This window comes from Brevibacillus sp. NSP2.1, assembly GCF_000470975.2.
Lineage (GTDB): Bacteria > Bacillota > Bacilli > Brevibacillales > Brevibacillaceae > Brevibacillus > Brevibacillus agri.
In genome coordinates, this window is the sequence record NZ_CP048274.1 from 576,027 (window position 1) to 633,697 (window position 57,671).

The 57,671-nt window shown below is 50.4% G+C and carries 54 protein-coding genes, 3 pseudogenes and 1 riboswitch (2 of these 58 cut by a window edge); of the genes and pseudogenes, 47 read left to right on the top strand and 10 right to left on the bottom strand.

Going from position 1 to position 57,671, the window contains the following annotated elements; genetic code table 11:
* The 13 genes from murA to M655_RS02855 all read left to right on the top strand — a co-directional run.
* Nucleotides 1-213, top strand: partial view of a UDP-N-acetylglucosamine 1-carboxyvinyltransferase gene (murA, locus tag M655_RS02795; RefSeq protein WP_007778456.1) — the end only. 1,113 nt of this gene lie to the left of the window's left edge; only the last 213 of its 1,326 coding nucleotides appear in the window; the start codon falls outside the window, past its left edge; its stop codon occupies nt 211-213.
* 152 nt (nt 214-365) lie between these two features.
* Nucleotides 366-1,382, top strand: coding sequence for a stage II sporulation protein D (spoIID, locus tag M655_RS02800; RefSeq protein WP_025843651.1), 1,017 nt, complete (start codon nt 366-368; stop codon nt 1,380-1,382).
* Nucleotides 1,383-1,473: 91 nt separating this feature from the next.
* Nucleotides 1,474-2,199 carry a M23 family metallopeptidase gene (locus M655_RS02805; protein ID WP_005831802.1) on the top strand — a complete coding sequence of 242 codons (726 nt, stop codon included), beginning with the start codon at nt 1,474-1,476 and terminating at the stop codon, nt 2,197-2,199.
* Nucleotides 2,200-2,381: 182 nt separating this feature from the next.
* Nucleotides 2,382-2,669 carry a sporulation transcriptional regulator SpoIIID gene (spoIIID, locus tag M655_RS02810; RefSeq protein ID WP_005831806.1) on the top strand — a complete coding sequence of 96 codons (288 nt, stop codon included), beginning with the start codon at nt 2,382-2,384 and terminating at the stop codon, nt 2,667-2,669.
* 77 nt (nt 2,670-2,746) lie between these two features.
* Nucleotides 2,747-3,763, top strand: coding sequence for a rod shape-determining protein (locus M655_RS02815; RefSeq protein WP_005831808.1), 1,017 nt, complete (start codon nt 2,747-2,749; stop codon nt 3,761-3,763).
* A gap of 6 nt (nt 3,764-3,769) precedes the next feature.
* Nucleotides 3,770-4,738 carry a flagellar hook-basal body protein gene (locus M655_RS02820; protein WP_007778464.1) on the top strand — a complete coding sequence of 323 codons (969 nt, stop codon included), beginning with the start codon at nt 3,770-3,772 and terminating at the stop codon, nt 4,736-4,738.
* Between the two features lie 15 nt (nt 4,739-4,753).
* A complete protein-coding gene (locus M655_RS02825; RefSeq protein ID WP_005831812.1) occupies nt 4,754-5,587 on the top strand; it encodes a flagellar hook-basal body protein in 834 nt (277 codons plus the stop codon).
* 33 nt (nt 5,588-5,620) lie between these two features.
* Entirely contained in the window at nt 5,621-5,875 is a 255-nt protein-coding gene (locus tag M655_RS02830; RefSeq protein WP_005831814.1) for a DNA-directed RNA polymerase subunit beta, read from the top strand.
* A 148-nt stretch (nt 5,876-6,023) separates the two neighbouring features.
* On the top strand, nt 6,024-6,545 hold the full coding sequence (locus M655_RS02835; protein ID WP_005831816.1) for a CDP-alcohol phosphatidyltransferase family protein: 522 nt from the start codon (nt 6,024-6,026) through the stop codon (nt 6,543-6,545).
* A 164-nt stretch (nt 6,546-6,709) separates the two neighbouring features.
* Complete coding sequence (fabZ, locus tag M655_RS02840) at nt 6,710-7,168, top strand: 3-hydroxyacyl-ACP dehydratase FabZ (protein WP_005831818.1); 459 nt, start codon at nt 6,710-6,712, stop codon at nt 7,166-7,168.
* A 70-nt stretch (nt 7,169-7,238) separates the two neighbouring features.
* A complete protein-coding gene (locus M655_RS02845; RefSeq protein ID WP_026557557.1) occupies nt 7,239-7,976 on the top strand; it encodes a WecB/TagA/CpsF family glycosyltransferase in 738 nt (245 codons plus the stop codon).
* A gap of 27 nt (nt 7,977-8,003) precedes the next feature.
* Nucleotides 8,004-9,104: a glycosyltransferase family 4 protein gene (locus M655_RS02850; protein WP_026557556.1), complete on the top strand. Its 1,101-nt coding sequence runs from the start codon at nt 8,004-8,006 to the stop codon at nt 9,102-9,104.
* A gap of 185 nt (nt 9,105-9,289) precedes the next feature.
* On the top strand, nt 9,290-13,504 hold the full coding sequence (locus M655_RS02855) for an S-layer homology domain-containing protein (RefSeq protein WP_026557555.1): 4,215 nt from the start codon (nt 9,290-9,292) through the stop codon (nt 13,502-13,504).
* Between the two features lie 120 nt (nt 13,505-13,624).
* On the opposite strand, the gene M655_RS02860 is transcribed toward M655_RS02855, so the two are convergent.
* Nucleotides 13,625-14,275 carry a YigZ family protein gene (locus tag M655_RS02860; protein WP_026557554.1) on the bottom strand — a complete coding sequence of 217 codons (651 nt, stop codon included), beginning with the start codon at nt 14,273-14,275 and terminating at the stop codon, nt 13,625-13,627.
* Between the two features lie 286 nt (nt 14,276-14,561).
* Between M655_RS02860 and M655_RS02865 the strand changes: the two genes are divergently transcribed.
* The 8 genes and pseudogenes from M655_RS02865 to M655_RS02900 all read left to right on the top strand — a co-directional run bounded on the left by M655_RS02865 (nt 14,562) and on the right by M655_RS02900 (nt 26,766).
* Nucleotides 14,562-15,773: a TolC family protein gene (locus tag M655_RS02865; RefSeq protein WP_007778481.1), complete on the top strand. Its 1,212-nt coding sequence runs from the start codon at nt 14,562-14,564 to the stop codon at nt 15,771-15,773.
* Nucleotides 15,774-16,229: 456 nt separating this feature from the next.
* Entirely contained in the window at nt 16,230-19,370 is a 3,141-nt protein-coding gene (locus M655_RS02870) for an S-layer homology domain-containing protein (protein WP_026557553.1), read from the top strand.
* A gap of 127 nt (nt 19,371-19,497) precedes the next feature.
* The gene (locus tag M655_RS02875) at nt 19,498-21,927 is read left to right on the top strand and encodes a hypothetical protein (RefSeq protein ID WP_026557552.1); all 2,430 of its coding nucleotides are present in this window, start codon (nt 19,498-19,500) and stop codon (nt 21,925-21,927) included.
* A gap of 426 nt (nt 21,928-22,353) precedes the next feature.
* Nucleotides 22,354-23,336 (top strand): annotated as a pseudogene (locus M655_RS28240) (Rpn family recombination-promoting nuclease/putative transposase).
* Between the two features lie 232 nt (nt 23,337-23,568).
* Nucleotides 23,569-24,003, top strand: a pseudogene (locus tag M655_RS02885) (IS66 family transposase zinc-finger binding domain-containing protein); the annotation flags it as partial.
* Nucleotides 24,004-24,179: 176 nt separating this feature from the next.
* On the top strand, nt 24,180-25,082 hold the full coding sequence (locus tag M655_RS02890; protein WP_026557550.1) for an Rpn family recombination-promoting nuclease/putative transposase: 903 nt from the start codon (nt 24,180-24,182) through the stop codon (nt 25,080-25,082).
* Nucleotides 25,083-25,546: 464 nt separating this feature from the next.
* Nucleotides 25,547-25,765 (top strand): hypothetical protein, encoded by a 219-nt coding sequence (locus tag M655_RS02895; RefSeq protein WP_283858367.1) that lies wholly within the window; start codon nt 25,547-25,549, stop codon nt 25,763-25,765.
* Between the two features lie 125 nt (nt 25,766-25,890).
* Entirely contained in the window at nt 25,891-26,766 is an 876-nt protein-coding gene (locus tag M655_RS02900) for a tyrosine-type recombinase/integrase (protein ID WP_026557548.1), read from the top strand.
* Between the two features lie 6 nt (nt 26,767-26,772).
* Here the strand turns inward: M655_RS02900 and M655_RS02905 are convergent, their stop codons facing one another.
* The gene (locus tag M655_RS02905; RefSeq protein ID WP_007784963.1) at nt 26,773-27,114 is read right to left on the bottom strand and encodes a helix-turn-helix domain-containing protein; all 342 of its coding nucleotides are present in this window, start codon (nt 27,112-27,114) and stop codon (nt 26,773-26,775) included.
* Nucleotides 27,115-27,276: 162 nt separating this feature from the next.
* Here M655_RS02905 and M655_RS02910 point away from each other — a divergent pair, with 162 nt between their 5' ends.
* The 4 genes from M655_RS02910 (at nt 27,277) to M655_RS02925 (ending at nt 28,691) form a co-directional block, all read left to right on the top strand.
* The gene (locus M655_RS02910) at nt 27,277-27,534 is read left to right on the top strand and encodes a hypothetical protein (protein WP_007784960.1); all 258 of its coding nucleotides are present in this window, start codon (nt 27,277-27,279) and stop codon (nt 27,532-27,534) included.
* 98 nt (nt 27,535-27,632) lie between these two features.
* Nucleotides 27,633-27,893 (top strand): hypothetical protein, encoded by a 261-nt coding sequence (locus M655_RS02915; protein ID WP_026557547.1) that lies wholly within the window; start codon nt 27,633-27,635, stop codon nt 27,891-27,893.
* 1 nt (nt 27,894) lies between these two features.
* The gene (locus tag M655_RS02920; protein ID WP_286085956.1) at nt 27,895-28,191 is read left to right on the top strand and encodes a hypothetical protein; all 297 of its coding nucleotides are present in this window, start codon (nt 27,895-27,897) and stop codon (nt 28,189-28,191) included.
* 104 nt (nt 28,192-28,295) lie between these two features.
* The gene (locus tag M655_RS02925; RefSeq protein WP_007784953.1) at nt 28,296-28,691 is read left to right on the top strand and encodes a JAB domain-containing protein; all 396 of its coding nucleotides are present in this window, start codon (nt 28,296-28,298) and stop codon (nt 28,689-28,691) included.
* On the opposite strand, the gene istB is transcribed toward M655_RS02925, so the two are convergent.
* The 4 genes from istB to M655_RS02945 all read right to left on the bottom strand — a co-directional run bounded on the left by istB (nt 28,649) and on the right by M655_RS02945 (nt 31,977).
* Entirely contained in the window at nt 28,649-29,377 is a 729-nt protein-coding gene (gene istB / locus M655_RS02930; protein ID WP_283858365.1) for an IS21-like element helper ATPase IstB, read from the bottom strand. The two genes, M655_RS02925 and istB, sit on opposite strands and share 43 nt — an antisense overlap.
* A 541-nt stretch (nt 29,378-29,918) precedes the next feature.
* A complete protein-coding gene (locus M655_RS02935) occupies nt 29,919-30,431 on the bottom strand; it encodes a transposase (RefSeq protein WP_007784949.1) in 513 nt (170 codons plus the stop codon).
* Between the two features lie 319 nt (nt 30,432-30,750).
* On the bottom strand, nt 30,751-30,957 hold the full coding sequence (locus M655_RS02940) for a hypothetical protein (protein WP_003842539.1): 207 nt from the start codon (nt 30,955-30,957) through the stop codon (nt 30,751-30,753).
* Between the two features lie 180 nt (nt 30,958-31,137).
* Entirely contained in the window at nt 31,138-31,977 is an 840-nt protein-coding gene (locus M655_RS02945; protein WP_026557545.1) for an Rpn family recombination-promoting nuclease/putative transposase, read from the bottom strand.
* A gap of 644 nt (nt 31,978-32,621) precedes the next feature.
* On the opposite strand from M655_RS02945, the gene M655_RS02950 reads away from it, so the two are divergent.
* From M655_RS02950 to M655_RS02970, 5 genes are all read left to right on the top strand, one after another.
* Nucleotides 32,622-33,722 carry a glycosyl hydrolase family 8 gene (locus tag M655_RS02950; protein WP_026557544.1) on the top strand — a complete coding sequence of 367 codons (1,101 nt, stop codon included), beginning with the start codon at nt 32,622-32,624 and terminating at the stop codon, nt 33,720-33,722.
* 34 nt (nt 33,723-33,756) lie between these two features.
* On the top strand, nt 33,757-34,632 hold the full coding sequence (locus M655_RS02955; RefSeq protein WP_007784942.1) for a GGDEF domain-containing protein: 876 nt from the start codon (nt 33,757-33,759) through the stop codon (nt 34,630-34,632).
* Nucleotides 34,633-34,807: 175 nt separating this feature from the next.
* Nucleotides 34,808-36,103 (top strand): glycosyltransferase family 2 protein, encoded by a 1,296-nt coding sequence (locus M655_RS02960; RefSeq protein WP_005836712.1) that lies wholly within the window; start codon nt 34,808-34,810, stop codon nt 36,101-36,103.
* Between the two features lie 178 nt (nt 36,104-36,281).
* Nucleotides 36,282-36,992 (top strand): YjjG family noncanonical pyrimidine nucleotidase, encoded by a 711-nt coding sequence (locus tag M655_RS02965; protein WP_007784935.1) that lies wholly within the window; start codon nt 36,282-36,284, stop codon nt 36,990-36,992.
* 88 nt (nt 36,993-37,080) lie between these two features.
* Nucleotides 37,081-37,248: an aspartyl-phosphate phosphatase Spo0E family protein gene (locus tag M655_RS02970; RefSeq protein WP_005836716.1), complete on the top strand. Its 168-nt coding sequence runs from the start codon at nt 37,081-37,083 to the stop codon at nt 37,246-37,248.
* A 115-nt stretch (nt 37,249-37,363) separates the two neighbouring features.
* On the opposite strand, the gene M655_RS02975 is transcribed toward M655_RS02970, so the two are convergent.
* The 4 genes and pseudogenes from M655_RS02975 to M655_RS02990 form a co-directional block, all read right to left on the bottom strand.
* Nucleotides 37,364-37,504: a hypothetical protein gene (locus M655_RS02975; RefSeq protein ID WP_157179546.1), complete on the bottom strand. Its 141-nt coding sequence runs from the start codon at nt 37,502-37,504 to the stop codon at nt 37,364-37,366.
* Nucleotides 37,505-37,544: 40 nt separating this feature from the next.
* Entirely contained in the window at nt 37,545-37,766 is a 222-nt protein-coding gene (locus M655_RS02980) for a hypothetical protein (RefSeq protein WP_007784930.1), read from the bottom strand.
* Between the two features lie 115 nt (nt 37,767-37,881).
* Nucleotides 37,882-38,226 (bottom strand): annotated as a pseudogene (locus M655_RS02985) (spore germination protein); the annotation flags it as partial.
* Nucleotides 38,181-38,384 (bottom strand): hypothetical protein, encoded by a 204-nt coding sequence (locus M655_RS02990; RefSeq protein WP_286085957.1) that lies wholly within the window; start codon nt 38,382-38,384, stop codon nt 38,181-38,183. The gene M655_RS02990 and the pseudogene M655_RS02985, both read right to left, overlap by 46 nt.
* Before the next feature lie 473 nt (nt 38,385-38,857).
* On the opposite strand from M655_RS02990, the gene M655_RS02995 reads away from it, so the two are divergent.
* From M655_RS02995 to M655_RS03075, 17 genes are all read left to right on the top strand, one after another.
* Nucleotides 38,858-39,805 carry an accessory Sec system S-layer assembly protein gene (locus tag M655_RS02995; protein ID WP_007784928.1) on the top strand — a complete coding sequence of 316 codons (948 nt, stop codon included), beginning with the start codon at nt 38,858-38,860 and terminating at the stop codon, nt 39,803-39,805.
* 88 nt (nt 39,806-39,893) lie between these two features.
* Nucleotides 39,894-40,853, top strand: coding sequence for an SLAP domain-containing protein (locus M655_RS03000; protein WP_005829772.1), 960 nt, complete (start codon nt 39,894-39,896; stop codon nt 40,851-40,853).
* Nucleotides 40,854-40,896: 43 nt separating this feature from the next.
* Nucleotides 40,897-41,892 (top strand): SLAP domain-containing protein, encoded by a 996-nt coding sequence (locus M655_RS03005; RefSeq protein ID WP_007784926.1) that lies wholly within the window; start codon nt 40,897-40,899, stop codon nt 41,890-41,892.
* A 291-nt stretch (nt 41,893-42,183) separates the two neighbouring features.
* Nucleotides 42,184-44,751: a S8 family peptidase gene (locus M655_RS03010; protein ID WP_005829775.1), complete on the top strand. Its 2,568-nt coding sequence runs from the start codon at nt 42,184-42,186 to the stop codon at nt 44,749-44,751.
* 204 nt (nt 44,752-44,955) lie between these two features.
* Nucleotides 44,956-45,056, top strand: a riboswitch (SAM riboswitch).
* A 132-nt stretch (nt 45,057-45,188) separates the two neighbouring features.
* Nucleotides 45,189-46,400, top strand: a complete 1,212-nt coding sequence (gene metK, locus M655_RS03015) for a methionine adenosyltransferase (RefSeq protein WP_007784923.1) — start codon at nt 45,189-45,191, stop codon at nt 46,398-46,400.
* 144 nt (nt 46,401-46,544) lie between these two features.
* A complete protein-coding gene (locus tag M655_RS03020) occupies nt 46,545-47,561 on the top strand; it encodes a polysaccharide deacetylase family protein (protein WP_025844202.1) in 1,017 nt (338 codons plus the stop codon).
* The gene (locus M655_RS03025) at nt 47,558-48,700 is read left to right on the top strand and encodes a sensor histidine kinase (protein WP_007784919.1); all 1,143 of its coding nucleotides are present in this window, start codon (nt 47,558-47,560) and stop codon (nt 48,698-48,700) included. Before M655_RS03020 ends, M655_RS03025 begins: the two co-directional genes overlap by 4 nt.
* A 34-nt stretch (nt 48,701-48,734) precedes the next feature.
* Nucleotides 48,735-49,442: a response regulator gene (locus tag M655_RS03030; protein ID WP_005829784.1), complete on the top strand. Its 708-nt coding sequence runs from the start codon at nt 48,735-48,737 to the stop codon at nt 49,440-49,442.
* Nucleotides 49,443-49,509: 67 nt separating this feature from the next.
* Nucleotides 49,510-49,890, top strand: a complete 381-nt coding sequence (locus tag M655_RS03035; RefSeq protein ID WP_035422892.1) for a hypothetical protein — start codon at nt 49,510-49,512, stop codon at nt 49,888-49,890.
* Between the two features lie 142 nt (nt 49,891-50,032).
* Nucleotides 50,033-52,213 carry a helicase-related protein gene (locus M655_RS03040; protein ID WP_026557542.1) on the top strand — a complete coding sequence of 727 codons (2,181 nt, stop codon included), beginning with the start codon at nt 50,033-50,035 and terminating at the stop codon, nt 52,211-52,213.
* Nucleotides 52,210-53,328 (top strand): ComF family protein, encoded by a 1,119-nt coding sequence (locus tag M655_RS03045; RefSeq protein ID WP_286085959.1) that lies wholly within the window; start codon nt 52,210-52,212, stop codon nt 53,326-53,328. Before M655_RS03040 ends, M655_RS03045 begins: the two co-directional genes overlap by 4 nt.
* Nucleotides 53,329-53,413: 85 nt before the next feature.
* Nucleotides 53,414-53,845 carry a TIGR03826 family flagellar region protein gene (locus M655_RS03050; protein WP_025844210.1) on the top strand — a complete coding sequence of 144 codons (432 nt, stop codon included), beginning with the start codon at nt 53,414-53,416 and terminating at the stop codon, nt 53,843-53,845.
* Between the two features lie 132 nt (nt 53,846-53,977).
* Nucleotides 53,978-54,253 carry a flagellar biosynthesis anti-sigma factor FlgM gene (gene flgM / locus M655_RS03055; RefSeq protein ID WP_005829793.1) on the top strand — a complete coding sequence of 92 codons (276 nt, stop codon included), beginning with the start codon at nt 53,978-53,980 and terminating at the stop codon, nt 54,251-54,253.
* Between the two features lie 37 nt (nt 54,254-54,290).
* Nucleotides 54,291-54,782, top strand: coding sequence for a flagellar protein FlgN (locus M655_RS03060; RefSeq protein ID WP_026557540.1), 492 nt, complete (start codon nt 54,291-54,293; stop codon nt 54,780-54,782).
* 12 nt (nt 54,783-54,794) lie between these two features.
* Nucleotides 54,795-56,330, top strand: coding sequence for a flagellar hook-associated protein FlgK (gene flgK / locus M655_RS03065; protein ID WP_026557539.1), 1,536 nt, complete (start codon nt 54,795-54,797; stop codon nt 56,328-56,330).
* A gap of 37 nt (nt 56,331-56,367) precedes the next feature.
* Nucleotides 56,368-57,261 (top strand): flagellar hook-associated protein FlgL, encoded by an 894-nt coding sequence (gene flgL / locus M655_RS03070; protein ID WP_026557538.1) that lies wholly within the window; start codon nt 56,368-56,370, stop codon nt 57,259-57,261.
* Nucleotides 57,262-57,285: 24 nt separating this feature from the next.
* On the top strand, nt 57,286-57,671 hold the 5' portion of the coding sequence (locus M655_RS03075) for a DUF6470 family protein (RefSeq protein ID WP_005829801.1). It continues 196 nt past the right edge of the window; 386 of the gene's 582 nt are visible here — the first part of the coding sequence; it begins with the start codon at nt 57,286-57,288; the stop codon falls past the right edge of the window.

Here is a 57,671-nt window from a genome sequence, read left to right on the forward strand (position 1 = left end):
CGCGCAGGTGCCGCATTGGTGCTGGCTGGCTTGGTGTCAGAGGGGGAGACAGAGGTTACGGCTCTCCATCATATCGACCGTGGGTACGTGAACTTTACGGAAAAACTGCTGGCGCTTGGGGCAGATGTAGAGCGCGTAGGCCCAGAGGAGAAAAAGCGCGAAGCGGTAGTACCGGATACGATCAAGGTAAGCTTCTCTCCTAATTTTGCGTAACCAATGTGTCAGCTATATGACAAAAACGAAGATTCTCTGCGAAAGCAGGGGGTCTTTTTTCTTTTCTCGCGACTCTCTTACTCTCTCGTTCTATCGGTCTGCGGCAGTACATAGACTGAAAGTGTCTAGCACTTAACGGGGAGGATCACTTGATGAAACGCTACTTGCTCATAGGGTTTATCACTTTGCCGATCTTGCTCGTCCTGATGCCGGCCGCGCTGGTCTATCTGTTTGCTCCCTCGCACGATTCGGCCGCCCAGCCAGCCGCAGCCGTCCAAGGGCAGGACAAACCCGCAATGGCCGGAACTGCCCCGTCGCTTTCCATCAAGGTCTACCGGACAGAAAAAAAGGTTGTGGAGACACTGCCGCTGGAGACGTACATTGCCGGAGTGGTAGCCGCCGAGATGCCTGCCGAATTTGAACTGGAGGCGCTGAAAGCCCAGGCGATGGCTGCGCGAACGTATATCGTGCGCAGGTTGAAGCAAGGGAAGTTCGACGACGTGCCGGCAGGCGGACAGGTGCTGGATACCGTCCAGCATCAGGTCTATATGGATGAAGCGCAGCGCCGCGAGCGCTGGGGGGACCAATACGAATGGAAAAGCAAGCGCATCGAGCAAGCCGTTCAGGCAACTGCGGGTGTCGTGCTGACGTACCAGGGAGAGCCGATTGATGCGACGTTTTTTTCCACCAGCAACGGTTTCACCGAAAACTCGGATGAGTACTGGGAAAGGCCGATCCCTTATTTGAAAAGCGTTGCCAGCCCGTGGGATATCGAGTCTCCCCGTTATGAAGAAACGGTGGTCAAGTCGACGGCAGAGCTGGAAAAAGAGCTGGGCGTGAAGCTTGCGCAGGAGGCGTCTTCAAGTGGGGCCTGGTATCGAATCGAGTCGCGAACGACAGGCAATCGGGTTGGCAAGATCAGCATTGGCGGCAAGGAGTTCAGCGGGCGGGAATTTCGCGAAAAGCTGAATTTAAATTCGTCGTCCTTTTCGTTGGAACTCAGGGGGAATCAGGTGTTTATTACGACCAAAGGATACGGCCACGGTGTCGGCATGAGCCAGTGGGGAGCAAACGGCATGGCCAAGAGCGGAAAAACCGCCGAGCAGATCGTGAAGCACTTCTATCAAGGAATCAGCCTGCAGGAATACTCGCAAATTTTGCGCGCCTAGCAAAAAAGAACGCAAATTTTTACTTTTCCCTACTCCCTCAGGTTTATACGCCAAAATTCTGGCGATACTGAGGGATGAGGTGATGAATAAAATGGAAGATCAAAAAAATCAAAATCAACCGATTCCATTCAAGAAGGCAAGCTCTTGGAAAAAAGTTTTGGGCAAGAAGTGGGCGTTCCCCGCAATCTACATCGGAACCGCAGCAATCATTCTCGCTTTTGTGATGTGGTATCAGGGCAGCGTCATGGACACGGTCTCCAAAATGACGAATGTCGGGGATAACGTGGCAGTGACAACTCCAGCGGCTCCTGAGACACCAGAGCAAAGCGAAGAAGCGGTACCTGTAACAAGTGGCGTTCAACCGTTGGCATGGCCTGTAGGCAAAAACGTTCAGTATGAGCTGGGAATGGGCTACTACGATGAGCAGGCGTCCAAAGACGAGCAGCAAAAAGCGCTCGTCAAGTACGGCAATTCCTTCTACCCGCACACGGGAATTGATTTGAAGGCAACCGACGGCAAGAGCTTTGATGTTGTCGCTGCGCTCGCCGGAAAAGTGACCAAGGTGGAGAATGATCCGCTCGTCGGCAAAACCGTTGAGGTAGAGCACGCTGACAAAATGGTCACCGTTTATCAAAGCCTGGAAAACATCACAGTCAAACCGGGCGATGAAGTGACACAGGGCCAGGTCATCGGATCGGCCGGCCGCAACGAGTATGAAAAAGACTTCGGCGTCCACCTCCACTTTGAGGTACATGTGGACGGCAAGCCGGTTAACCCTCAGCAATATTTGCTGCAGGCGGAAGCAAAAAATCAATAACAGGCGAAATCATGGAAAACACCTGCAAAATCAAGCGTCTTGCGGGTGTTTTTTTGCTGTTGGTACAAACTGTGGAAAAAAGATGCGGCCGTGCTGGCTTGTCAGGCTTGGAAACGTAGAATATGTGTCCCTACGCACCCATATATTGTATCAGACAATGTAGATACAAGGAGGCGAGTAATGTGCACGACTACATCAAAGAGCGGACCATCAAGATTGGCCGATATATTGTAGAGACGCGAAATACGGTTCGGATGATCGCCAAAGAGTTCGGTGTTTCCAAAAGCACAGTGCACAAGGACTTGACGGAAAGGCTGCCTGAAATAAATCCGGAGCTGGCTAACCAGGTTAAGGAAATTTTGGAATATCACAAAGCCATCAGACATCTGCGGGGAGGCGAAGCGACCAAGATCAAGTACAAGCGGCGCAGTAAAAAAGTCCGCGTGGAACAGGAGGAAAGTGTCCAATAAAGAATTTCCTTGTCCTCTCACGTAGAAGAGCCTATGATATTAGGTAGAAATGTAACTGGTAACAGGGAGGACCTTTCATGTTTGGCAAAGATATCGGGATCGACTTGGGGACGGCCAATGTCTTGGTGTATGTAAAAGGCAAGGGGATAGTCCTAGACGAACCATCTGTCGTGGCAATAGATAATAATACAAGAAAAGTATTGGCCGTGGGGCACGAAGCGCATCGCATGGTGGGCCGCACCCCAGGTAATATCGTAGCGATCCGACCTTTGCGCGAAGGGGTCATTGCGGATTTCGAGATTACGGAAGCGATGCTGAAGCACTTTTTGAACAAAATCGGCGGGAAAAGCATGTTTGCGCGTCCACGCATTCTGATCTGCTGCCCGACGAACATTACGTCTGTCGAGCAAAAAGCGATTCGCGAAGCAGCAGAGCGCAGTGGCGGCGCAAGACAGGTATTTATCGAAGAAGAACCGAAAGTTGCCGCAGTAGGGGCAGGGATGGATATTTTTCAGCCGTCGGGCAATATGGTAGTGGATATCGGTGGGGGTACGACCGATGTTGCGGTACTGTCTATGGGCGATATTGTCACGTCTTCCTCCATCAAAATAGCTGGAGACACATTCGATGTGGCCATTATGCGGTACATAAAAAATAAATACAAACTGCTGATTGGAGAGCGTACGGCTGAAGATATCAAGGTTCAGATCGGAACCGTATCCGGCGGGCGCCAGGACGAAATGGACATTCGTGGTCGAGACATGGTAAGCGGCTTGCCGCAAACAATTACCATTCAATCGGGCGAAGTCCAAGAAGCCCTGGCCGAGTCGGTGAGCGCGATTGTACAAGCCTCCAAATCTGTTTTGGAACGAACACCTCCGGAGCTTTCTGCCGATATTATTGATAAGGGTGTTTTCCTGACCGGCGGCGGCGCACTTTTGCACGGTATCGACGAGATTTTGGCAGAGGAGCTGAAGGTTCCTGTGCTGGTAGCGGAAGAGCCGATGATGTGTGTAGCCAAAGGAACCGGAATGATGCTGGACTATTTGGACAAAGTACCGGCTCACTCGAATAGGCGATTATTCAGGGGGTAAGATGACGTGATAAGAGGCTTGTATACGTCTGCATCTGGCATGCTGGCCTTGCAAAACAGGCAAGAATCGCTGGCGAATAATCTGGCTAACATCAATACGCCTGGTTACAAACAGGACGTGGGTGTGATGCGAGCGTTTCCGGAACAGCTACTCTCGCGCATGCGCGATTCCGAAGGGCCTGAATTTCCTGGCATTCCGAATATGCCGGGACAGCCTGCGGTAATCGGACGGTTGAACTCCGGCGTGTACATGTCGGAAGCCATCCCGAATTTTACACAAGGGGACATCGAGGAGACGCGCAATCCGTACGATGTCGCTCTGTTGGACAACCTGCAGCCCGATCAGGACGGCAATGAACGCCGGCTGTTTTACAGCGTGGCACGGATTGAGGACTTGACGCAGCCGGCTCAGCAAGAGGATATCCGCTACACGAGGAACGGCAACTGGAGCGTAAATGCGGATGGATACCTGGTGACGCCGGACGGATACTATGTGCTCGACAATCAAAATCAGGCGATTCGGCTGAACGATCCGGACACCGGCATCAATGTCGGCCAGGACCTGAAAATCAATCAGGCTGGCGAGCTGCTCTACCGGGATACGGCGAGCGAGGAGTACCAGACGCTTGCCGCCCATCCGCGACTGGGCTTGAGCGTCGTGACTGATCCGCAGAAGCTCGTTCGCGAGGGAACAAACGTCTTTCGCTATGAAGGCGATGCAGAGGTACAAGCAATCGACATCGTGGAAGCAGAAGATCAGGCTGCACTGGCAGCCGGAGAGTACGATACGCCTGCTGTTGCAGGGCGATACGGCACGCAGCAGGGCTGGAGAGAGCGCTCCAACGTAGACCCGGCGCAAACCATGACAAGCATGATGAGCGTGCTGCGCGCGTATGAGGCGAATCAGCGGGTGATTACGACGATTGATGGCACGCTGGACAAGGCCGCTAATGAAATCGGACGGGTAAATGGATAATAGGAGGTAGGAAGGATGCAGTCGCTTAACATCTCGACATCGGCCATGCGCGGCATTCAGCAGGCGTTGGACAATACCGCCAACAACCTGGCGAATATTGATACCATTGGCTACAAGCGCAGAGTGGCATCGTTTTCCGAGCTTCTCGCCGATTCGATGACCGAGCAGCCGGCAGTGGACAATCAAAACCGCAATACGCCTGCAGGCTTGCGTGTGGGCAGTGGCGCCCGCCTCGGCTTGACCAAGCTCGATCTCGGTCAGGGCAGCGTCAAGCTGACGGATGTGCCGACGGATGTGCTGATTGAAGGGCCGGGCTATTTTCTGGTCACGCACAAAATCAAGGATGCAACCGGAGCGGTAATTCAGGAAGAAAGTCGCCTTACGCGCGACGGCTCTTTCAAGGTACAATACGATGATGACGAGGGCGGCTATGTGCTGCACACGACATCCGGCCACATTCTCACGGACAATAACGGTGTGAACATCGTTTTGCCTGAGCCGGTGCAAGACATTCAAATTACGCCAGAGGGCGAGCTTTCTGCCAATGGAGTCTCCTATGGCACGATCGGCGTCTGGAAAGTGGACAATCCGGATCAATTGCAGCAGGTGGGACAAAACTTGTTCGACGCCGAGCTTGCTTCCGGGGAAAACCCGATGACCAAGTATGCCAACGCCATTGAGGAAGGCATTGCTTCACTGCGCCAGGGCGCACTGGAAGGCTCCAACGTGACGATGACAGAGGAAATGTCGCAACTGGTGAACATTCAACGCGCTTATCAACTGAATTCGCGGGCGATCGGCATCAGCGATCAGATGATGGGAATTGCCAATTCGCTGCGCAGCAGATAATTCATTCAATCAGTGACGACGGAGGAGAGGAGCATGGAACAAGGGAAGGGTAGAAGGTTCCCGCGTGATACCGAAGAGGTTAGGAAAAAGCCAAAAGAGCGGGAACGGAGCGGCAGAAACTGGCGAGTGACGGTCGCCAAGATTGTGCTGGTCCCACTCCTGTTGTTTTTCTCTCTCGTCATCGGTTTGGTAATTGGCTACGGAGTAGTGGGACACAAGCCGACAGCGGAAGTATTTGATCTCGGGACATACAAGCATATGTGGGACTTGCTTTTTGCAGATACGTAAGCAACGAAAAGAGAAGAGCAAGCTGGACAAGCCCGAACCGGATGGTTGGGGCTGCCTGTTTTTTAGAGGGACTTGTTGCGCAGTTTGTCCACAGAGTATAATAGATCGAGTGGTTGAAAAAGGAAGCGACGATTCTTGCTACGGAGGGATGTCCGTGAATCTTCCCAATTTGCTTACGATCTTTCGCATCGTGCTCATCCCTTTGTACCTGTATGTCTTTTTCTCCGGGATTCCTTTTCACGTCGAAATCGCTTTGGGTATTTTGATTTTGGCGGGAGTCACGGACATCGCAGATGGGTACATCGCGCGGAAACATAAGCTTGTGACCACAATCGGAATGATGTTGGACCCTCTGGCAGACAAGTTAATGATGTTGGCGGTGATCGCCTCATTGTTTTTGACAGAGCGGATCAGCGTGTGGGCCGCCCTGTTTTTCTTTATGCGTGATCTGGCCATGATAATAACAGGAGCTATTTACCACTTCCGGGGCAAAAAAACGGTACCAGCAAATGCATATGGCAAGTTGACAACAGTTCTTTTGTATTTGGTCATACCGCTTGTCATGTATAGATATCATTACAGCGAAGCGATATTGTGGACGGTGATCGCGTTCTCGTTCATTACGAGCGCGATCTATTTAGGGAAGTTTCGGCTGTTGAACCGCACGTAAGGGATGGAAAAAGAGCACTTCCCGTTTGGGGAGGAAGTGCCCCTTCTATTTTAACCCCGCTATGCCGACTTGTCGGAGGCGGGAGTTACGTTTATTCTCAGTTTGCCAACTGGTCTTCATGCACAGACAAGCCCAGATAAAGTATGGAAATGGAGCGATCAGACATGGAATTTAAAGCACCGCTTGATATTATGCAAATCCAGGAAATCATTCCGCACCGCTATCCGTTTTTGCTGGTGGACAAAATTGAAGAGTTGGAGCAAGGAAAACGCGCAGTCGGGATCAAAAACGTGACAGTGAACGAGCCGTTTTTCCAAGGGCATTTTCCTGGCTATCCGGTCATGCCTGGCGTCCTGATTGTGGAAGCGTTGGCGCAAGTCGGAGCAGTCGCCATCCTCAGCATGGAGGAGCACCAAGGAAAAATCGGGCTGTTTGCAGGCATTGACGAGTTTCGCTTCAAGGATCAGGTGAAGCCTGGCGACACGCTGACGCTGGAAGTTGAGCTGACGCGCGTGCGCGGTTCGATCGGCAAAGGGCACGGGAAGGCCATCGTTAATGGGAAAGTAGTCGCAGAGGGCGGACTGATGTTTGCCTTGACGGCAGGAAATAAAGCACATTCATGATATCCTTGAATGTGCTTTTCTTTTCGGGTAAAATGGCTAGTGGGCAACTTATATAATGAAGGTGAAAACATTGACCAAACAGGTCGCAAACATCTTAGGTGTGCCATTTTCGACTCGCGGCTTTCGCGAGACAGTCACATATATAGCAGAACGCATTAAAAACGGCCAAAAGACCCATGTCGTAACAGCCAATCCGGAAATCGTCATGCTGGCGAGGGCGGATCGCGCTTTTCAATCGATTGTGGAACAAGCCTATGTCGTTCCCGATGGAATCGGCATCGTCTACGCTGCCAAATGGACGAATCAGCCGATCCGTGAGCGCGTTACAGGCGTGGAGCTGCTGGAAGCGTTGATGGCGGAAGCAAACAAGCACCAGTGGGGAGTCTACCTGCTCGGTGCCAAGCCGGATGTGATCCGTTTGGCCGCGGAAAAGCTGGCTGCTCGCTACCCGAATGCGCGCATCGTCGGATACCGGGACGGATTTTTCCGGGCAGAAGACGAGGAGGGCATCGTGCAGGAGATTGCCGAAGTCAGGCCGGAGCTGCTGTTCGTCGCACTGGGCGCGCCCAGACAGGACGAATGGATGGTGAAGTATCGCGATCGCCTGAACGCCTCCTTGATGATGGGGGTAGGCGGCAGCTTCGATGTCATCTCCGGAAAAGTAAAACGAGCGCCAGAAATTTGGCAAAAATTGCATTTGGAATGGTTTTACCGACTAGCTTCTCAGCCGTCTCGCTGGAAGCGTCAACTGGCTATTCCCCGGTTTGTTTTGACCGTATTAAAAGAAAAATGGAGTAGCCGTTCCTAGATGCATCCGTAGAGAGGAGAACAGTCGATGTCTACATTAATCCTCGGATTTCTGACTTCGCTGATCGTATCGTTTATTGCGACACCATATGTAAAAAAACTGGCTGAAAAGGTCGGGGTAGTAGATGCTCCCAACCAGCGCAAGGTACATACGCGAATTATGCCCCGCATGGGGGGACTTGCTATTTACCTGGGCTATCTGGTGGCTTTCTTCCTGTTCGTTCCTTACGCCAGCATGTCGGAAATGCTTGGAATTTTCATCGGCAGCACCATCGTGATGGCTGTGGGCATGCTGGATGACAAGTACCAGCTCTCGCCGAAATGGAAGCTGCTCGGCCAACTGATCGCCACGGCGATCGTCGTCATCCCGTTCGGACTCAAGATCGGCGTCGTCAATCTCCCGTACTCCGGTAGCATTGACTTTAGCAGCGGCTGGCTTTTCTGGCTGGCCATTCCGATCACGATGTTCTGGATCGTCGGCGTGACCAACGCCGTCAACCTGATCGACGGCCTGGACGGCTTGTCCGCAGGCGTCTCCGCTATCGCGGCAGGAACGATGGGCGTCATGGCCCTGCTGATGGGCGATTACAAGGTTGCCACTTACTGCTTCGTACTTTTAGGAGCGATCCTGGGCTTTCTGTACTTCAACTTTCACCCGGCCCGCCTGTTCATGGGCGACACCGGTTCGCTTTTCTTAGGCTTCAACCTGGCTGCGCTGTCGATCATGGGCTTCAAGGAAGCGCTCTTCGTTTCCTTCATCATCCCGATCGTCGTGCTCGGCGTTCCGCTTTGGGACACGTTCTTCGCAATCGTGCGCCGCATCGTGAACAAAAAGCCGATCTCCAGCCCGGACAAGGGACACCTGCACCACTGTCTGCTAAACATGGGCCTGTCCCATCGTGCCACGGTCCTTACGATCTACTCGATCAGCATCTTTTTCGGCACAATGGCGATCCTGCTCACCAAAACGACGAAGTGGACGACCATCATCGTCATGGTCGTACTCCTGATCGCCATCCACCTGGGCACCGAAATCGTCGGCCTCGTCAGCCGCCGCCACCGCCCGCTGATTAATGCGTACAGACGGTTGAAGATCAAGCAAGCCGAGCAAGAGCGGCGGACGAATTAAGATCGTAGCCAAATGTAGCCACTGCATGTTTTATGCAGTGGCTTTTTTTCGCCAATTTTTAGGGGGAAGCTCTTAACTGTGGAAAGAAATTAGCCGATAAAGGAAAGGGGAAGGTCTGTCCCATCTCAGCTTAAACAGAGAATGGGACGAAAACTAGATTCAGAATAATAAGGAGAGGTGAAGAAATGAGTAAGCCAATTCAACAATTCCGTCGCTGGCTGGCCATGTGCTTGACGATGATGCTTGTTATTACGGGTGTGATACCTGCGTTATCGATAGACACAGCTAAGGCAGCAACGACTGTTTTAACATTTACCGATTCGCAAGGTACCGCTATAACTGATGGAGCAACCTTGTCAGCGCCAAAAGACGCTGGTAAACGAGTGACCGATCTATATGTAAAGTATGACGGTACTGGTCCGACGGATATTGAAGTTTACCTTAATGGGAAAATGGTACAGAAACAAACAAATGTAAACACAGCAGGACCTCATAAGATTAATGATTTGGATCTGAGTCCTGGCCTGAACACGGTACGTGTGTACTCTACTGCTGAATCCCAAGATGTCTACATTTATTACAAATATATGCCAGCAGATATGCCGATCATACTGGATGGCTATGCTGGAAAAGGAACAGATCCGTTTAACGCAGAACCATTTGGAAGCTCCAAAATTACACTGAAGGGGGTATTTGGAGCAGGGGTTAATGGGAATGCTCTTCGCCTGAAGATTACTCTCGGAAATGGGCAGATCGTATCTGGATTGGAAAAGCTCGCACCTTCAATCAGCGGGAGCACCTTTACTTTTTATGACGTTGCGTTGCAACCAGGGTTAAACAAGATTACGTTTTATGAAACAGTTGGCAGCGTGGTGAAGGAACACCTCCATTTTTATGTGAACTACAACAATACGCCAATTCTCGAAGAATTGAAAATTGAGGACATTGATCTGTCCCCGGTAGGAACTACCCTTGTGACTGTTCCCAGGGCAAATCAGCTTATTCTGGATTTGAACGGGATAGCCAAAAATGCCGATACAGTTGAGGTTCAAAATGCTGCGACAGGTGAAACTCTCCAAGCTGCGGTAAGTTCTTCTACTGGATTTTTCGCAATCAATCTCCCGGCGAAATTCGGCGAAAATCTGTTGCGGATCAGTGCTTATAATCAAAATAAGAAGATTGGCATATTCGAAAGAAAGATATTGGTGGTCACGACTACACCAAATGAGGCTGACCTGCTGTACGGAGTAAAAATCAATGAAAAAGAGTTAGATCCAGATGTCCCATTCAATTTGGATGATACTGTGACGACAGTGAAGTTGAGTGCAGAGGCGCTGGTTCAATTTGTGGATGATCCCGTAGCAAAAAAAGAGCTAAAAAGCTTCGAATTTGTACTCAATGATACGGACCCGCTTAGTAGTGCTTCTGAGATCGTTATTCCTGCAGAAAAAACAAAAAATGAAACAAACAACGGCTTTACACGATACTCCATTAAAGTAGATGATATACCTGCTCTGACGGTGGGGCATCAATATGAATTAACGTTGAGGTATAATTACGATGCTCCCGATTCAAATGGTACCATTGTAAGCAATCCAGTGAATGTCGGCCGTTTTACGTATTTGATTAACTTTGTGGATGGAAATAAGCCACAGTTTATCTCTGCGACATATTCAAATGGAGTATTAAGCACAACAGGGACCAACGTGATTAGTAAAGTTCCAGAAGACATTGAGATAACTGTGAAAAAAATGGATTTACCTGCTGGATCTGATCCAAATAGTGTTAGTGGATCTAGACTCAAAATATACTTGAACAACAAAGAATTGAAATCTAGTGACTATACTTTTATCTATGATAAAAATAAAAATGCAAATCTCTTTACTCTCAAAATCATTAATCCTGATGTAGGAAACGGTGTGTTGAAGCTTGTCTATGATACAGCATCTGATCCGTCAAAGCCACCATTACCAACCGATCCAGCAGATCGATTTGTTGCAGTAGAGTACAACATCAAGTGGCAAATTGCTCCTTATGCGCAATTAACTTATGTGGACAGTTTGGGGAATGTCAAAAGCTTTTATGATGGATTCGAGATTAACAGTGAGAGTGACATCCCAACACTGGATGGCCGGGTCTACAATTTTACCATCAATAGTGCCCGCACCAATATTGAAGCGAAATTAAATACCAGTACAATTACTTTGTCCGGATTATCAGATACTGCATTCCGAATTGACAAAACGAAGTGGAAAGACAAGTTGAAAAAAGGCGATAACACACTACAAGTAACTCTGATGGGTGCAACGCCGGTAGTTTATACTTACAAGATCCTGTATGTTACGTCAAAAGCACCTTCCATTGGAGATGTCAAGTTGTCCGTCATTCATAATGGCGACAACACAGAGCTAACTCAAAAAACAGGTGGGACTGATTATGACACAGGAGCTGCATTTTTAAGCAACTTCTCATTTACAGTTAATGACGCTACGCATGTTTACATTGAGAAAAACGGAAAACGTATTGTTGACTATCGATATGCCTCCAGTAAATGGACACAAGACAAGAGCAACAAGGAATATACGGATACTTTAAGCGAAATTCCAACCTCTTTGCAATCGAGGTTTGATACATCCAATTTTAGTGATAAAACCAAAACAACCTTTGAGGCTAAACTGAGTGCAACACAGTACAATTCAATCCTCAAGGGCGTTCAAGATGTAGTGACCAAGAGTGAGGAACAGGAAGCCACGTTGTCGTTGTTCCCGCTTAATTTGCGGAAGAATAACAACACCGTATATACGATTGTTGCAGAAGACGAAAACGGCACAGTAGTCAGATACAACATCACCATTGCGCAAAAAACGAATTCGTGGGAGGTTATTTCTCCTCGCAAAGCCAAACCGGAAGACAAGTATATTACAGTGAACAGCAATAGTGTTCCGATCAAGATTTTTGCAGAAAAAGCTGACAAAGTACTGTTTGGAAAAGTCGAGGCCACCGTAACAAATACGAAAGACCCTGATTTCGTGTTTGACAAGGATTTGGCAAAAGCGATACCGGAAACTTATTACGTCTTTACAGCTACTGTTCCTCTGAAGAAGGGGCTTAACACCATTAAATATTCAGTAGTTGTTGGCAGTAGTACCCATAATGACCAGATTCAGATTTACAACGCTGACTCTGCTGTCGACGGGGCGGAAAGCAGAGATGTGCTTGGCAAAAAAGTATCATTCAGCGTTTTTGATAAAGCACTGCAACTCAAGTTCCCATCTGGCACAGTATTGCTAGCTCCTTCGAGCAATCGTGCAGGAGAGGAAACGAAAAATCCGACAAAAGACATTTTTGTCGATGTTCCTTTGTACTTTGGGATTGCAGATCGTACGACCGGACAGGTTAGCATTGAAGGCGACAGCCTGAAATCAAGGCTTGGACTAGACAGTAATTTCAATTACGGTAGCCCACTCTACTATATAGATGCAGGTGACACCGAGAATCCGGGCGGTCGTGATCCTTATTACGACGAATCTGATGGCGAAGAGTTCAAAGATCGTTATCAGGAAAATCTGGTTCCAAGCAAACAGGGCACATTAACAATCCAGTACGATACCTCCATCGTCAACGCAGCAAACAATGTTTTGACTGTGTACTATCATGATGGTAAAGAGTGGAGAAATATTGGCGGAGTGGTTAACACCGGGCAAAAATCAATCACCGTTCCATTTAGCGGTTTTGGATACTACATGGTAATGAAAAATCGTGAATCTTTTGAGGATGTAGTCACTCACGATTTCGCCCGTGACGCCATGGAGACACTCTACTCGAAAGGAATCATGCCGGCATATAGTGGCAGCAGCTTCGGAGCAAACCGAGACATGACCAGGGGAGAATTTGCAACTATGCTTGTGAAGGCTTTGGCCCTTCCAATCAAAGCAGGTCCATATCGTGACAGTAATGAAAAGGACCCCGTCTCACCAACTTTTGTCGATGTGCGCCCAAGCCGTGATACCTGGGACTACCAATACAAATATGTAGAAACGGCTGCACGTGCAGGTATCATTCGCGGTAAACAGCCTGGTTACTTCCGTCCGGACGATTCGTTGACTCGCGAAGAGGCAGCGATTATGATAGCACGGGCATTGAATCTGAAGCTCGGCACACTGGATACATCGAAAATCGCTTTGGACAAAATGTTTACGGATGCTAAGGATGTAGGTTACTATGCTGCGCCGTCAGTGCTTGCTGTTAGCAAGGCAAAACTGATGAACGGCGAGCCTAACGATCCAACAGCGAAAAAACCAACGTATAGCTTTAAGCCGACTAATAACCTGACACGCGCCGAAATGGCCATCATCACAGTCCGTGTTATGGTCCAACTCAAAAAACTCCCTAAACAGTAATTCAGAATTGCGCTATATAATAGAAGAAAAGCTGAAGAGGTTCGTCGCCTCTTCAGCTTTTTTCGTAGGAAAAGCCACCGGATACAACAACTACACGTTCAAGCAAGCAACTTTACTCCCCTACTCATCCCCCACAGCTTCCACAGGCACCTCAACATACTCCTTCTCACCGAGTACAATCTGCGCCTGCCCATTCGTCAAATCAGTAAACCGCTCTACAAACACATTCTGCCCACTCTCAGGAATCAACACATGCGCCGTGACCTTGTCCGTAAAATCGGTCCCGCTCACCCGATATTCCCCGATGCGCAGCTCGTTTTCCACCTTGCCCCACCACGTATAGTCCACGCTGACCGAGATAGCCTGGTGCAGAGTATGCACGACAATCTTGGCGGCTTTCAAGGCAGTGACCGTTCCCGCCGTGTAAGCCCGGACAAGCCCGCCAGCGCCCAGCTTGATTCCGCCGAAGTAACGGGTCACGACTACCACAGTATCCTTGACGCCGTTTTTCTTGATGCACTCCAGGATCGGCTTGCCTGCCGTACCACTAGGCTCGCCATCATCACTTGAGCGTTGAATCTGGTCGTTTTCGCCGATGACAAAAGCGGAGCAATTGTGGGTGGCATCCCAGTGCTTCTTTTTAATCATGGCGATAAAAGCAACCGCTTCTTCTTCCGTCGTAACCCGCTGCGCATAGCCGATGAAGCGGGAGCGCTCGATGACGATGTAGTCCTCTCCATAGCCAGCAACGGTTTTGTATTCTGTAAGCATCGATCAATCACCTCAAGAAAAGGATAGCATGCAAAAATGATGTTGGCGAATCCTGAAATGTTTTTGACACAGAATCGTAGTAATCTATGAGGCAAAGAAGGACTAAATCAGAAAGGGATGATCTATACATGTTAAAGTGCGTGTAATCCCTTATGAAAATGCTGGTAGGGCACTAATTTTTCGTGTGCGAAACATTACTCTGTGATATAGTGATCTTGGGACAAACTGTAATATTTCAAGTAGTGAAAAGTTTTACAATCAATACAAGCAAAAGGAGTGGAATCACGTGAATTTTCCATATTCGAGCAACAAGTGGATGAGCATCAGTTTGGCGGCTGTACTCACAACCGCAATTGGAGCAGGAACCTTGACGGCATCTGCCAATACAGGAACAGAGGCGGCGAAACCGGCGCAGCCAGCACAAACAGTAGCAGCGGAAACAGGCAATACAACGACATCCGAGACTGCTGCACTGGAAGAGCTGACGCTGGAAAAAGCGATTGAACAAGCGTTGCAAACCAACAATACGCTCCAGAATGCACGTATTGACGCGAAAAATGCGGATTTGAACGAATCGCTTTCCTATATTACCTCTGCTGACATGTCCAAAGATATGATCGATTCCCTGGAAGGAACAAAAGAACAATTGAACGCCGCAAAGGCCAAGTACGTAGGGAATGCACAAGCAGAGATCAACAAAAAACTGAATGCACTGATGGTGAAAGCTACAGAATCCAAAATCAGATTGGGTGCGCAAAATGTCTACTACAACCTCATTTTTGCGCAGGACGACTATGAATTGAAAAAACAAAGCCTGACGCGTGCAGAAACGCAACTGAAAGTGGCCAAAGCGGCATTTGATGTGGGAACAAAAGCAAAAACAGACGTCCTGCAGGCAGAAATGGGCGTAGCAGGGGCAAAGGCTGCTTTGACATCCGCAGCAAATGCGGTAGAAGTAGCGCGCATGGATTTGAATGATTTTCTTGGCGTTGACCTGAACAAAAAGTGGAAGATCGTCTCCAGCAACAAACAGGTTGCGCCGATTTCCTTGACTTTGGAGCAAGCACAAGCTCAGGCTCTTTCCAAACGTGTCGAGATGACAAAAGTACAGGAAGAACTGAATTTGGCAGAACTGAACGTCAAATTGATCGAGGAGTATTCGGCATTGTCGACCCTCCAAGGCCGCCAAGCCCGCAATAACGTAGATAAGTCGAAAATGGCGATCGAGGAACAAAAACGCACCATCTCCAAGGAAGTTGCCCAAGCTTATTTGAATCTGAATGCGGCAAGAGAGGCGATTGAGTTCCAGAAAACAGCGAAAAACTCTGCTGCCGAGAGCTACCGTCTGACAAATCTGCGCTTTGAAAACGGCCTGGCGACTACACTTGAAGTGATCCAGGCAGAAGAAGAGCTTTCCGACCGCGAGAACCAGTACCAAAAAGCGATTCTCAACTACAACCTGGCTGTCGTAAACTTTGAAACAGCACTCGGCAACTAGGCTTGTGTGACCAAGAAAGATTTGTAAGGTTTTGAACAGAACTGGAAAAAGGTTCAATGGTGACAGTCCGCCCTGCGTACCCTATAATACGAAGTGTGGCGGATGTCACTTCGTACATAATCGACAGGTGAATACGAACCCACGAAAAAATCTTTAAATTTTTTTCGAAGGCGCCGCAACTTTTGATTGGCTCAGGCGTTTAATAGGATGTCACACGAAATACGGGGAATTGTGTAAAAAAGATTCACGAATTCTAGCACTTGTGTTACACTATTGATTGTTGCATTTTACACAATACTGAATATACTAGATATTTTTAACACAAAAAAGCGAAGCTGGCCTGCGAAAGGAGGTGACACGCGCTTGCAGGATTCGGGCTTTAAAAAGAAAGATAGATTAACAACAAATATTCCCCAAGAACAATTTGTTTATACTAGAGGAGGAGAACACAAGGTTATGAAAAAGGTCGTTAACAGTGTATTGGCTAGTGCACTCGCACTTTCTGTTGCTCCAATGGCTTTCGCAGCAGAAGATGCAACTACAACAGCTCCTAAAATGGACGCTGCAATGGAAAAAACCGTTAAGCGCCTCGAAGCTCTTGGCCTGGTAGCAGGTTATGGCAACGGCGAATACGGTGTAGACAAAACAATCACTCGTGCAGAGTTCGCTACTCTGATCGTTCGCGCTCGCGGACTGGAGCAAGGTGCGAAACTGGCACAGTTCAACACTACTTATACTGACGTTAAATCTACCGATTGGTTTGCTGGTTTCGTAAACGTAGCTTCCGGCGAAGAAATCGTAAAAGGTTTCCCGGACAAATCCTTCAAACCACAAAACCAAGTTACTTACGCTGAAGCGGTAACTATGATCGTTCGTGCACTGGGTTATGAGCCAGCAGTTCGTGGCGTATGGCCAAACAGCATGATCTCCAAAGCTTCCGAGCTGAACATTGCTAAGAGCATCACTACTCCTAACAATGCAGCAACTCGTGGCGACATCTTCAAAATGCTGGACAACGCTCTTCGCGTAGACCTGATGGAGCAAGTTGAGTTCGGAACTGACGTTCGTTACGAAGTTACCAACAAAACTCTCCTGACGAAATACCTGAAAGTAACTGTAGTTGACATGGATTGGGCTCATGAGAAAGATCATGATTCCGACGATCTGCCACTCGTTACTAACGTACCAGCAATCGGCCTGGGTAAACTGAAAGCGAACGAAATTACCCTGAACGGTAAAGAAGCTGGTCTGGGCAACACTACTTACAAAGTTGCTGACGGTATCAACCCTAACGACTTCGATGGTCAACGCGTACAAGTGTGGATCAAAGATGACAGAGAAAACGTAATCGTTTGGATGGAAGGTTCCGAGGACGAAGAAGTAGTATTGGATCGTCTGAGCGAATTTACCCTCAAAGGTAAAACTACTGACGGTAAAAACCTGAGCACTTCCGATCTGGCAGATCTGAAAGTGGAACTGGATGCAAGCGGCAAAACTTACCGCTTCAACAAAAACTCCAAAATTACTTACAACTTCAAACGTTACAGCGATCCAGTTGACGCTCTGAAAGAGATCATCTCTGCTAACGACAGCTTTGGTGTGAAAGTTGTTCTGGACAGCAATAACGAAGTTTCTTACATGCACGTAATTGACGACACCCAAATGAACCTGAACTCCAAAGCGAAATACGGTTCTGAAGTGATCGGCAAAATCGATGTTGAGAAAAAGAAAATCACCAACCTCGACACTGGTAAGTTCAACAAGCTGGAAGACAAAGAAGAAGGCAAAGACTTCCTCGTATTCCTGGATGGCAAACCAGCGAAACTGAGCGACCTGAAAGAAGGCGACGTATACTCTGTATACTACGCTGATGGCGATGAAGACAAACTGTTGGTATTCGCTAACCGCACAGTAGTAGAAGGTAAAGTTGACAAAGTAGTTAGCCGCAGCACATCTGACTTCCGTCTGACTGTTGGCGACAAAACTTACCGTATCTACCCAGGTGCCACTTACTCCGATAACGGAAACAAAGACGTTAAAGATCTCGATGACAAAAACTGGGATTTGGTATCCAACCTGGATTCCGAAACAGTGAAACTGGTACTGGATGCTTCCGGCCGCGTTCGTCACATTGAAACGAAAGATCCAATCGACGATCGTAAACAAAAAGCAATCGTTACCAAAGGTGTTGTTTACAACACTGCGAAAGACACTTACGACTTCACTGTGTTGACTCAAAAAGGTAAAAAACTGGCTCTGTCCCTGGAAAAAGAGGACATTTACAACGCTGAAGGCAAACACTACGGCCGCGACAACATGGAAGCTGATGAGCTGGAAGACATCCTGCAACCAAGCAAAGATGAGTCCATCGCTCTGCTGGAAGTAACTTTGGATTCCAAAGGCGAAGTTGACAAAGTTCAAATTCTGAATTCCAAACTGCGTAAATCGTCCGGTTCTGCTTGGGATAAACTGGCAGACGAAACCGACGATGTTGTTGGCGACTACGAAGTAACCGACAAAACTGCCATCTTCAAAATGACTGGCAAATTGGATACGTCTTCCAAACGCGCTGAACTGAAAAACCCAGGCATTGCTAAGTTCAAAGATATCGCTGACGAGGACGATCTGACAGTTTACTACTCCGTTGATGAAGATAAAGACGAAGTAGAAGCTATCTTCGTAGTAGAAGGCGACGGTCTGACTGGCGACACTTACTACGGTGTAGTTACAGAATACGGTTCTTCCAACAGACAAGACACCATCAAAGTTATCACTAAAGATGGCGACTCTGTAACAACAAAAGAGTACAAATTGGACGATGATCGTGAAGAGTTGCAAGATCGTGGTATCAAACGCGGCGACTTCATCGCATTCCAATTGAACTCCGATGATGAAGTAGTTGTTGATGACGTTATCGAAGTTGTTAACAACAAAGCAATCAATCTTAAAAACAACGTACAACTGGTGGATAAATCCGAGTGGAAAAATGCTAGCATCGAGAAACTGACAGTTGCTCGTGTAGATGATGTTAACGGCAACACCATCACTTACGAAGCTGGCAAAGGCGATACTCGCAAACTGCTGACTAAATCTTCCACTGCTTTCATCGATGTATACGATGATTTCGAAGCTGAAGATGGCGTAGAAGAAGGCGACTACATCGTTCTGCTGGACAGCAGCGAAATCGACGGCGATCGTTATGACTACGTTCTGATCGTAGGTAGCGAAGACTGGGTAGAAAAAGAAGGCGTCGATGAAAAAGCTGTTGAAGACTTCCTGAAACAATCTTTCGGCGATGACAACGGTGGCGGCAACGACGACTGGGATGCTGTTCCTTCTTCTGTAACTGTAGAAAATGGCAAATTCTCTATCGGTGTTGCGACATCCTATCTGTTCACTGTTGATTTGAACAAAGATGTTGACGCTAGCGAAGTAAAATCTGCAACAGTTACACTCGACGGTGAAACTTTCAATGGAAAAGTAGAAGGAAACAAAATCAAATTTGCTTTCTCTGCTTCTGTTGATGTAACCTCCTTGAAAGTTACAGTAACTAGCCAAGAAGGCGAAACAGATACTACAACTGTAAACTTCAAATAAGTTTTGATAGACAGCGTGTCTGTTCAGCACTAAAGTGAGATGAACGGCGGAGGGAGGGACCTCCTTCCGCTGTTTCTACATACTCACTAAATAAAAATTCCTTATTCAACATACGGAGGGGTAGTACGTGAATAAAAAAGTAACTCTTTCCCTGCTCTCTGCTACAGTATTCGCTAGCATGGCTGCTTCTGCCTTTGCTGCACCAACACAAGGTGTTTACATGGGCGGTAGCGTAGACAAATTCTATAAGCTGGATGATTTGTTCAATCTGAGTGCTGCAGCTAAAAAACAATTTGTTGTCGACTTGAATGCTGCTAATCCAGACCTCGACTTTAAAAACCTTGTGTTTGTTGACTTTGACGGCAAAGGCGCTAAATTCAGTGAAATCTTGGCTGCAGGCACTCTGCCAAAAGCTAAGAGAGACCTGACCAAAGCTGATTTCGAAGGCTCTTACGTGACAGTAAACCTGGATGGCTCTAATGGTGCTTCTTACGATCCTCGTAACGATGCAGTTGATGTGCCTACTGGTGATTTGAAAGTTGAGTCGGTAAGTGCTATTAACGCTACACAAGTTCTCGTGAAATTTGGCGTAGCTGTTGACGAGAATGATGCTGTTACTAAATCTTACTATTCTGTTGGTGGCAAAAACCCACAAGCAGTTGAAGTAGTTGATTCCAAAACTGTTAAATTGACGTTTGCTTCCGCAGCAGAAGTTGAATTGACAAATGGTGCAGTTGTAATTGAACCAGTTAAGACAGCTGACGATGAATTCAAATCTACCGCTCGTTATGCTGGTTTGTTGTCTTTTGAAGACACAGTTAACCCAACAGTTTCTACTGTAGTGTCTACTTCTAAAACAAACGTAGCTGACACTGTAACTGTAACTTTCAGCGAGCCAATCAAATCCCTCGGTGCTGTTAAAATTGATGGTGTAGTTAAATCCGCTGACAACTTTAAAGCAGGAGATTCTACAGCTAAATTCATCGGGCTGTCTTTGGATGCTTCCCAAAGCCACACAATTCAATTCGTTGGATTGACTGACCAAGGTGATAACGTAGAAGCTAACCTGACTAAATCTTTCAACGTTACTACTGATGCGGTAGCTCCTACAGCTCAATTGTCCGCTCAAGGTGATTCTACTATCATCGTAACCTTTGATAAGAAAATGGATGTTAACTCTGTAAAAGCAGCGTTGGCTGATACAGCTAAAGTTGTTAAGGGTGAAACTTTGGCTGATGTTGGATACTACAGCGCTGATGTTGTACCAAACAGTGATGACAAACAATTCTTTATCAAAGTTAAAGATCAATTGTTCACAGATGCAACGACTAGAACACTGACAGTGGTTCTTCCAGGAACAATGAAAGATTCTCTTGGAAATACAGTTGCTGCAACTACTAAGCAAGTAACTCTTACAAAAGATACAGTTGCACCAACACTGGACTCTTTGAGCTTCAAACGTGATAACGACAAGAATGTTACTGCAATCGTTCTTAACGTAAGCGAAGGATTGCCAGCAACAAAAATCACACCTTCCGACAGCAATTTGACAATTGTTGATGAAAACGGTGTTCTTGTAAAAACAACTGCATTCTTGGGCGGTTTGAAAGAATTCACACCAGCTGCAGGAGCTAAACAATTGGTGTTTGACGCAAAAACTAAAGGAAAATTGAGCGGTAAATACACGTTTACTTTTGCAAATGGTTTTGTTGCTGATAACTCTCAAGCTGCTAACAAATCCGCTTCTAAGAGCTTTACACTTGACTTTGGTGCTGCTGATTCCTCTAATGAGTTTGAAATCGCTGATACTACTGAAGGCAAAGGAAAAGCAATCGATGCTTCCACAACTCCAAATGTAATTGTTGTTAACTTTGGTACAACTGTTAAAGGTGGATCTGTAACTGGTTCCGCAACTGACGTTAACAACTACACTCTGAATGGTTCCGCATTGCCAGCAGGTACAACAATTACATTGGATGCTGACAAAAAAGTTGCAACAATTACACTCCCTGCTGAGTCTATTGCTAAGACAGATACTGCAGCAGTATTCACAATTAGCAATGTTCTTAACACAGCAAATGCGAAAATTAAGTACACTACTACAACAGTTCCAGTGAAGGATAACGTAGTACCAGTTCTTAATTCCGCAGTATTGAGCAGTGATAACACAATCACTTTCGGTTTCAGTGAAACTCTGAAAACTGATCCTGCTAAAGGTGATGTAGTAGTTACTGTAAACGGAAAAACTCTCAATGTAGCTGACTTGGCACCTGTTAAAGGATCTGGCTTGAACGCAGGTAAATATGTGTTGGATCTCTCTAGCTTGGTAATCTATGATTCTACATCTAAAAACACTGTAATCGACATGGATGCAGATACTAAAGAATCTACTGGCGATATCGTAATCACTACTGGTTCCGATACTCATGCAGATTTCAGCTTTATCAGCTCCACTCTGATTACAGATATCAAATTTGGTACTCAAGCTAGCGCCTTGACTGCTGCTGATGCTGAGTCCAACAAAGCTAAATCTGACGTAACAATCGACGTTAAGTAATTTAGTAGTTTACAAAAAGAGTCCGTATTAACGGACTCTTTTTTTTTCAATACAAGAAAGTATGGGAATTACTAAAAGGGAGAATGGAGCAAAATGTCCGACTCGCTGCAATACTTTATATTAGATCACTGTATTTTCTTTAGTCTTACTTACTCAACAGCGATCCACAGAGTTGACAAGTAATCTAGTATATTAACCCTTGCTGTAAACTATAAAGAATGCAGTCAGAAGCCCTCTTCCCCGCCCACGTTTTCCTTTTCCCCTCACTTTTTTCCTCACGCCATCCCAGCCGTAATGACCGTAAAATCAAACATATATTATTCCCTTGATCTCGGAAAGAAAGGAGGTTCCAGCAGGAGTGTCGAACACGCATTCCAGTGGTATAATGGTAGTACAGACAACGGACGGAGAAGGGAGCGTGATGACGTGACCAAACTAATGGACTTGAAGATCGACTTCGCGTTCAAGCAGGTGTTTGGCAAAGAGGGAAACGAACCGATTCTCCTTGCCTTTCTGAATGCCGCGCTCCAATTGCCGAAGGAAAAGCGGCTCTCTTCGGTGGAAATCCTCAATCCGGAAATCAATCGGGAACACATCGAGGATAAGGCATCTGTGCTGGATATCCACGCCAAGACAGAGCAGGGGGAGCACGTCAACATCGAGATTCAGCTGGCGAACAAGTTCGACATAGAAAACTTGGCGATTGCCTAGCGTAAGCGACGGCAGAGCCATAGTTGCACTTGTGTCTAACCAGAATGCCGGTGCATTCTGGTTAGACCATGGAGAAGCGTACCCTGTACTACTGGTCACGCATCTACTCGGCCCAAATGCAAAAAGGAATGCCGTACACGGAACTGGCGAAGACGATCGCGATCAACATCCTCAATTTTCGCTTTCTGCGGGAAACTGAGCGGTTCCACACCACATTCCACCTGTACGAGGATCAGGAGCAGTTTCCGCTGACAGATGTGATGGAGATTCACTTCATGGAAATCCCGAAGCTGATGGACAAGTGGGAACAGCGTGCGGTCAATCCGCAAGACAATGAGCTGGAGAGATGGCTGCTACTTCTAGAGGCGGACGATCACGAAGAAATTCGCAAGGAATTGGAGGCGATAGCGATGCGAGATCCGGTGATGAAACGGGCGTTTGACGAATGGGAAGACCTGAGCCGTGACGAGAAGAAATGGGTCGAGTACGAGTCTCGTCGGAAGGCGATTCTGGACGAGATGGCGGATGTAAGGGAGGCAGAAATCCGGCAGCAGAAGGCTAGAGAAGAAGGCTTGTTAGAAGGAAAGCTTTTAGTAGCAAAGGAAATGCTTGCGGAAGGAGAGAGTCCAGAACGCATTGCAAAGCTGACTAAACTCCCCTTAGAAGAAATAGAAAAACTGAAACAGCAGCTTCACTAACCGAAGCTTAAAACGACTCACAGACGACCCTGTGTCTAATTAAAGGATGCAGGGTCTTTTTGCGTTGCCAAAAACAAATAAGGAGATGAGAAGCATGTTGTTTCCGAATTTGCCGATCAAAACGGCGGGAGGCAAAGTCTTTTGGGACACCCTCGACAGGAGAAACGTAAGCGTCAAATCCGGCACACCTACAAATCAGAAATGTCCCGTGAGATAATCTTCCCCAGAACGATACGAGGAGCAGTTCCGACTGGCCCAGCAAAAACGTTTCGGTGCCTCCAGCGAGAAGACGCATCCGGATCAACTGGAGCTGAACCTGTTCAACGAAGCCGAGGTGCTGGCGACTCCTGCCGCTCAGGAACCGGATGTAGAAACGGTTACGTACAGCCGTAAAAAGTCAGCTGGCCGAAAATCCAAGCTGGATCAGTTCCCCGTGGAAACGATCCTCTATGAACTGCCGGAAACGGAGCAAGTTTGCGCATGCTGCGGAGGTCCTCTCCACGAGATGAGTACCGAGACCCGTAACGAAATCACGGTCATCCCGGCAGAAGTGAAAGTCGTGCGTCATGTTCGCCAGGTGTATGCTTGCCGCCGCTGTGAACGAGAGGAAATTCGCACGCCCATCGTCACGGCTCCGATGCCAGAGCCTGTCTACCCCGGAAGCCTCCGCTAACTTGCCGCGTGGGCCCTGAAACAGAGCCGAACATACGCTTCTAACGAGATTTGCATACTATATTATTAATAGGAATATGACGGAAAGGAGGTTTTCACGGGAGTGTCTGAACAGCGCTCCGGTGGTATAATGGTAGTACAGACAACGGACGGAGAAGGGAGAGTGATGATGTGACCAAACTGATGGACTTGAAGATCGACTTTGCGTTCAAGCAAGTGTTCGGCAAAGCGGGAAACGAACCGATCCTCCTGGCCTTTCTGAATGCCGCGCTCCAATTGCCGAAGGAAAAGCGAATCACTTCGGTGGAAATTCTCAATCCTGAAATCAATCGGGAACACATCGAGGATAAGGCATCCGTGCTGGATATCCACGCCAAGACAGAGCAGGGGGAGCATGTCAACATCGAGATTCAGCTGGCGAACAAGTTCGACATGGAGAAGCGCACGCTCTACTACTGGTCACGCATCTACTCGGCCCAAATGCAAAAAGGAATGCCGTACACGGAACTGGCGAAGACGATCACGATCAACATCCTCAATTTTCGCTTTCTGCGGGAAACTGAGCGGTTCCACACCACATTCCACCTGTACGAGGATCAGGAGCAGTTTCCGCTGACAGATGTGATGGAGATTCACTTCATGGAGATCCCGAAGCTGATGGACAAGTGGGAACAGCGTGCGGTCAATCCGCATGACAATGAGCTGGAGAGATGGCTGCTACTTCTTGAGGCGGACGATCACGAAGAAATTCGCAAGGAATTGGAGGCGATAGCGATGCGAGATCCGGTGATGAAACGGGCGTTTGACGAATGGGAAGACCTGAGCCGTGACGAGAAGAAATGGGTCGAGTACGAGTCTCGTCGGAAGGCGATTCTGGACGAGATGGCGGCTGTAAGGGAAGCCGAGATACGTCAACAAAGGGCGAGAGAAGAAGGCTTGGCAGAAGGAGAACGTCAAAAAGCAATGGAAGTAGCGAAAAACCTGTTAGCGATGGACATGTCTGTGGAAGTGATTGCAAAAGCAACGGGATTGTCGGCAGAAGAAATCGAACAACTGAAAAAGCAACTTCACTAAACGTACTTTGCCCCTTGTCCTGATCTGACGAGGGGTTTTCTCTTTTGTATGAAACGAGTCCTCAGTCCGAAAGGAGGCAGAAAAACCGGCTTCCGTCCGCTCCATTGCTTGCAAAACAATTCCATAAACGTCAACATCAACGCACACGTATACGTAGGCGTTGACGGAACCAAAACATCAGAGCAGGAGTGGACGAGATGAACGACACGAAATCAATCCTTGCTAGAGTACTTGCCCAGCAGGAAGAGAAAAAAGCCGCACAAGCAGCCGAAAACCAACAGCAGGGAGCTTCCACAGAGAGAGGAAATGTAGTACCTCTCAAGGCAGTAGAGCAAAAAATCCAGGAAAGGAGGAACCATGCACCGAAGCCGCTGGAAAGTCAACAGGCCAAGCCGTTGAGAGTAAATCCACGGCAAACAAACAAGGCGGAAGGAACAGACAAAGTTGGCAAACCGGAGAATGTTATGCAACCGTCACAGCAGCAGTCTTCGATGAAGATTCCGAAGAGACAAGCCCCGTTTGAGAAACGGTACAGAAGGGTCACGACGTACCTGGAGAACGGCGTGTACGACAAGGTGCAGCAGCTGTACGAGTCGGGAGAGATCGACCGGATCAGCAACCTGGTCAACACGGCGGTCAGGCTGTACCTCATGAAACACTACGGGTACGGCTGCAAAGAGTAGCCTGAAATCCCGCGCAGAACGCTTTGTACGCAAGCAAAAACAAAAAAGTGATGTAACCCACAGCCCTACGTCCTTGAGCGGATGTAGGGCCTTTTTGCGTTGTGTTTGGAAAGGAGGAAGGAAACGTGGACGAGATCACGCAGTTTGAGCAGTACCTTTTGGAAAACGGCATCGCGCCAAAAACCATTGAGTCCTACGTGGGGGACGTAAGAGGATTCTGCGAGTACCTGCGGCAGATGGGCGTGGAAAGCGAGACAGACCTGAAACGATTCTACGTAGTCAGCTACAAGAACCATCTCGTCGAAAACAAGTACGCCGTTGCGACGATCAACAAGAAGATCAACTCACTTCAGGCGTACAACCTCTACCTAATCGAAAAAGGCATCCTGACGGAACAGGTCGTCACCCTGCAGCGAGATCGCATCAAGGTGGCCACTGGCAGTGAAGGGGAAGTGGACGTGTTCACCGAGCAGGAAGTCAACCAGCTGCTCTTTTTCGTCCAGGACAGGAGCAAGGTCAGCCTGCGGAACCACCTCATCGTTTGGATGCTGCTCTACACGGGAGTACGGGTGAGCGAGCTGTGCGGAATTCAGTTGGCAGACATCGACTACCTCACCAACACGCTCAGGGTCACAGGCAAGGGAGGGAAGTACCGTGAGATTCCGCTTCGGCCTGACCTAGCGGAACTCATCCGGGAGTATGTCCGGACAGAACGGCAGGAGAACAAGTACAAGGACAGTCCCTACCTGCTACTCAGCCAGCGTGCGCCCAAACTGCACAAGGACGCGGTCAACACCATGCTGGAAGGACTGGAGAAGCAACTGGGCTTCAAGATGTACCCGCACAAATTCCGGCACACGTTCTGCTCCCGATTGCTGAAAAAGGGAGTCCCGCTCACAACGGTTTCCAAACTTGCAGGCCATGCTCACATCCAGACCACCGCTCATTATTACATCAACACCAGCAAGCAGGAGAAAGAGTTGGCGGTCAACCTCCTCTAGTGTCATCTACTGGTACTTCTCTTGCTCCCACTCAAAAACGGACTTCACAAGTTTCAGGGCCAAAGCGCGGTCTTGTTTGGAGCGCTCCGTTAGCAGATCAATCAGTTGGCGAAGCTCGTCTGGTCGTGGGGAAGGGTCAATGTGCCGGAACAGATCTTCCATCGAAACGCCAAGACCTTTGGCGATCTTCTCCAGGCTCTCCACCGTGACGTTCTTTTCCCCACGCTCAACTTGTCCCACATAGTTCGTATGTAAACCGGATAATTCGCCTAATTGTTCCTGGCTCATCCCCTTCTCTCTTCGGAGAAAGCGGATTCGATTGCCTAATCGCTTGACCAACTCGGTCATGGAAACCACCTCAAGACAAGCTTACGGGAGGAAAAGAAAAGGGAACACAATCTATAAATGTGAATTGACAGAAAGATAACACCAAAAGATAATAATTAGTGAAGTTTTCCAATCAATAGTGTGTAGTGGTAACCCAATCTAGCAAAAACGGAGGCAAGAAACATGGACGCAATTCTTTTCTACGGCATCATCATTCTACTGGCACTCGGCTTTCTCTCTTTTGCCTGGCTCATTGTAAGGGGATGGCTGGAGCTCATCTTTTCCTTCCTGCTCGGGGTGTTCAAACTTCTGTGGAACATCATCAAAGTGGCGTTCTGGGTCGTCGCCTTGCCCTTCAAGCTGCTCGGTTTTCTCGTCAGACTGGTGCTGCCGAAAAGAGCCAAACGAAAAGATGCAGAAACGCCAGAAGTGCAAGCCTAATCGACAAAAGAAAGTATTTTTGAGGCATTCTGCCGCCCGTAACAGGGACGGTGGGATGCCTTTTCTCATTTTGTAGCCAGTGAACGAGGAGGACATACATGCAGACACCAGCGGAACAGTACGAGCAGTTGGTAGGGGAAGAAGACAAAGTCGTGTTCGGCATCCAGACATGTGAACATTGTGTCACGCTGCTGCTGGACAATCTCTACCGGACTGGAGAGGCACAGAATCAAGACACCTACACCGAGATTCTCAAAATCATTCACGAAGTCGAACAGCGACTGAGGAGAGAATGGCTTGAGCTAAAAATCAAAAAGGCAGTTTTGGCCCATCAGATGCAACAGAAAGGGGATGTGTAGCATGAGAACGATCAAAACCTTGGCAGATGTACACTGCTTGCAGGCAGCGCAGGTGTTTTCTCCGAGCTTTCTGTCGTACTTGGAGGAAGAGTTTCTGGGACTAAAAGAGGCGTTCGACTTCGACGGTCTGGACGAAGCATTCACGTTGGACACATACGGCTACATGGTTGTGCTGGAGAAGGGAGACAACTTGCGGGATCTGAGCGTGGTCGGCCTAAGCAGAGAGGACGGGGGACTTCTCGGCAGCCTGCCGGAGTTTGTCGAGAAGGTGGAACGAAACGGCGAGTGCTGGTACTAGGTGGTCGTGATCTACACCAACGAGTACGGGATGGCCTTCTACGTCCCGGCAAAAGCAATCTCTGACGACAACGAAATCCAAAACTGGTTGGAGGAGCATGTAGAATGAGTCAAAACAGAGAAGTCGCCAAACGAGTCAACATCGTCCGAGTCAAAATGGTACGGGAAGCAAGCCTCCTGTACCCGCAGCGCCGCATTAGGATGGCAAGGGATGTCGTAGAACTGTTCCAGACGTTTCTGCAAGAAACGGATCGGGAGCAGTTCTTTTTGCTTTGTCTGAACACCAAAAACGAGCCGACTGCGCTGCACACTGTTTCGATCGGCTCCCTGGACGCAAGCATTGTCCATCCAAGAGAAGTGTTCAAGGTCGCCATTCTCTCCAACGCCGCTGTTTTTCGCAAGTCAAAAATACAGAGAATCGCTGCGGATTTGTGCATAGGCACGGCCAACGCTGAAGATTATGACGATCTCACTCCGGATAGCGCATTTCGTAGCCGGTAGCTCTCGCCGGTGAAAGCCAGGACGTGTGCGTGGTGAACGAGTCGGTCCACGAGCGCTGCTGTCAGTCTGGCATCTCCAAACACCGTGTTCCACTGGCCAAACTCAAGGTTAGAGGTGACAATCACACTCCTTTGCTCATAGCATTCGGAGATGACGTTAAACAGTAGTTCAGCTCCGTCTTTGTGAAAGGGCACAAACCCCATTTCGTCGAGGATGAGTAACTCAGCCTTCTGCAACTCCCGCTGAAAACGGCTAAGCGTCCCGGATTGGTACTTGTCCTGTAACGCGGCCACAAGGTCATGCACCCGAAAGAATCGTACCTCGTACCCTCGTCGGCAAGCCTCCACGCCTGGTGCCGTTGCCAGGTGGGTCTTGCCTGTTCCCACTTTGCCCAGCATCATCACGTTCTCTTTCCGCTCGAGAAATGCCAGATCCGTTAGGAGCTCACGACTGCAATGCGCTGGGAAGGTGACTGCTCCGAAATCATAATCCTCTAGTGTCTTCATCTGTGGAAACCGGGCTTTCTTCATGAGTCTGCGAATCCTGGATATCTCTCGGCCCCGCAGTTCCACTTGGAGGACTTCAAGCAAGTATTGCGAGCGGTCATTGAACGCAATCGCCTCGTACGCTTCCATCACATACCCCAAGTGGAGGTTCTTGCATGCAGTAACCAATTCGTGTTTCATGCTCTGCTCACCCCCAGAATGGCGTCATATTGCCTGAGGTCCGGTGTGTGCCCGTGAATCTCCATCGGTGTATGAGCCTCCGCAAACGGCTTAGGGTGAAACTCAGGATGTTTCATCGCATATAGCGCATGCTCAAGGACTGTGTCAGGATCGAAATGCCCAGCCAGTGTATCGAGTGCAGCACCCATGTCGGACATCTGGTGTGTATCTAACAATCGACGAATCAGAGCCACACGAGATTTCCTCAGATCGATATCCTCCACTTGCACGAATCTGCGGACGGAAGCAGGCATGAACCTCGCCAGATCGGAGTACATCACCGTCCTTGGCTTTCTCAGGTAACCCTCAAACACATCTGTCCACTCAATCGGGATTGCCTTTTCCGTGTACGGGCGAGGCAACGTCCCCAGGTGTCGGTACTCTCCGTCGCCCGACAAAACCTCGATCTCGTCCCATTTCACCTTGAGCAATACGGGATCTAGCGCACGGCACTGCGGTAGTGGCTATGTGGTTGTTTCAAACCGGAGTTCCCGATATTTGTTCAAGCGGGCCGGTTCAAGCCTGAAAACCTCAAACGCAACGGGAAGGACATAATCAGCACTTTGCGCTCCACGAGTTGACCTGGTTGCCCAACATAGGCTGTACCAAAATCAACCTGTGCCTCGCCGCCGGGGTGTTCGAGTCGTTCATAGCTTTCGGCACGTTCCAGCTTGAGTTCTTTTCGGCGTTTGGCTACATATTCTTCAACAGTGCGTCGTCCGCCCTCAAACCTGTATTCATCACGCAGACGATCAAAGATTCGCTTCGCGGTATAACGCTGTTTGCGGGGCAACGCCTGCTCCTCCGTTAACCAAGTATCAATGATGTCAAGATACGGACCGAGAACGGGATATCGTCTCTTGCGCCGACAAACGGGTTCATTCCAATCGTCCTTTGTGGCGTATTTCTTGGCTGTCCGCCAATTGACTCCCATGGCTCTCGCAATCTCCGAGATTGAATAATCCTCATTCTCGTACAAAAATTTGATATACTGTTGCTGTGGCACTTTCAACATTCCTCTCACATCTCCCTGGTTCTTCTGGACAAAGACCAAGGTAGACTTAATAGAGTGATGTTGGCAAGTGCCTATTTATTTTTCCGCCTTGTAAAACGCAGGCTAGCTCTGCATTTTTACGCTGCGATTTTCTGTACTTTTATTATGCGATATACACCAGGTACGCTGAGAAGGCTCTTACATCCCCGACGTAGGATTCATCGTTTTCGGCGCGATCCCGTTCTCCACAAGATACTCTGTGAATTGCTGAATCACGTCCATCTTTTTAGCACCTCCTGACATGCAAAAAGACCCTAGGGCTAATCGTTAGCCTTCGGGTCTACGCGTTTGATCCGGCGAACTTGCGAAACGCACGACACATCTCGCCTTCGTCATCTCCCCACGCCTGTCTGATGTCCTCCGGGTCGAGAATGCGAAAATGTCCGGTGAGCCTGTTCCGCTGCAGCTTCCACCCGTTTCTCCTGTCCAGGGTGTCCCAGAGCACTTTGCCGCCCGCCGTTTTGGTTGGCAGGTTTGGAAACAGCATGTGCGAACACCTCCTTTCCCTTTCTTTGAACGCAAAAAGACCCTGCATCCTTTGCTTGGACACAGGGCCGATCGGTTCTGGAACGTTTTTGAGCCTCGTACAGCGTCAGCGGTGGCAGATACGGCACCTTCTGCCGCTGCTTTGGATACAGACGCTACTTGCGGAACATGGAGGGGAAGGCTAGTGAAGTTGCTGCTTTAGTTTTTGAATTTCATCTGGAGAAAGTTCCGTGTACCTTGCAATTTTGTCGATTGGTTCCCCATCTGCTAACATATTCAATGCCATTTTGATTGCCTTTTGCCGCTCGCCTTCCGCTTTTGCTCCCTTAATCATGTTGAGCTCATCCTTCAGCGCCTTCTCCCGCAACTCGTACAACCTGCGAGCCTCGGCATCCTGGCTCAGAAATTCAAGGACGTTGACCGCCTTGCGAATCGTCGGTTCGCTCATCGCCAATTCCTCCAGTTTCTTTTTGCTCTCGGCTTTAAAAAATAGCATCCACTTGACCAACATATCGCTGGTTTCCTGGTGCACTCCTGATACCTTGGGCAATTCGAGAAAGTGGATCTCCAGATCGTCGGTTAACACAAATCCTTTCTCATCCTCCCGCAGCCGAAACACACTGTGGTAGTTCTCTGTCGGAAGGTACTCAAAGTCTATGATGCTGATCGTGACCGTTTTTTTGAGGTTCCGGTACGGTTCACCTTCGGCCAGCTGTCCCTCGTACATCTTTGCCCAATAGTACAGGGAGCGCTTCTCCATGTCGTACTTGTTGTGAAGCTGCACTTCGATGTTGATCTGTTCGCCCGTCTTCGTTTTCGCTCTCACATCGAGGATGGAAGCCTTGTCTCCGACCTGATCGGCGTTGATGTGCGGATCAACCAGGATGATTTCCTTCAGCTCTTTACCTTCCTCCGGTTTCAGCGTGGCATTGAGAAACGATAGCAACAGATCTTTGTTTTCCTCGGTGCCAAAGATTCGTTTGAACACAAAATCGACGATTGGATTCATCCGCTTGGTCACGCCATCACTCTCCCTTCCCCGTCCTTTGTCTGTATTACCATTATACCACCGGAGCGCGGTTCAGACACTCCTGCACAAACCTCCTTTCTGTTCTATCTAAGGGAATATTAAATGTCTGAAATTGGGTTTGAATCGGTTTTTGGTGATGAGGAAAGGGATGGGGGACAGCGAGGGCCGGAAAGTGGGAAACCGACTAGACTGGCTGCAGTTTTTATATTAATCAGCGGGGGTTTCAGGCAAAAAGGTTCGCACGCTTGTTCGCTCGTATGCAAGCGATACCGCCGATCTTTGAACGACAGGATTTTTCAGTGAGCTTAGGTAGAGTTTTGCAGCGAGTTATGTTGTGTCCAGCAAAAACGGGAATGAAGAGGGAAAGCCGTAGCGAGAATACATGAAAGCTGCTACGAGAGCAAGTGAAAGCCGCAACGAGAACAAGCGAAAACAGTATCGAAAACAAAGCACAAGCCCTGTACAAGCCCCACGAAACCCTCCCCCCACCCCCACATACATATTTTTCAAGTCAATATAAATAGACGCTAATCACCGCATGTATTATACTTTTTTGTATATAAATGACTCAGTAAATAAATGTAAAATTATCCATCTGATTCTTCATTTTTTCACTCGACAGGAATGATGCCCACTTGCAAAGTGATTATCTCAATAAAAAAGCAAAGCTGCTTTTCGCAGGCGTGTCGATGCTGGCTGTGTCTGGCTGCCTCTATTTCTTCATGTTGGAAAAGCAGGTGCCGTCGCCGACGGAGAAGTTTATTGTCGAGCACATGACCAATCCGAACGGGACGCTGGCTACTTATCTGCTGGACGCTCCTGCGGAGACGGCGGACATCGTGGCCGGGAGAGAGGCGTTGGCGGAATCGCTTGGCCTCTGGATGCAGTATGCGCTGGCGAGGGACGATCAGAAGCTGTTTGACAGCAGCTATCAGGTGTTGCATCGGTACTTTCTCTCGCCGCAAACGTATTTGTACTGGAAGCTGTCAGCAGATGGTCAGTCGCATGTGACGACGAACGCGCTTGGGGATGATTTGCGGATCGTGGACGCGCTGTGGCAGGCGGCTGACAAATGGGAAAAAGAAGCGTACAACAAGACAGCAAACGTTGTAACAGAAACCTTGCTTGCCTCGTCTATACAAAACGGATATCTCGTTGACTTCCATGACTTCGCAAAAAAGGAGTCTCCACACACGCTCAGCCTCGCCTACGTCGACATGTCTGCCCTCAAAAGGATGGCCGATCACGGGATGATCGACGCGGATATGTACAACCGCTACCGGGACCTTATGCGGAATATGCCAGAGGACGGATTGTTTTATCCTAAAATATTCCACGTAGAGAAACAAGTGTACAGCTATGATGACTCGATCAATTTGATCGACCAACTGATCGTCGCGCTGCATCGGGCGGAGATCGGGGAGAGGTCGGAGGCGCTGGTCGGCTTTTTGAAAAAGGAATTTGCGCAGCGTAAGCAATTGCCAGGGCGCTACGACCGTTTAAGCAGGACGCCTGCCGTCTCCTACGAATCTCCGGCGGTCTATGGGCTTGCTATTTTGCTTGCTCTGAAGCAGGACGACCCGGACTGGGCCCGCGAGCTGTATGAGCGGATGGTGAAGCTGCGCAGCGAGGATGCCCGTTATGTTGGCGGATATGTTTTTAACGACAACACGCACATCTTCGACAATCTGTTTCCGCTTTTGGCAGAGGAGGCGATGCGAAGCTACCTGGACTGATGGGAGCGGAAAAATCTATGAAAGGAGCTGAATCATGAACAACAATTCTCCGACGCGCAAGATGGAGATCGGGTATGCCATCCTGTTCCTGCTCACGGCATTCCAGGAAGCGCTGGTTTACGTGCAAGTCTATTGGAAGCAAGCGTACACCTTGACCGAGTTTGTTCTCAGCATGGCGATCCTGCTGGCGCTTTTGCTTGGCTTTACGGTGCCGATGGGGGTATCGGTCGTTCTCATATTCGTCTATATGGTCAGCTATATGGTCTGGCTGGCTACCTACGCGGAATCCAGTGTCATCGTTTACGCCTGGATGCTGGTGATTCCGGCGAATGTGCTGGTTGCGGCGTTTATCAGGTCGTATTTGATTCGCAGCAAACGCATTGTGGAACGGCTAGAGGAGCTGAAGGAGATCAATCCGATTATTGATCTCGACACGACGCTGGGCAACAAAGAGGCTCTGGCGGAGACGGTAGTCAAGCAGTCCAATCTGGCCAAACGCTATGAGGATAAATACAGCTTTTGCATGGCGATGTTCAAAATCGAGTTTTTGCCGCTCGTCCAGGAAGCGCTCGGCTCGGAGCGGTATGCGCAGTTGTTGCTGGAATTGTCGAATACGATTCAAAAGCAGATTCGCTTCGAAGATTACAAGTTTTCGCTCGATGAAGGGCGGTTTGTCATTTTGTTGCCGATGACGAACAAAGACTATTTACAACGGCTGACGGGCCGGATTAAAAACGCGATGATGGACGTGTCGTTTACCGATAAAAAAGGGCGGCCGCTGGAGCTGGTCATTCGCTCGGGAGCGCTTGTGTTCCAAAAAGACCAGTTTAGCCAGTATGAACAAATCGACAACGTGATTGCGGCGCTCGAACGGAACGCAGAGCTGGATCTGATCGGTGAATACATTTAAGCATGGCTAGCAAGCTAGGAGGGGAAAGGGGGGCTTCCGATGTCGTACACGAGCTGGTTTATCCCCTTGTGCATAGCGGTCAGCGTTATTTTTACCGTAGCCATTCTTTTTCTGACGGTCGCTACTTTCGTTTTTCGCGACAGAGTGAGCAAAAAATACGATCGGAGGAAAATCAGTGGCTGAACTGTTGTTGCTGCTCGCGATTATCAGTATTTGGATCGCGGTGTTTGAGTCGGCTGTCATTATGCTGGGGGCAATCCGCTTTGTTTTTCGGCAAAGTAAAAAGGAATTGGTGATTCCGGCGAATATGGAATCATATCCTACCGTGACGGTATTGGTGCCGGCGCATAACGAGGAGCTGGTCATTTCCGCGACAGTGGAGCATATTTTGCAGTTGAACTATCCGGTCGAGAAGCTGCAGGTGATCGTCATCGCCGACAACTGTACGGACCGCACGGCAGAGATGGTGCGGGCGGTGCACGCCAGACCGGAATTTGCGCAACATCATTTGCAGGTGATGGAGCGGACGGGCACCGGGGGGAAATCCGGCGCGTTGAATGACGCGTTGCGGCTGGCTACTGGCGAGTGGCTTTGCATTTACGATGCCGATGCTGCACCGGAGAAAAACGCGTTGGCTTTTTTAATGCAAAAGGCGATGGAGCAGCCAGAGCGGTACGGAGCGGTGTTCGGTCGCAACAAGGCGCGCAATCGCGACCAAAATTTTCTCACCCAATGCATTAACTTGGAATTGGTCACTATGCATCGCGTCTACCATACGGGGCTGTGGGAGCTTTTTCAGCTTGGCTCGATTCCGGGGACGAATTTCATCGTCAAGCGCTCGCTGATCGAGGAGGTTGGCGGCTGGGACGAGGAGTCGCTGACGGAGGATACGGCGATTTCCTTTGAAATATTGAAGCGGGGGCAACTGATCGCGCTCGCGCCGCGGGCAGAGGCCTACCAGCAGGAGCCGGAGAAGCTCGGCGTCTACATCAAGCAGCGCAAGCGGTGGGCGATGGGCAACTATCAGTCCATTTTCGGGAACATCACGCATTTGTTCGACGGGACGAGCTGGCGGATCAAGCTGAAGCTTTTGTATTACGCAGCCAGCTACTTCTGGTTCATGGTAGCCATTATCGTTTCAGATATTATTTTTGTGACCAATCTCGTCTACAAAATCATTTCCTTGTTTCATCCCGAAGTGGTTTCGCCGTTCCAGTTTGCCGAAGACATCTACGTCTATCTGGTAGTCGCCTGGGCGCTGATGTATTACTTGTACGTGCTGCAAATCAACCTCGCGCTGGCCTCGGACATCGGCCAGAGCACGACGAGAAACTTCGTCTTGTCCTGCCTCTCGTATTTCACGTATGCGCAGTTGTTTATTATCATCTCTGTCCAAGCGTTTTTCGGGTTGTTGATGGACAAGGTGACGAGAAGAAAAAGAAAGTGGTACAAGACGCAGCGCTTCACATGAGTGAGCGCGCTCGCTTGTTTGCACAGAGTCTGTCGGCGGAGGGCAGGCTCTTTCTTGTTTCTTCCGGTCTTTCCAGTCGATGGGCTGACCGTTATGTGAATCTGTTATAATACGAGTACAGATTGTTTGAGGAAAAAATAAACGGGCTCGCTGGAGACGGAAACGGGTGGAGAGAGCAGTGAAATACGACGTGATTTTCTTTGATGTGGACGATACGCTGATGGATTTTGACTTATCGGAAAAAAATGCGTTGGACAAAGCTTTTCGCGAGTTTGGGTGGCCAGAAGGCATGACCGATTACGAAGCGGCCTACCGCGAGATTAACAAAGGCTTGTGGCGCGAGCTGGAGCAGGGCGGCATTACGCTCGCGGAGCTTGGGGTGGAGCGATTCAAGCGGCTGTTTGCGGCTCATGAGCTTTCCGGGGATGCGGAAGCGTTTAACCGGCTTTACCTTGCGAATCTGGGGCAGGAAGTGCATCTGCTGCCAGGAGCGGTAGACGTATGCAGCCGTCTCGCCGACTGTAGGCTGGCGATCATCACAAACGGGTTTGCCGAGGTGCAGACGTCGCGAATCCGATTGTCTCCGCTGCAAGACGCATTCGAACAGATCATCATTTCCCAGGAGGCCGGGTTCCAGAAGCCCGACCAAAGAATTTTCGATTATGCGTTTTCCCGGCTGGCGCTAACGGATAAGAAAAAAGTCCTGATGGTAGGCGATTCGTTAACGTCCGATATTCAAGGAGGACACAACTACGGGATTGATACATGCTGGTACAATCCGCACGGCAAGGACAACCATCTGGGGATCACGCCGACGTATGAAATCCGCGACCTGACAAATTTGCTGGGAGTTGTCGGCAGCAGCGTCGAGAAAATCATTCACATATAAGTTCATTCTTTTTTTCTTATATATACGAATGTTCGGGCGGTATAATAATCCTATTACTTATGATCTAATTGTTTCTGGAGGAATTACCATGGATCATACAACAGATCTTCTGCAGCGTATCGAGACCATGCGTAAAGAGTTGTCTGAGTTGGTCTTGGAAAAAGGTAGTTTTCTGCATCCGACTGTGATCGATATGTCGCAACAATTGGACGAGTACATTGTGAAATATCAAAAATGCCTCCAGTTACACACATAAAGCAGGAAGAAGTTATCCACACTCTGTGGATAAACTTGTTACTAATTGTCTGAATAGTTCTATTTTATTAGGTCTGCCCCAGTTTTGAGCCAGCTTTTTTAGCGTTGCTCAAAAGCTAGGCAGCTTCATTCGCACTCGCTCCTTTTTTTCGCGTGGCCGCAATCAGCAGCAGCAGGAGCGGCAGCACGACTTGCATCAAGAAGCCGTAGTAGGGGAGCGAAGTCATGTCGAAACGCAGATATTTTTCCTTTTTCAAGCATGAATGTTCACCTCTGGCTAAACGTAGTACCCGTCGATTATTTTTCCATCCATTTTTCCAAAGGCTTGAACAGTGTATTCAGCCATGTAATCGGTCCTGCCATATTGGGCAAATCGAATTGAGCCAGCGCCCATCCGCACAACAAGAGCGAGAAAAAAGCGATTTTGTCTCTCAGCGGTTTCTGTCTCAGGGCAGGCAGTTCAAAGAGGACAATCAAAATCACAAGCACCGTAACGCCTATTGTGACGCCCCATCTCACTTTTGTCTCACCTCATCTTCCGGTATGCCGCCTGGAACCGTGACCAAACCGGGACGGCGGATAAACGCCTCGATCCACGAGTTTGACCAGCTCGGGACTGCTCATGTTCAGATTGGAGCGAAATCCCGAGAAACAGGTAGCGCAGCCAGCGAATCGCCGAACCGATGACGAAGCGCTGGTAATAATCCTCCGCCGCTTGAAACAGGGCGAAAAAGGTGATCGGCGCAATGAGGACAAACGGTGTCCCGTCGATCAAAATGACAACTCTGCCCTCCAGCAAGGCCGAACAGGCTGTGTCTGGCCGTTCGGTATCTTTTAATTGCGGAAAGGGCGAGGCGGGGTTGTCCTCAATCATTTCTTCTATATATCCGCTCTCCAAAACTCCGTCGATCTTGATCCGTTTTAGCCGGGCGGTCACTTCTTCGACAAGAGTGTAGTCGACAAGTCCCTCCATATAGGCACTTGCTCGGCCATCCTTCCGAGATCGGGAAAATCGCTTTCTGTCACGTGCATGAGCGGCATCAGCACCTGCTGGTCGACGTCCTGGGCGGTGCAGAGGCCGCTGATGAACACGAGATACGCCTTGGACGTCTTGCCGATAAAAAAAGGGCGGAACACGACGTCAGAGCATTTGTGTATAGTTGTTACTCCACAGTTTGCCCAATTATGAATTTTTTAATCTGTTGTCAGCGGAATTGTAAGTATTTTCCAACACTTTTACAAAAAAAGAACCAACTGAAACGGTCAGTTGGCTCAAAAGATATTCCCCAAGTTATTTGTTTAGACACTTCTATTTTATCAACAACGAATTATAATGTAAACTTTCTCACCAAATGGAAGTTTAATCGGGGAGAAGAGGCACCCTTCCATTCCTTGACATCCCTAATGCCTACAGGTATCCTTACAAATATTACCCGTCTCTGACGCAGACAGGTCAGCCGGCTGGCTGCCACACCGTGCATTCTCGATCAAAAGGCCGTAACAGGCGGGAGAATGCCAAGTTTTCTATGTTGCAAAAGGATGTCACTATGCTATAGTGAATGACGAACGCAAACTCTATATAGATGTAGAGAAAAGTTGGGAGCGGTGCTATGTTATCCTTCTTGAAGAATTTAATGGGGAAGACACCTACCACCAAAGAGGTGCGAGAGCAGGTTCAGGAGGAATCCATTTTGTCCGCTTCTGATACCGAACAGTCTCATCAGGAAGCACAAAAGCAAAAAGAGGCATCTGCCGGCGTCGTAACAACGCTGTCCTTGCATGAATCGTGGGAAGCGAAGCTGAGTACGCAGGAGAAATACGCGCTTTCCTTTATGGCTCAGGAGCTGGAACCGCTGCCGGAAGGGAATATCTCCCTCGCAGGAACAGCGCTTGTTCCGCATGATGATGGAATCGAAGTGACGGCGTTTATCCGCAACAGCTCGGACCGTCCAATCCGCCTGAAGGAAATGACGCTGGTGGTATTGTTCGGGGATCAGCAGTTGTTTACCCGCCAAGCGTTTGACTTGAGCGAGATAGGGGAAATTCCGCCGCGATCAGCCAGACCGTGGTCGTTTGTATTTTCACGCGAGCACTTCCTGGAGGTAAACGTGCTTTTGGCTAACTGGAAGGTCGCATTCGAGATGGCGCAGAAAAAAATGGTGCTGCCGCAACAGTTGGAGCTGGAAGAGTCGTGGATCAAGGCGCTGTCGGATGCGCAGAAAAACTCCTTGATCGAACTGGCGAAAAATCTCCCTGCCTTAAAAGAGGGAGAAGTGAATATCCAGAGTGTGCAAATTCGTCGCTCCCCGGAAGGAGCCCTTCACGTCATGCTGTTGATCCGCAACGGCTCTACGCAGTCGCTCTCCTTTGAAAAGCTGCCGCTCGCTCTCTACGATGCGACAGGGGCAAAGGTGGCAGAAGGAATGTTTGAGCTTGGCAGTTTGACCGTGAATGCCAATACGAGCAAGCCGTGGCTGTTTATTTACCCTCCGGAAAGTATTTTGGTGGAGCAGCCGGACCTGTCGCGCTGGAAAGTGAGTGTTCCGCAGCAAGCGTAGAGAGTCTGGTTTGCATGGGCGATGGGGAAATGTATATCATGAGGAGAGAGAAACTTCGTTCGGGCCCGGACGTGTGAGGAGGTAACACATGTTTTCTTTTGTGAAAAATTTGTTTGGAAAACAGCAGGGTGACAAGGCCCTGGAGGATTTGAAAAAAGAGATTCAGGAAGAGTCTGCGATTGACATTGCGGAGTTGAAAGATACGGAAGTAGAAGTGGAAAACCAGCCCGCAGCGAGCACTTCCGGCAAGCCTGACAGAGTGCGCACAGAGCTGTCCCTGCATCCGATGTGGGAGCAGGAGCTGGATGCGGAGAAAAAATATACGCTGCGATTCTTGCAAGCAGAACTGCCTGAGATGGCACGAGGCTTGATTAGCGTAACGGGCTTCAGCATGATTCCCCAGCCGAACGGCATGACCGTGACGATGTTTTTCCGCAATGCGACAGATAAGCCTGTGCGCTTCAAAAACATCGGTCTGGCTATTTACTTGGACGACAAGCCGTTCGCGCGGATGAGAGTCGACCTGTCTGATATGGGCGCTATTCCTCCGCATACAAGCCGTCCGTGGGAAGTGCTGTTCCCGGAAGAGAGCTACCTGCACGACAACTTCATGTTCAGCCGCTGGAAAGTCGTGATGAAAGCAGGAAAAAGATCGCACATCTGGCCAAGTACGCTGGAGCTGGACCCGGAAATGGAAAGACGCATGACACAGCGTCAAAAAGACCGTCTGGAGTCGCTCGCGTACTCTTTGCCGCCGATTCCGGTCAACTCGGTGCAAATTACCGGGTTTGATATCGGGAAAACGAAAGAAGGGCAACTGGTTGCCGCATTGCTGTTCCGCAACGGCCTGTCTACGGATTATCGTCCTGACAAGCTGAAAATCACGATTTCCGATACGGACGGCGATGTCGTGGCGCGAGGCGTTGTGGATGCCAGCAAGATTCGCGTGAAGCCGGGGAACAGCCGTCCGTGGCTGATCGTGTTCCCGCCGGAGTTCGTGAAAAAACCGGATGCCAATCTGCGCAGATGGGTTCTTGACGTAGAATAGGCGCAAGAGCTCTCGATCGCAGAAATCAGGAGGAGGTTGACATATGAGTTGGTTATTGGAGAACTGGTTTGGCTCCAAGGAAAGCCTGGAGCAAGTACGTGAAGATATTCATGAGCATTTGCATAAAGAGTTTTACCTGGGGGTGTCGGGGATCGACAACCCGCAGCAATCGGCGAACCGGGTTGAGGCCAAAGAGCTGTTTCTGACGATGAACGGTCCTTGGGACAATCAACTGGAGGAGGCGGAGCAGGAGCTGCTGCAGTACGTCCACGATGAGCTGCCTCCGGTCGTTCGCGACGAGGTCGGCATTATTCCGTTCTACACACAGGTGACAGATGAAGGCTACCTGGTGCTGACGTACATTCGCAACGCGACAAACCGCAACGTGCTGTTGCAAAAGCTGCCGCTGACCCTCGTGACTGCTGACGGCGAAGAGGTGGCGAGAAAGACGTTTGACTTGATGGCAAACGGTCCTGTGGGCCACATGGCCAGCCGTCCGATGGAATTTATGTTCCGCTGGGAAGAGTTCGACCGCATTCCTGAGAAGGAAGTGCCGCTGACTCTGACCTATAAAAAGCCGGAAAAACGCCGCATCGAGGAGACCCAGGAGCTGAATATGGGCCTGAGTGCGGACGAACAAAGCCACTATACGCAAAAAGCGGCGGAGGAAGCTCCGGTGGAAAAAGGAAAGGTAGATTTGCAGGTCCTCGATATCAAGCCTACCGATGATAACGGCCTGAAGGTTGTCGTCGTATTCCGCAACGGACTGGAGAAGCGCCTGGAGTTTACCGAGGTGCCGATCATCGTTCACGACAAGGAAGGCGATGCGGTTGCCCGCGTCAGCTACACGCTCGAAAACATGAAGGTGGAAGCAAACAGTCAGCGCATCTGGGCGTTTGATATCCCGTCTTCTTCGATTAAAAAAGCAGAAGTAAACCCGGACGAACTGAGTGCCTACATTCCGCAGGCGCGTCAACGCAAAAAAGAAAAAGCATATGTAGAGCCTGCTACCGAAGACAACAAAGGCCTGCTGCAGTAATGGATGAACCCTTTTTGCCAATGGTGAAAAGGGTTTTTCTCCTGCCATAACGTTCCAAATCTTGGGGAAACAGGGTTGCTTTTCGCCCTTTTTATCCGCTATGCTAGGACGAGAAGCATAATACTTGAATACCTTTTTGAACGTACTGAAATGGATAAGCGCGAACATTTATTCATTTCGATACGTTAAGAAAACCTTCCACGACAGCGCATGCCCCTTTGTTTGAGCGGGCGGCGATAGAGGTTTTCTTGCTGCGCTAGTTGCAGGGGAAAGTAAGGAAGGACTGTGTTTATGAAAAAATCGATTCAAATAGCCGTGTCAGTTGCGATGCTGCTCACGCTTGTACCGCTGGGCGTGCGGCCTGCACTCGCTGCCGCGCCTGCTTCCAATGACAGCTATCTGAGCAATCAGTTGCACATCAGCCAGATCAAGGCCGACAAGGCGTGGCCTGTAGTCAACAGCAACCAGGCGATTACGATTGCCGTGCTCGATTCCGGAGCGGACTACAATCACCCTGACTTGAAGGGGAATCTGCTGCCGGGTGTCAATCTGGTCAACCCGGGGAAATCGGCGCAGGATGACAACGGGCACGGGACAGAAGTCATCGGGGTTCTCGCTGCAAAAGGCAACAACGGGATCGGGGTATCAGGGGTAGTCTGGAACGCCCGGATTTTGCCGATCAAAATTTTGAACAAAGATGCAGTGACGAATGTGGACATGATTGCGAAGGGGATCAATACAGCGCTCGACAGGGGAGCCAAAGTTATCCTGATGTCGTTCAGCAGCCTGTCCTATTCCCGCTCCTTGAAAGAGGCCATTGACCGTGCGGAGAGAAGCGGAGCCGTCCTCGTCGCTGCCAGCGGAAACGAAGCAAGCCGCGTCGCCTATCCGGCTGCCTACCCGACAGTCGTTGCGGTTGGGGCCGTGAATGGGAAAAACCAGGCGATTTATCAATCGAACACGGGGCCTGAGTTAAACATTGTGGCGCCGGGGCTTAACGTATATACGACGAAGCTGGGCGGAAAGTACGGATCGTTTTCCGGTACGTCAGCGGCAGCGCCTCAAGTAGCGGGAGCGGCGGCCCTGATTTTGGCCCGCTATCCAAAGCTGACGGCGCTGGATGTGAGGCAAATGCTTTACCAGACGGCTACAGACCTCGGCGAGAGCGGCTGGGACCGGCAAACAGGCTACGGATTGCTGGACGTGAACAAGGCAGTGCGCAGCGCGCTCTCCGGCGACTTTTTGGAGCCGAACAACTCTTTGCAGCGAGCCAAAGCATTCCCTATCGAACAGCAAATACGCGGCAACCTGGGGCCAAACGACACGGTAGACTGGTTTAAAATGGATGTGCCGTATGACGGAAAAGTCAGCTTTACGGCGACGATTAACTCCGGGGTATCCTCCGCCATGGCGGCAACCTTTTACCCAGAAAACCGAACGCCGATTACGCAGTATTTTGGAAACGGGGATACCGTTACCGTCCCGGCAAAAGCGGGCAGGATGAACATCAAGCTGATGCGAAACGGCGGCGTCAACTCGTTTGCCTACGTGCTGACGAGCAAGTTCACGATCAACCCGGACCGCAATGAGCCAAACGATACGATGGCGACGGCAAGGCCGCTGGTAGGCAACCAGATCAGCGTCACGGGCAACTTCCACCAGGAGGGCGACCAGGACTGGTTCTCCTACTACGTCCGCGAATACGGGCATATGGATGTGACGGTGACTCCCGACAACAAGCGGGTGGACCTGGTGCTTGCCATAGGAAAGCAGGAAACCGGAAAAAATACGGTTTGGGACCCGCTCTACGACAACGTCGACCGCGATAATCCGTCGGAGCGTGCGAGCAAGGAAGTCTCCCCGGGAAAATACTACATTCGGGTCAGCGAGTATCAGCAAAATGCGGTGAACGGCGAATATCGCCTGGATCTCGGGTTCACCCCGCTGAAAAAAGATTTGAACGAGCCGAATGATACGTACAGCAGGGCGTCGCCGCTAGCCGCTGGAGGGGTCATGACCGGAACGATTCCGACGGCTTCGGATGCAGACTGGTTTCAATTTACGCTCAATACAGACTCGTACGTCACGATTCGAGCCCCGTTTATTCCGGTATCCAGCGGTTTTCGCATCGCTCTTTACAGCGAGAAAAACATGAACTACGCGCTCGCTTCGACAAACGAAGTGGCTGAGTTGTCCGATCGGGGCAGCGAGATTTTCAGCCTGCGGTTGCCAAAAGGCAAGTATTACGTGCGCCTGAACAGCGGCATTCCGTTCAAGTACGATGCATACAAATTGACAGTCACGCAGCAGCCCCTCGTCTCGGGGTATCGGGATATTTCCGACCATTGGGCGCGCACAGAGATCGCCAGGCTGAGCTCCAAAGGAATTGTCCAAGGCTTCGGCGATGCGACGTTCAAGCCTAACGAGGCAGTAACTCGTGCGCAGTTTGCCACAATGCTGCTGCAGGCGATGCGCGCGACCGGCTCGAAGGTAGCCAGCGCGTATTCCGGACGGGAAGTGTTTTCTGATTTGCCAAAAAAGCACTGGGCGTACAACACCCTTGGAGTGGCTTATCAGCTCGGAGTCTTGAAGGGGTATCCAAACAGTCAGATCAAGCCTGACCAAGCTGTTTCGCGGGCGGAAATGGCCGCGATGATCGCCAGGGCGAAGGGCGTGGCTCTGAACAGCAGCAGCGCACCGAGCTATCGCGATGTTCCGGCCAGCCATTGGGCAGCACCGGCGATCGGCGCTTTGACGGCAAGAAACTGGCTAAACGGATACGGTTCGCTCTTCAAGCCACAGGGCAGCGCTACGCGGGCCGAGGTTGTTGTATTAATCGCCAAATCGTATCAAGTGTAAGAAAAAATTTTCCGCTTTGCGTTCGACAGACGCATGGCATGGCTATATCGTCCTTGTGAAAACGCGGCTTCGATCACCTCAGACGCTTCCCGCAGGCGATTCCAACAGCGTTTTGTACAGGGCGATTTCGGCCAAAGAGGTGCTCTGGCAAAAGTCTATTGACACCACCTCAAAAAACAATTATTCTATAATCCGTAATGGATACTCTTATCCAGAGCAGGCGGAGGGACTGGCCCTATGAAGCCCGGCAACCGTCTGGAGCGGTGCTAACCAGCAGGACGGAAATCTGTTCTGGCCGATAAGAGGATGAAGGAAGCTAAAAGCGCTCAAACCTTTTCCTCCAAAAGATGGAAAAGGTTTTTTATTTGCGTTTACGTCGATAAAATCCTGACTCGGCTACCAAACTATTTGTATGAGGTCAAAGGAGGTATTTTCTCATGGCTTTGCAAAAAGGTCGTCGTCTGTTCACATCTGAGTCTGTAACCGAAGGACATCCGGATAAAATTTGTGACCAAATTTCCGACTCCATCCTGGACGCCATTTTGGCCAAGGATCCAAACGCTCGCGTAGCTTGCGAAACTTCCGTAACTACCGGGCTGGTTCTCGTAGCCGGTGAAATCACCACCAACACGTATGTGGACATCCAAAAGCTGGTGCGCGAAACGATCCGTGAGATCGGTTATGATCGTGCGAAGTTCGGCTTTGACGCTGACACTTGCGGCGTAATCACTGCGATCGGCGAGCAATCCGCTGACATCGCTCTCGGCGTAGACCAGGCTTTGGAAGCGCGCGAAGGCAAAATGACCGACGCTGAGATCGAAGCGATCGGTGCAGGTGACCAAGGTCTGATGTTCGGCTTTGCTTGCAACGAAACACCTGAGCTGATGCCGCTGCCGATCAGCATGTCTCACAAGCTGGCTCGCCGCTTGACTGAAGTTCGCAAAAACGGCACACTCGCCTACCTGCGTCCTGACGGCAAAACGCAAGTAACGGTTGAGTACGATGGGGACAAGCCAGTTCGCATCGACACCATCGTGATTTCGACTCAACACGCTCCTGAGACTACCTTGGAGCAAATCAAGCAAGACCTCATCGAACAAGTTATCAAACCAGTTGTTCCGGCTGAGCTGCTGGACGCTGACACCAAATACTTCATCAACCCGACTGGCCGCTTCGTAATCGGCGGACCTCAAGGGGACGCTGGTCTGACTGGCCGCAAAATCATCGTAGACACTTACGGTGGCTACGCTCGTCACGGCGGCGGCGCGTTCTCCGGTAAAGATCCGACAAAAGTAGACCGCTCCGGCGCTTACGCTGCTCGTTACGTAGCGAAAAACATTGTGGCTGCTGGCCTGGCTGACAAATGCGAAGTGCAAGTGGCTTACGCAATCGGTGTAGCGCAGCCTGTATCCATCGCTGTTGATACTTTTGGTACAGGAACCGTTTCCGAAGAAGATCTGGTGAAACTGGTGCGCAAACACTTCGACCTGCGTCCGGCTGGCATCATCAAGCAGCTCGACCTGCGTCGCCCTATCTACAAACAAACAGCGGCTTATGGCCACTTTGGACGCAATGACCTGAATGTTCCTTGGGAGCAAACAGACAAAGCAGAAGTTCTGAAGCAAGAAGCTGCGCAACTGGCAAAATAAGAACGACAAAGAAAGAGCCTGGTAAAGCTACTGGGCTCTTTTTTTATTACGGGGAAAATTTTCCAGTTATTGGTGGGCTTTAAGCGAAGGGAAAATGTAGGACTGTGTCGAATCTCCTAGTGAGGAAGTAGAGGAGGGGTTTCTTTGCCGAACAAAAGGCTCTTCCTGACCGTATTTGTTATTTCTTTATTGCTGGTTATGTCTGCATTGGGGATTGGTGAATTTTACCAATCAAAAAAGAATGCCCAAAAAGTGCAACCTTTTCCCCAAGTAGATACGTCTATAAGCATAAGCGAGGCGGAAATTGCTGAGCCAAACGTCACGCAGAACGAAAAAGCAACGGTAAAGCCGAAAAAGTGGTATAACAATCAGGTAGTCGTCCTGACGTATCACCAAGTCACGGATGCATCAGGCCAGCGCTACGTCATTTCGCCTGAGCAATTTGCAAAACATATGTCGTTTTTGCACGAAAACGACTTGCAGCCGATCTCGTTGGATGAGTTTTTGCATTTTGTGGATACAGGGAGCTTGCCGACCGAAAATGCTGTCCTGATTACCTTTGACGACGGCTATGAGAGTTATTACACGAAGGCTTTTCCCACCTTACGTACATACGGCTACCCGTCAGTGAACTTCGTGATCGCAGGGCGCTTGCGAGATGTAGCCGATCGAAAACGGGAGAACATGACGACGCCACTTACGCGTCAACAAGTCATGGAAATGCTTCACTCTGGGCTGGCTGATATCGGTTCGCATACGTACAGCCTGCACGAAGAGGAAGCGCGGAATGAATGGGGAGAGATGGGGCCAGAGACGGCTCCCGTCTATTTGCAGGATTTACAACGACTGGAAAATGAGAAAGAATACAGGGATCGGCTCTACGTTGATTTCAGTATGTCTCGTGCAGGCTTGAACAAATGGATGGGCCGGGAGATAAAAACGATTTCATTGCCTTTTGGCTACACGAATCCCATCGTACTGGAGACAGCGCGACAGGCAGGCTACGGATATGTCTTTACTTCTACACCCGGTTTTGTCAAAAGGGGAGTAGATCCGTTCGCCATTCCACGAAATGATGTGGGCCTGCGAGATGTAGATGAGGTCAAACTCCATCAGTTGTTCACGAAAGCGAAAAAAGAGTTCGAAGGAGAGCAATCATGAACAAAGTGATCGACATCAGCGTGCTGGATGGGGTGATTAAGAGAACCATTGAAACTGTGGAAACGAGTAAAACCCAAATTTTTGATATAGCCGAAAGTGCCAGACAGCAAGGCAACTCGTTGAAGTTTGACTTGCACGAGCTTCGGCAGGAGATCTCGAAGGTCATCCAAAAGGTCGATGCGCTGGAGCTGGCCTATCGAAAGTCGCGCAACAGGCTCGTTCAGGTAAGCCGCAACTTCCACATGTACACGGAAGACGACATTCGCATCGCCTACGAGGAAGCGAGCCGGATACAGGTGGAGCTGTCCATCTACCGCGAGCGGGAAAACAACCTGAAGCGCCGTCGCAACGACCTGGAGCGACAGTTGCGAACGCTGGAGGAAACGATCGACCGCGCCGAGAAGCTCGTTTCCCAGATGAGTGTCGTGCTCGGCTACTTGACTGGCGACCTGAGCAAGATCGGAGAAGCGCTGGAATCGGCCAAACAGACTCAATTGATGGGGCTGAAGATCATCCAGGCCCAGGAAGAGGAGCGCAAGCGTGTCGCACGCGAGATTCACGACGGACCGGCCCAATCGATGGCAAACGTCGTGCTGCGCTCTGAAATCGTGGAGCGGATGCTGAAAAACGAGCGCATTCTGGAAGCGCAAATGGAGCTTCACGAGCTGAAGGAAATGGTTCGCCTGAGTCTGGCTGACGTAAGACGGATTATTTTTGACCTTCGCCCAATGGCTCTTGATGACCTCGGACTGGTGCCCACTCTGCAAAAATATATCCAGACGTGCGAAGAACGTATCCGTGCTTCCATTGATCTGGTAGTATTTGGTGTGGAGCCACCGCTGCGCAGCTCTGTCAAAGCTGCGATTTTCCGCCTCGTTCAAGAATGCTTGAACAACGTGGAAAAGCACGCTGGAGCTTCTTCGGTACAAGTGAAGCTGGAGTTTCTGCAGGAGTCGCTAAGTCTCGTCGTCAAAGACGATGGAGTCGGATTCGATCTGGAAAAGCGCATGGCAAACGGCAACTCCTTTGGGCTTTTGGGAATGCGTGAGCGCGTGCAACTGCTGGAAGGCAGTGTGGATCTGCAATCAACTCCTGGCGAAGGAACAAAGGTAATTTTCCAAATACCGTTAAAAATATGAACCGATACAGATTATGTACACAGGGGGATGAAACATGGATAAAAGACAGCAAGAGCTCCGCATCGTGATTGTGGACGACCACCAATTGTTCCGCGAGGGCGTTAAGCGTATTTTGGAAATGGAAGAGGACTTCAAGGTCGTCGGCGAAGGGGCGGACGGCGGAGAGGCTGCTCTGCTTGCGGAGGAGCACAAACCAGACGTTCTGCTGATGGATATCAACATGCCGAACATCAATGGCGTCTCTGCTGCGGAAAATGTCATTTCCGTGAGTCCCTCCACGCGAGTTATCATGCTCTCGATCCACGACGACGAGGGCTATGTATATCGCACGCTGCGTTCCGGCGCGTCCGGCTACCTGCTGAAAGAGATGGGCACCAGCGATCTGGTGGATGCCGTACGCGTGGTAGCCAGCGGCGGCGCTTACATACACCCGAAGGTGACGGGCAAGCTGATCGAGGAATTCCGTCGCCTGAGCGAAAATGAGGGTACGGCCGAGCGCAGCTTCTCTGTTGATGAATCGCAAACGATCGATCCAAAAGTGATCGAATCGCTGACCCGCCGCGAGCGGGAAGTGCTGCAGTTGATGGCGGAAGGAAAAAGCAACCGGGCTATCGGAGAATTTTTGTTCATCAGCGAAAAGACAGTGAAAAACCACGTCAGCAGCATTTTGCAAAAGCTGAATGTCCAGGACCGCACACAGGCGGTTGTCATTTCGATCAAAAACGGCTGGGTGAAGCTGTAAGGCGAGGCTGCGCGTCCGGTTGGCACCCTGTTCAAGCCATTCGGCATACCTTTGTATAGGAGGGGGTATGACCGTGATGGAAGAACTGGTTGTATGGCTATTGGCGGCTTTTGGCTGCTCCTCACTGCTGGTGATGGTAGCTGAGCGATGGACCAGTCGGATGAACAGCATGACCGAACTCCCGCAAGAGCACTACCGTTTGTTGGTACACAATTCGGAGCAGGTGCTGGAGCGTGCCGTAAGAAAGCTTTTGTTTCGCTCCTACTGGAGTGGCAAGCCTGTCCGGATTACCTTGATAGAAGAAGGGTCTACGGACGATACGCCCCGGATGCTGGCGATTTTGGCGCGAGAGCCGTACGGCTGCGGCTTTGGCGCGGCAGACGGCCAGCCTGAGCTGGCGACGGGAGCGATCGTGATTGACTTGCGGGAGAAGCGGGAAGGAGCCTGATTTTTGCGGGCAATTGAATAAACGTACAGGGCTGTCGAGCAAATCGGCGGCCTTTTTGTGTTCGCTGCAAAAAAATTTGCCGGCCTGCCTTGTCTTTTTGCACAATGGTGGCAGAAAACACAAGCGGAAATGGGGGAGGCAAATGCGCGAGTACTTGCTGTATATCAAATGCGGCACAGAAGCAGTGGCGCCAGTCCAAACGTATGTGACGCCGAGCTTTTCTGTCGATCGGGCTTTTTGGCAGGAGAGGGAGGGCTGTGTGCTGCATGTGATCGGCAAGACGTCGTCGCTTGCCCTGGCCTTTTCCTTGCGCGAAAAAATAAACGAACGGTTGCGCAAGCGCGCGGGAGAGCGGAGCAAGCTGACAGATGCGCTGGTCGCGGAGCTGCGGGGGCTGGCTGTGGCGAAGGTCAGGGAGGCGAGCGCGCTATACGGGCGGGAAGTGGAGAGAAGGCAGGCAGGGCACAGGAGCCGGGAGCATCAGCCACACCCGCGCCAATCCGTGCAGCATGAAGCGTGGTTTGCGTGGGAGGCGATAGCGTGCAGCGTGGAAGTGAGGCAAGCGGGCGAGCGGGATGAACAGCTTTTCAGTCGCGAGTCTGCTCATTGTGTGAGCGAGAGGGTGGATGTTTCTGGAAGAACTGCCTCTCCGTTTTTGCAACATCGGCTCGCGGATACGTCTGTCCATTGCAGCAGGAGAAGTTCTCGATCTCCATCTCAGGCTCATGAGGCAAGGCAGCCATTCCTGTCTCGGGATAATGGGCTGCAAGCTATACCCTATCCCGCTAAGCCAGCAGACAGAAACGACATTGCCTTGAGAGAACTGCTGGATGGCCGCGCTCTTTTCTGGGATGAAGTCGAGACGCTTTTGCAGAAACGCGGAGTGGAAGTGGATGATCTTGCCGCTGTATTGCACAGGTACGTGCTGACTGGCAGAGCGCGGTGGCTTCCCGGAGTGCGAATGGACATGTGCAGCAACTGGCGGCAGAGTCGCTTTGTACTGACGTGCGAGCGATGCGGAAGCGCGGGGCGCGAGGTTGAGCTGACCTACTGCCATACGTGCGGGCAAGGCTGCGCATACTGTACGACGTGCCTCGGGATGGGCAGGAGCAAGTGCTGCACGCCGTATATTTTGCTTGCGGCAGGCGGTTCTCTGCCTGTCGGGAGCAACAAGGGCACAGGCCAGGAGCCTTCGCGGCTGGAGTGGACAGGCAGCTACTCGGACGACCAGGCGAGAGCTGCTGAGCGCGCTCGGCGTTTTGTAGCGAATCCGCGCCCCGGTCTTTCCGAGTTTTTGATTTGGGCCGTGTGCGGAGCAGGCAAAACCGAGCTGCTGTTTCCTTCCGTAGCAGAGGGACTTGCGGCGGGAGGCCGCGTGCTGATTGCTACCCCGCGCAAAGACGTAGTGCTGGAACTGGCTCCTCGCATTCAACGGGTGTTCCCCCACGCGCGGGTGATTGCCGTCCACGGCGCCAGCGCTGAAAAATGGGAGGAGAGCGACATCACGATCGCGACGACCCATCAGGTTTTACGCTATTATCGCCGCTTTTTGCTGGTCGTACTCGACGAGGCCGATGCGTTTCCGTACCACAATAATCCCGTCCTCTACCGGGCGCTGGCCAGAGCTGTACACCAAGCGGGGAAGCTGCTTTATTTAAGCGCGACCCCACCCCGCTATTTGCAAAAACGACTCGTTTCAAACGCTCGTTCAACTCGGCATGGCACGGCGGCCAACCCGCTTTTTTCTGCCACCCACGTCCTTTTGCCGGGTCGCTATCACGGCTTTCCCCTGCCCGTTCCCGAGGTTCTAACGGTCCGCGGACTGCACAAGCGCGTTCGGGCGAATCGAGCAGTGCCTGCATTGACAGATGCGGTGCAGCGTTCGCTGGAGGCAGGACGGCAAGTTTTTGTCTTCGTTCCGCGCATAGATGACGTGGAGGTAGTGCTCGCCTATTTGCAAAAGTGGCTGCCGTCTCGTGCCGAGCTGATGGCAGGTGTCCATGCTGCGGACCTGATGCGCGAGGAAAAGGTGCTCGGCTTTCGGCAAAAGCGCTACACCCTCATGGTGACGACGACGATTTTGGAGCGGGGGGTAACGATTCCACAGAGCGATGTCGTTGTCGTCGGCGCGGAGGCCGCTGTCTTTGACGAAGCTTCTCTGGTGCAGATTGCTGGCCGCGTGGGCCGAGCGTTCGACGATCCGGCAGGCGCCGTGTTGTTTTTGCAGACAGAACGCGCTCTGGCACCCAAGCTGGCGGTCAGGCAAATTACGCGGATGAATCAACTGGCGAGCAGGCTTGCAAAAAGAAGGGGGCACTCATGAGGGGGAGTACATGTGTCAGTTGCGGCGGGCGTGTAAATACGCCCAAAAGAGAAGGCGTTGTCCGCGCGCGTGCAAGCTGGCTATCCCGTCCCGTCAGCTATCCGGCGATCTATCGCTTGCTGCACGACCTCCCGGCCTGCGCAAGCTGTATTGAAGCGTTGCCGTTCATCGGGGAGCAGTTTTGCCGACAGTGCGGGCGGGACATGCGAGCGGAGCCGTACAGCAGCGAGGGCCGCTGCCGCGACTGTGTCAGGGAAGTGGACGAGCCCCTGAAGGAAAATCGCAGCCTGCTCCGGTACGAGCAAGACGGCAAAAGTCTGCTCAGCCTGTTCAAATACCGCGGAGATGAGCGCCTGGCTGGCTATTACGGAACGCTTTTGGCAATCGCGGCCTTTCGCTTTTACACTCCGTCCCGTTTTGCCTGCATCACCACTGTCCCGCTTCATGCCAGGCGGCTGCAGGAGCGCGGATTCAACCAGGTGGACTTGCTGGCAGCCTATTTGGGGAGTGCAACCGGGATTCCGGTGAGGCCCCTGCTCACACGCATAAAAGAGACGGAGAAGCTGAGCAAGCAGGGGGGACGCGCATCCCGGCAGGAAAGCATGCGAGAGGCTTTTGCGTGGAATGAGGGGGCGGTGCTTCCTGGGTTTGCCCGTGGCCGTTCTGATAGCCGGGGCGCCGATCATAGGAATCTGACCAGCATACTTGCAGCCGGGATTCATTTCTTGTTTGGCAATTGGTTCAGCCTGCGTTCTTCCATCTCGCATACTTCTCATGAAGCCAAAAGTGGCGAGAGAGATTCGCAAGCCAATCCCGTTCCGAAACTGGACAACCGCAACAGAGCTGCGCACGCCAATACCGCCCCGAACTCGAATAGCGGCGACAGAGCAGCCTATGCCAATTTCAATCCGAACCCGAACAGCCACGACAGAGCTACACAACCCAATACCGCTCCGCTCCCAAATAACCGCATCCCCCTACCCGCCACTCCCCCGAAGATCCTTCTCATCGACGATATTTACACAACCGGATCGACTCTCCGCTCCTGCGCAAGAACATTGCGAGCACATTTGGGGACAGTTTGTGAAATTTATTCCTTGACAATATACAGATAGCCAGTTTGGAAAAATTACGATATCATGGAAGCATACAGCAGTCGGGAACCGAATGAACTTTCTGGATGTTGAAGGGGTTGTTTTTATGTCTCTGGGCAAGCTGGCAAACTGCTCGCGGTGTGATGCTTTATTTGTACAAACAGTTCGTGACATTTGCCCCAAATGCTATCAAGAGGTGGAGCAGGAATATGAAAAATGCGCCCGGTTTTTGCGCAAGCGCGAAAATCGCGGAGCCAATATTCACCAGGTGAGCGAAGCCACAGGGGTGAGCGTGAAGCAAATTACGAGGTTTATCAAGGAAGGGCGCATTTCTGTAGATGGTAACCCGAACCTTGGTTACCCATGCGAGATTTGCGGGATTTTAATCCGCACTGGCAACATGTGTGACGCCTGCATGAAGGGCTTGAAGCATGAGATATCGCAGCAGCTTGAAGTGGATCAGCGCTTGGAGCAGGAGGCGCGGGCACGTCAGGCGGAAGCGGCCGTCTATCGAAGAAAGCAGAATCGTGACGAATAGTTTTGCGCAAAAAAACTAATCGTCAAACAGGAAATTGCCGATGATACTACTAAGAGGTATCATCGGTTTTTCTTTTTATTAGGGGACCCGTTCCCGCGAAAATGTCCGGTGGTTTGAGAGGATGGTAATCAGATGCGGATTAATGAACCAAACCGTGTCGGGATGATTAATGCTTACAACAAGACGGCCAACAACCAGGTAAGCAAAAGCGGAAAAATCCCGATGGGCAAGGATGAGGTCAACATTTCCACGGAAGCGCTGGAAATGCAGCGCCAGATCGAAGACGCGAACGCGCCACAGCGCCGCGAAAAAGTGGAGCAGTTGAAAAAGCAAGTCGAGGAAGGCACGTATCGCGTCCCAAGCGAGCGGATTGCCGATAAACTACTGTCTTTTTGGAAAAAGCGATAAACCAGTTCTCTAGGGGAAGACGAGGAGAAACGCGAACATGGATAGACTCTACGATCTGCTCGACAACTTGATCCAGTTGCACAAAGCCTTGTACACCTTGGCCACACAGAAAAAAGATGTGCTGGTGAAAGGAAATGTGGATGAGCTGGTGGCGATTACCCGCCAGGAACAAAAGCTAATCAAGGGCGTCACAGCAGCAGAAGCAGCCCGCCAAAGTCTGGTACAGGAATTGACCGTCCAGAAAGGCCTGGCGCTCCAGGAAGGCACACTGGCTGAATTGATCAAGTTGACGACCAGTGCGGAAGAGAAGACGCGGCTTGCGTCCTATCGCGACGAGCTTGTGCGGATTGTCACCGAACTGCGTGAGGCAAACGAGCTGAATCAGCAGTTGCTGGAGCAATCCCTTTCTTTTGTAAACATGACGCTCGACCTGATTACGGACACGCCGGAGGACGACTTCATCTACGGCCACCCGAGCACGGACACATACCGCCAGGCGAGCCGAACATTTTTCAACAAAAAAGCGTAAAGAGGTGCTGAGATGCGCTCAACTTTTCATGGAATCGAAGTAAGCAAACGCGGCCTGTTCGCCCAGCAGTCCGCCTTGAATACGACCGGACACAACATCGCGAACGCGAATACGGAAGGGTACACGCGGCAGAGAGTCAATATGCAGGCGACGACGGGGTTGCCGTATGTAGGAATGCATGCGACGATCGAGCCGGGGCTGCTCGGAACAGGTGTCAACGTTGTCAGCTTGCAGCGGATTCGCGAAGAATTTCTCGATGTGCAACTGCGCACGGAGAACAAGCACTACGGATATTGGGAAGCGAAAAGAGACGTTTTGCAAAAGGTCGAGGGCATTATGAACGAGCCTTCCGATACCGGGATGCAAAAAGTGATGGATGAGCTGTGGAAATCGTGGCAAGACCTGTCGCAAAATCCCGAAAGCCTGTCCGCTCGTGCGGTCGTTCGTCAACGGGCCATTGCCGTGACAGAGACGTTTGCCGCCCTGAATACATCACTGACCGAATTGCAGCGTGATTTGGACAATGTCGTGGCGACCAAGGTCATTGACATCAACTCCATTGCGCAGCAACTGGCGAACCTGAACAGACAGATCGGGGATGTGGTGCCGCACGGCTATCAGCCAAATGATTTGTACGACCAGCGCGATGTGCTGCTGGACAAGCTCGCGAAGCTTACCGATGTCAAGGTGACCAATCTGAACAGCGGCATGATTCAGGTAACGATTGACGGACAGGAACTGGTGAACGGCCGGACAGCGGTGACGATGGCGGTGGAGAAGGATGCCACGACCGGTTTCAATAACATTACGCTGGGCGGAGCACCGTTTATACCGCAGTCGGGCGGTTTGCTCGGAACGTTTGAGGCGCGCGGCATCCCTGGTACGGATGCGAATGGCCAGCCAACCATGCAAGGCCCGGTGCCTGACATGATCCGAAAGCTGAACCTGCTTGCAGAAAATATCGCGACAGAAGTAAACAAGTTGCATTCCACGGGAATGAACTTGACTGACATTGAAAACAGAAAGACTAACCCGACGGCAGATTTGGAGAAGCTGGACTTTTTCGTGAAAAAGAATGACGCCTTGCCGCTTACTGCAGCGAATATACAGGTCAACCCGAAAATTTTGGCCAGCCTGAATTCTATCGCGGCGGCGCAGGTAGAAGACCCAAATACGGGATCGGGAACTTCCTTTTACGGCGACGGACGCAATGCGCTCGCAATCGCCAGCATCAAGTTCAAGCCGTTGCAACTGTTGACAGGCTCATCCGGACAAATCGAGTCCACGACCTTGGACGACTTTTATCGTTACACGATTGCCCAGCTTGGGGTAGACAGCCAGGAAGCGACTCGCATGGAAAAGAACTCGGAACTTCTGGTCGGGCAAGTCGATACGAACCGCCAATCCGTTTCGGGCGTCTCTATCGACGAAGAAATGTCCGAAATGGTGAAATACCAGCATGCTTACAACGCTTCTGCCAGGGTCATGACCAGCATGGATGAGATTTTGGACAAAGTGATTAACGGGATGGGACGTGTGGGCCTCTAGTCTAGCCTGCGCGTGAACATCTGAAAGGAGCATTTTCATGGCCGTTCGAGTAACCCAGACCATGTTAAACAATAATATGATGAGAAACTTGTCCAACTCCATGGGCAGAATGGACAAGCTCCAGGAACAGCTCTCTTCCGGAATGAAATTTTCCCGCCCTTCTGATGATCCGGTGGCGGCGAGCCGGGCGATGTTTTACCGCTCTTCCTTGATTGAGAATGAGCAGTTCCAGCGCAACGTGAACGAAGCGCAGTCTTGGATGGAGTTGTCTGACAAGTCGTTGGAAGAGGCCGGGACGATTTTGCAGCGCGTGCGTGAGTTGGCCGTAGCATCAGGCAACGGTGGGCTTGGGGCAGATTCCTTGCAAGCGATGGGAAAAGAAATCGCAGAAATTCGAGATCATTTAGGTAACATTGTCAACCAGACGGTGGGGGGACGTTACATTTTTGCAGGAACGGATACGCTAACCCCACCATATGACAAGGCCAGTGATTCTTTAACGTTTACAAACAGAAATGAAATTCTGCTGGAGGTAAACAAAGGAATCCATTTGCCCATTAATGTCATCGGAGCCGATGTGTTCGATTTCAAAGGAACAGACGGCAATAACGTCTTTGATCTCTTGAAAAAGATTGTAGCTGATTTGAACGACGGCAAGCCTGTTAACACAGAGCTTGGAAACATTGACCAACAAATCGACAAGCTGCTTGCGGAGCGAGCCACGCTTGGTGCGCGGACCAACCGGATCGAACTGATAAAAGGCAGATTGGAAAATGAAGAAATTAGCGTGACCTCGCTCATGTCGCAAAACGAAGATGCCGATGTGGCGCAGGTCATTACCAACCTGAAGATGCAGGAAAACGTCCACCGCGCGGCGTTGGGGGCAGGCTCGCGAATCATTCAGCCAACATTGCTCGATTTCCTGCGCTAATAAAATAGGGGAGACGATCAAAAAATGAGACTCCCGCAAATCCAGATTCGCCAAACTTACGCGCAACTAGGGCTGAAAATTACAAAGCCCGTTCAGGAAATTCGCCAGCCGCAGGCCGAACTGAATTTGCGTCAGGAGCCTGCCATTTTGGATATCAAGCAGGCGAAAGGACAGCTATCCATTGATACCAGTGAGGCGCGGGAGAACCTGGACCTGCGCAGCTCGGCACAGCGAACGAGAAACAATGCAGACTACGGACGCCAGAAAGTGCTGGAGGCGATTGCCCAGATCAGTATGGAAGGCGACCGTTTAGCTGCCATCGAGAACAAAGGGGCAAACCCGATCGTCGATATTTCCTTTGAAGAAAGCATTATTTATCAGAGCAGGGAGATCATTGCGGAAGGCTCGAT

Excerpts from the sequence above, each read along its gene's own strand:
- spoIID (WP_025843651.1), top strand. The coding sequence starts at position 366 with ATGAAACGCTACTTGCTCATAGGGTTTATCACTTTGCCGATCTTGCTC.
- M655_RS02805 (WP_005831802.1), top strand. The coding sequence starts at position 1,474 with ATGGAAGATCAAAAAAATCAAAATCAACCGATTCCATTCAAGAAGGCA.
- M655_RS02815 (WP_005831808.1), top strand. The coding sequence starts at position 2,747 with ATGTTTGGCAAAGATATCGGGATCGACTTGGGGACGGCCAATGTCTTG.
- M655_RS02825 (WP_005831812.1), top strand. The coding sequence starts at position 4,754 with ATGCAGTCGCTTAACATCTCGACATCGGCCATGCGCGGCATTCAGCAG.
- M655_RS02830 (WP_005831814.1), top strand. The coding sequence starts at position 5,621 with ATGGAACAAGGGAAGGGTAGAAGGTTCCCGCGTGATACCGAAGAGGTT.
- M655_RS02835 (WP_005831816.1), top strand. The coding sequence starts at position 6,024 with ATGTCCGTGAATCTTCCCAATTTGCTTACGATCTTTCGCATCGTGCTC.
- fabZ (WP_005831818.1), top strand. The coding sequence starts at position 6,710 with ATGGAATTTAAAGCACCGCTTGATATTATGCAAATCCAGGAAATCATT.
- M655_RS02850 (WP_026557556.1), top strand. The coding sequence starts at position 8,004 with ATGTCTACATTAATCCTCGGATTTCTGACTTCGCTGATCGTATCGTTT.
- M655_RS02855 (WP_026557555.1), top strand. The coding sequence starts at position 9,290 with ATGAGTAAGCCAATTCAACAATTCCGTCGCTGGCTGGCCATGTGCTTG.
- M655_RS02860 (WP_026557554.1), bottom strand. The coding sequence starts at position 14,275 with ATGCTTACAGAATACAAAACCGTTGCTGGCTATGGAGAGGACTACATC.
- M655_RS02870 (WP_026557553.1), top strand. The coding sequence starts at position 16,230 with ATGAAAAAGGTCGTTAACAGTGTATTGGCTAGTGCACTCGCACTTTCT.
- M655_RS02895 (WP_283858367.1), top strand. The coding sequence starts at position 25,547 with ATGCAACCGTCACAGCAGCAGTCTTCGATGAAGATTCCGAAGAGACAA.
- M655_RS02905 (WP_007784963.1), bottom strand. The coding sequence starts at position 27,114 with ATGACCGAGTTGGTCAAGCGATTAGGCAATCGAATCCGCTTTCTCCGA.
- M655_RS02910 (WP_007784960.1), top strand. The coding sequence starts at position 27,277 with ATGGACGCAATTCTTTTCTACGGCATCATCATTCTACTGGCACTCGGC.
- M655_RS02915 (WP_026557547.1), top strand. The coding sequence starts at position 27,633 with ATGCAGACACCAGCGGAACAGTACGAGCAGTTGGTAGGGGAAGAAGAC.
- M655_RS02920 (WP_286085956.1), top strand. The coding sequence starts at position 27,895 with ATGAGAACGATCAAAACCTTGGCAGATGTACACTGCTTGCAGGCAGCG.
- M655_RS02925 (WP_007784953.1), top strand. The coding sequence starts at position 28,296 with ATGAGTCAAAACAGAGAAGTCGCCAAACGAGTCAACATCGTCCGAGTC.
- istB (WP_283858365.1), bottom strand. The coding sequence starts at position 29,377 with ATGAAACACGAATTGGTTACTGCATGCAAGAACCTCCACTTGGGGTAT.
- M655_RS02935 (WP_007784949.1), bottom strand. The coding sequence starts at position 30,431 with ATGTTGAAAGTGCCACAGCAACAGTATATCAAATTTTTGTACGAGAAT.
- M655_RS02940 (WP_003842539.1), bottom strand. The coding sequence starts at position 30,957 with ATGCTGTTTCCAAACCTGCCAACCAAAACGGCGGGCGGCAAAGTGCTC.
- M655_RS02955 (WP_007784942.1), top strand. The coding sequence starts at position 33,757 with ATGAACAACAATTCTCCGACGCGCAAGATGGAGATCGGGTATGCCATC.
- M655_RS02970 (WP_005836716.1), top strand. The coding sequence starts at position 37,081 with ATGGATCATACAACAGATCTTCTGCAGCGTATCGAGACCATGCGTAAA.
- M655_RS02995 (WP_007784928.1), top strand. The coding sequence starts at position 38,858 with ATGTTATCCTTCTTGAAGAATTTAATGGGGAAGACACCTACCACCAAA.
- M655_RS03000 (WP_005829772.1), top strand. The coding sequence starts at position 39,894 with ATGTTTTCTTTTGTGAAAAATTTGTTTGGAAAACAGCAGGGTGACAAG.
- M655_RS03005 (WP_007784926.1), top strand. The coding sequence starts at position 40,897 with ATGAGTTGGTTATTGGAGAACTGGTTTGGCTCCAAGGAAAGCCTGGAG.
- M655_RS03010 (WP_005829775.1), top strand. The coding sequence starts at position 42,184 with ATGAAAAAATCGATTCAAATAGCCGTGTCAGTTGCGATGCTGCTCACG.
- metK (WP_007784923.1), top strand. The coding sequence starts at position 45,189 with ATGGCTTTGCAAAAAGGTCGTCGTCTGTTCACATCTGAGTCTGTAACC.
- M655_RS03025 (WP_007784919.1), top strand. The coding sequence starts at position 47,558 with ATGAACAAAGTGATCGACATCAGCGTGCTGGATGGGGTGATTAAGAGA.
- M655_RS03030 (WP_005829784.1), top strand. The coding sequence starts at position 48,735 with ATGGATAAAAGACAGCAAGAGCTCCGCATCGTGATTGTGGACGACCAC.
- M655_RS03035 (WP_035422892.1), top strand. The coding sequence starts at position 49,510 with ATGACCGTGATGGAAGAACTGGTTGTATGGCTATTGGCGGCTTTTGGC.
- M655_RS03040 (WP_026557542.1), top strand. The coding sequence starts at position 50,033 with ATGCGCGAGTACTTGCTGTATATCAAATGCGGCACAGAAGCAGTGGCG.
- M655_RS03045 (WP_286085959.1), top strand. The coding sequence starts at position 52,210 with ATGAGGGGGAGTACATGTGTCAGTTGCGGCGGGCGTGTAAATACGCCC.
- M655_RS03050 (WP_025844210.1), top strand. The coding sequence starts at position 53,414 with ATGTCTCTGGGCAAGCTGGCAAACTGCTCGCGGTGTGATGCTTTATTT.
- flgM (WP_005829793.1), top strand. The coding sequence starts at position 53,978 with ATGCGGATTAATGAACCAAACCGTGTCGGGATGATTAATGCTTACAAC.
- M655_RS03060 (WP_026557540.1), top strand. The coding sequence starts at position 54,291 with ATGGATAGACTCTACGATCTGCTCGACAACTTGATCCAGTTGCACAAA.
- flgK (WP_026557539.1), top strand. The coding sequence starts at position 54,795 with ATGCGCTCAACTTTTCATGGAATCGAAGTAAGCAAACGCGGCCTGTTC.
- flgL (WP_026557538.1), top strand. The coding sequence starts at position 56,368 with ATGGCCGTTCGAGTAACCCAGACCATGTTAAACAATAATATGATGAGA.